General features: G+C 51.6%; 56 protein-coding genes and 1 tRNA gene (2 of these 57 cut by a window edge). 30 read left to right on the top strand and 27 right to left on the bottom strand.

Annotated elements, in window-relative coordinates:
- From ybeY to ACZ48S_RS08070, 12 genes are all read right to left on the bottom strand, one after another.
- On the bottom strand, nucleotides 1-301 hold the 5' portion of the coding sequence (gene ybeY, locus ACZ48S_RS08015; RefSeq protein WP_464212432.1) for an rRNA maturation RNase YbeY. Its footprint begins 185 nt before the window's first position; 301 of the gene's 486 nt are visible here — the first part of the coding sequence; the start codon lies at nucleotides 299-301; the stop codon falls past the left edge of the window.
- A 32-nt stretch (nucleotides 302-333) separates the two neighbouring features.
- Nucleotides 334-1131 carry an energy-coupling factor ABC transporter ATP-binding protein gene (locus ACZ48S_RS08020; RefSeq protein WP_464214592.1) on the bottom strand — a complete coding sequence of 266 codons (798 nt, stop codon included), beginning with the start codon at nucleotides 1129-1131 and terminating at the stop codon, nucleotides 334-336.
- Between the two features lie 21 nt (nucleotides 1132-1152).
- Nucleotides 1153-1950, bottom strand: a complete 798-nt coding sequence (gene cbiQ / locus ACZ48S_RS08025) for a cobalt ECF transporter T component CbiQ (RefSeq protein WP_464212434.1) — start codon at nucleotides 1948-1950, stop codon at nucleotides 1153-1155.
- On the bottom strand, nucleotides 1947-2594 hold the full coding sequence (cbiM, locus tag ACZ48S_RS08030) for a cobalt transporter CbiM (RefSeq protein ID WP_464212436.1): 648 nt from the start codon (nucleotides 2592-2594) through the stop codon (nucleotides 1947-1949). The genes cbiQ and cbiM overlap by 4 nt, the downstream gene beginning before the upstream one ends.
- On the bottom strand, nucleotides 2594-3139 hold the full coding sequence (locus ACZ48S_RS08035) for a carboxypeptidase regulatory-like domain-containing protein (protein WP_464212437.1): 546 nt from the start codon (nucleotides 3137-3139) through the stop codon (nucleotides 2594-2596). The genes cbiM and ACZ48S_RS08035 overlap by 1 nt, the downstream gene beginning before the upstream one ends.
- Nucleotides 3075-3857 (bottom strand): DUF4382 domain-containing protein, encoded by a 783-nt coding sequence (locus ACZ48S_RS08040; protein ID WP_464212439.1) that lies wholly within the window; start codon nucleotides 3855-3857, stop codon nucleotides 3075-3077. The genes ACZ48S_RS08035 and ACZ48S_RS08040 overlap by 65 nt, the downstream gene beginning before the upstream one ends.
- Nucleotides 3858-4053: 196 nt before the next feature.
- Entirely contained in the window at nucleotides 4054-5448 is a 1395-nt protein-coding gene (gene gltA / locus ACZ48S_RS08045) for an NADPH-dependent glutamate synthase (RefSeq protein WP_464212441.1), read from the bottom strand.
- 15 nt (nucleotides 5449-5463) lie between these two features.
- Complete coding sequence (locus ACZ48S_RS08050) at nucleotides 5464-6300, bottom strand: sulfide/dihydroorotate dehydrogenase-like FAD/NAD-binding protein (protein WP_464212443.1); 837 nt, start codon at nucleotides 6298-6300, stop codon at nucleotides 5464-5466.
- A 166-nt stretch (nucleotides 6301-6466) separates the two neighbouring features.
- A complete protein-coding gene (locus ACZ48S_RS08055; protein ID WP_464212444.1) occupies nucleotides 6467-7033 on the bottom strand; it encodes a nuclear transport factor 2 family protein in 567 nt (188 codons plus the stop codon).
- Between the two features lie 102 nt (nucleotides 7034-7135).
- Nucleotides 7136-8302: a cysteine desulfurase NifS gene (gene nifS / locus ACZ48S_RS08060; RefSeq protein WP_464212446.1), complete on the bottom strand. Its 1167-nt coding sequence runs from the start codon at nucleotides 8300-8302 to the stop codon at nucleotides 7136-7138.
- Nucleotides 8303-8341: 39 nt separating this feature from the next.
- Nucleotides 8342-8569 carry a hypothetical protein gene (locus ACZ48S_RS08065; RefSeq protein WP_464212448.1) on the bottom strand — a complete coding sequence of 76 codons (228 nt, stop codon included), beginning with the start codon at nucleotides 8567-8569 and terminating at the stop codon, nucleotides 8342-8344.
- A complete protein-coding gene (locus tag ACZ48S_RS08070; protein ID WP_464212450.1) occupies nucleotides 8566-9012 on the bottom strand; it encodes an RrF2 family transcriptional regulator in 447 nt (148 codons plus the stop codon). Before ACZ48S_RS08070 ends, ACZ48S_RS08065 begins: the two co-directional genes overlap by 4 nt.
- Nucleotides 9013-9169: 157 nt before the next feature.
- On the opposite strand from ACZ48S_RS08070, the gene ACZ48S_RS08075 reads away from it, so the two are divergent.
- Nucleotides 9170-10420, top strand: a complete 1251-nt coding sequence (locus ACZ48S_RS08075; protein ID WP_464212452.1) for a CCA tRNA nucleotidyltransferase — start codon at nucleotides 9170-9172, stop codon at nucleotides 10418-10420.
- 53 nt (nucleotides 10421-10473) lie between these two features.
- On the opposite strand, the gene ACZ48S_RS08080 is transcribed toward ACZ48S_RS08075, so the two are convergent.
- On the bottom strand, nucleotides 10474-10974 hold the full coding sequence (locus tag ACZ48S_RS08080) for a rubrerythrin family protein (RefSeq protein ID WP_464212454.1): 501 nt from the start codon (nucleotides 10972-10974) through the stop codon (nucleotides 10474-10476).
- A gap of 126 nt (nucleotides 10975-11100) precedes the next feature.
- On the opposite strand from ACZ48S_RS08080, the gene ACZ48S_RS08085 reads away from it, so the two are divergent.
- The 10 genes from ACZ48S_RS08085 to ACZ48S_RS08130 all read left to right on the top strand — a co-directional run bounded on the left by ACZ48S_RS08085 (nucleotide 11101) and on the right by ACZ48S_RS08130 (nucleotide 25922).
- Nucleotides 11101-13971 carry a hypothetical protein gene (locus ACZ48S_RS08085; RefSeq protein ID WP_464212456.1) on the top strand — a complete coding sequence of 957 codons (2871 nt, stop codon included), beginning with the start codon at nucleotides 11101-11103 and terminating at the stop codon, nucleotides 13969-13971.
- 107 nt (nucleotides 13972-14078) lie between these two features.
- Nucleotides 14079-14933, top strand: coding sequence for a metal ABC transporter permease (locus tag ACZ48S_RS08090; protein WP_464212458.1), 855 nt, complete (start codon nucleotides 14079-14081; stop codon nucleotides 14931-14933).
- Nucleotides 14926-15708, top strand: coding sequence for a metal ABC transporter ATP-binding protein (locus tag ACZ48S_RS08095; protein WP_464212460.1), 783 nt, complete (start codon nucleotides 14926-14928; stop codon nucleotides 15706-15708). The genes ACZ48S_RS08090 and ACZ48S_RS08095 overlap by 8 nt, the downstream gene beginning before the upstream one ends.
- A gap of 571 nt (nucleotides 15709-16279) precedes the next feature.
- On the top strand, nucleotides 16280-17665 hold the full coding sequence (locus ACZ48S_RS08100) for a reductive dehalogenase (protein ID WP_464212462.1): 1386 nt from the start codon (nucleotides 16280-16282) through the stop codon (nucleotides 17663-17665).
- A gap of 95 nt (nucleotides 17666-17760) precedes the next feature.
- Complete coding sequence (locus tag ACZ48S_RS08105; RefSeq protein WP_464212464.1) at nucleotides 17761-18672, top strand: dihydroorotate dehydrogenase; 912 nt, start codon at nucleotides 17761-17763, stop codon at nucleotides 18670-18672.
- 3 nt (nucleotides 18673-18675) lie between these two features.
- The gene (locus tag ACZ48S_RS08110; protein ID WP_464212466.1) at nucleotides 18676-20094 is read left to right on the top strand and encodes an MFS transporter; all 1419 of its coding nucleotides are present in this window, start codon (nucleotides 18676-18678) and stop codon (nucleotides 20092-20094) included.
- A gap of 83 nt (nucleotides 20095-20177) precedes the next feature.
- Nucleotides 20178-20609: a Fur family transcriptional regulator gene (locus tag ACZ48S_RS08115; RefSeq protein ID WP_464212468.1), complete on the top strand. Its 432-nt coding sequence runs from the start codon at nucleotides 20178-20180 to the stop codon at nucleotides 20607-20609.
- Complete coding sequence (locus tag ACZ48S_RS08120) at nucleotides 20602-21525, top strand: metal ABC transporter substrate-binding protein (protein WP_464212470.1); 924 nt, start codon at nucleotides 20602-20604, stop codon at nucleotides 21523-21525. The genes ACZ48S_RS08115 and ACZ48S_RS08120 overlap by 8 nt, the downstream gene beginning before the upstream one ends.
- Before the next feature lie 72 nt (nucleotides 21526-21597).
- Nucleotides 21598-22383: a prolipoprotein diacylglyceryl transferase gene (gene lgt / locus ACZ48S_RS08125; RefSeq protein ID WP_464212472.1), complete on the top strand. Its 786-nt coding sequence runs from the start codon at nucleotides 21598-21600 to the stop codon at nucleotides 22381-22383.
- 443 nt (nucleotides 22384-22826) lie between these two features.
- On the top strand, nucleotides 22827-25922 hold the full coding sequence (locus tag ACZ48S_RS08130) for a hypothetical protein (RefSeq protein ID WP_464212474.1): 3096 nt from the start codon (nucleotides 22827-22829) through the stop codon (nucleotides 25920-25922).
- Between the two features lie 85 nt (nucleotides 25923-26007).
- Here the strand turns inward: ACZ48S_RS08130 and ACZ48S_RS08135 are convergent, their stop codons facing one another.
- On the bottom strand, nucleotides 26008-26640 hold the full coding sequence (locus ACZ48S_RS08135; RefSeq protein ID WP_464212476.1) for an MBL fold metallo-hydrolase: 633 nt from the start codon (nucleotides 26638-26640) through the stop codon (nucleotides 26008-26010).
- A gap of 64 nt (nucleotides 26641-26704) precedes the next feature.
- Nucleotides 26705-27184, bottom strand: coding sequence for a hypothetical protein (locus ACZ48S_RS08140; RefSeq protein ID WP_464212478.1), 480 nt, complete (start codon nucleotides 27182-27184; stop codon nucleotides 26705-26707).
- Between the two features lie 126 nt (nucleotides 27185-27310).
- On the opposite strand from ACZ48S_RS08140, the gene hrcA reads away from it, so the two are divergent.
- The 8 genes from hrcA (at nucleotide 27311) to ACZ48S_RS08180 (ending at nucleotide 37223) form a co-directional block, all read left to right on the top strand.
- Entirely contained in the window at nucleotides 27311-28360 is a 1050-nt protein-coding gene (gene hrcA, locus ACZ48S_RS08145; RefSeq protein WP_464212480.1) for a heat-inducible transcriptional repressor HrcA, read from the top strand.
- A gap of 32 nt (nucleotides 28361-28392) precedes the next feature.
- Nucleotides 28393-28920: a nucleotide exchange factor GrpE gene (locus ACZ48S_RS08150; protein WP_464212482.1), complete on the top strand. Its 528-nt coding sequence runs from the start codon at nucleotides 28393-28395 to the stop codon at nucleotides 28918-28920.
- A 72-nt stretch (nucleotides 28921-28992) separates the two neighbouring features.
- Nucleotides 28993-30939, top strand: coding sequence for a molecular chaperone DnaK (gene dnaK, locus ACZ48S_RS08155; protein WP_464212484.1), 1947 nt, complete (start codon nucleotides 28993-28995; stop codon nucleotides 30937-30939).
- Nucleotides 30940-31105: 166 nt separating this feature from the next.
- Entirely contained in the window at nucleotides 31106-32053 is a 948-nt protein-coding gene (locus tag ACZ48S_RS08160) for a hypothetical protein (protein WP_464212486.1), read from the top strand.
- An 843-nt stretch (nucleotides 32054-32896) separates the two neighbouring features.
- The gene (locus tag ACZ48S_RS08165) at nucleotides 32897-33124 is read left to right on the top strand and encodes a hypothetical protein (protein WP_464212488.1); all 228 of its coding nucleotides are present in this window, start codon (nucleotides 32897-32899) and stop codon (nucleotides 33122-33124) included.
- 84 nt (nucleotides 33125-33208) lie between these two features.
- On the top strand, nucleotides 33209-34297 hold the full coding sequence (gene ychF, locus ACZ48S_RS08170) for a redox-regulated ATPase YchF (protein WP_464212490.1): 1089 nt from the start codon (nucleotides 33209-33211) through the stop codon (nucleotides 34295-34297).
- 82 nt (nucleotides 34298-34379) lie between these two features.
- Nucleotides 34380-34853 carry a ComEA family DNA-binding protein gene (locus tag ACZ48S_RS08175; RefSeq protein ID WP_464212492.1) on the top strand — a complete coding sequence of 158 codons (474 nt, stop codon included), beginning with the start codon at nucleotides 34380-34382 and terminating at the stop codon, nucleotides 34851-34853.
- Entirely contained in the window at nucleotides 34854-37223 is a 2370-nt protein-coding gene (locus ACZ48S_RS08180) for a DNA internalization-related competence protein ComEC/Rec2 (protein ID WP_464212494.1), read from the top strand.
- Between the two features lie 2 nt (nucleotides 37224-37225).
- On the opposite strand, the gene ACZ48S_RS08185 is transcribed toward ACZ48S_RS08180, so the two are convergent.
- Genes ACZ48S_RS08185 through ACZ48S_RS08195 form a run of 3 tightly spaced genes read right to left on the bottom strand, consistent with a single transcriptional unit; the run spans nucleotide 37226 to nucleotide 38569 of the window.
- Nucleotides 37226-37426, bottom strand: coding sequence for a 4Fe-4S dicluster domain-containing protein (locus ACZ48S_RS08185; RefSeq protein WP_464212496.1), 201 nt, complete (start codon nucleotides 37424-37426; stop codon nucleotides 37226-37228).
- Nucleotides 37427-37439: 13 nt separating this feature from the next.
- On the bottom strand, nucleotides 37440-38030 hold the full coding sequence (locus tag ACZ48S_RS08190) for a class I SAM-dependent methyltransferase (protein ID WP_464212498.1): 591 nt from the start codon (nucleotides 38028-38030) through the stop codon (nucleotides 37440-37442).
- Nucleotides 38027-38569, bottom strand: coding sequence for a GNAT family N-acetyltransferase (locus tag ACZ48S_RS08195; protein WP_464212500.1), 543 nt, complete (start codon nucleotides 38567-38569; stop codon nucleotides 38027-38029). The genes ACZ48S_RS08190 and ACZ48S_RS08195 overlap by 4 nt, the downstream gene beginning before the upstream one ends.
- A gap of 166 nt (nucleotides 38570-38735) precedes the next feature.
- Between ACZ48S_RS08195 and ACZ48S_RS08200 the strand changes: the two genes are divergently transcribed.
- Entirely contained in the window at nucleotides 38736-38960 is a 225-nt protein-coding gene (locus tag ACZ48S_RS08200; protein WP_464212502.1) for a NifU family protein, read from the top strand.
- A gap of 80 nt (nucleotides 38961-39040) precedes the next feature.
- Here the strand turns inward: ACZ48S_RS08200 and ACZ48S_RS08205 are convergent, their stop codons facing one another.
- From ACZ48S_RS08205 to ACZ48S_RS08215, 3 genes are all read right to left on the bottom strand, one after another.
- A complete protein-coding gene (locus tag ACZ48S_RS08205) occupies nucleotides 39041-40258 on the bottom strand; it encodes an aspartate kinase (RefSeq protein ID WP_464212504.1) in 1218 nt (405 codons plus the stop codon).
- 107 nt (nucleotides 40259-40365) lie between these two features.
- Nucleotides 40366-41145, bottom strand: a complete 780-nt coding sequence (locus ACZ48S_RS08210) for a hypothetical protein (RefSeq protein WP_464212506.1) — start codon at nucleotides 41143-41145, stop codon at nucleotides 40366-40368.
- Nucleotides 41146-41483: 338 nt separating this feature from the next.
- Nucleotides 41484-42671, bottom strand: coding sequence for a cofactor-independent phosphoglycerate mutase (locus ACZ48S_RS08215; RefSeq protein ID WP_464212508.1), 1188 nt, complete (start codon nucleotides 42669-42671; stop codon nucleotides 41484-41486).
- A gap of 53 nt (nucleotides 42672-42724) precedes the next feature.
- On the opposite strand from ACZ48S_RS08215, the gene ACZ48S_RS08220 reads away from it, so the two are divergent.
- A tRNA-Pro gene (locus tag ACZ48S_RS08220) sits at nucleotides 42725-42802 on the top strand.
- Between the two features lie 52 nt (nucleotides 42803-42854).
- Here ACZ48S_RS08220 and mazG read toward each other — a convergent pair.
- Entirely contained in the window at nucleotides 42855-43628 is a 774-nt protein-coding gene (gene mazG, locus ACZ48S_RS08225) for a nucleoside triphosphate pyrophosphohydrolase (RefSeq protein WP_464212510.1), read from the bottom strand.
- 119 nt (nucleotides 43629-43747) lie between these two features.
- Here mazG and ACZ48S_RS08230 point away from each other — a divergent pair, with 119 nt between their 5' ends.
- The 6 genes from ACZ48S_RS08230 (at nucleotide 43748) to ACZ48S_RS08255 (ending at nucleotide 52176) form a co-directional block, all read left to right on the top strand.
- A complete protein-coding gene (locus ACZ48S_RS08230; protein ID WP_464212512.1) occupies nucleotides 43748-44419 on the top strand; it encodes a hypothetical protein in 672 nt (223 codons plus the stop codon).
- A gap of 284 nt (nucleotides 44420-44703) precedes the next feature.
- A complete protein-coding gene (gene fdnG / locus ACZ48S_RS08235; RefSeq protein WP_464212514.1) occupies nucleotides 44704-47787 on the top strand; it encodes a formate dehydrogenase-N subunit alpha in 3084 nt (1027 codons plus the stop codon).
- Between the two features lie 3 nt (nucleotides 47788-47790).
- On the top strand, nucleotides 47791-48618 hold the full coding sequence (locus tag ACZ48S_RS08240) for a 4Fe-4S dicluster domain-containing protein (RefSeq protein ID WP_464212516.1): 828 nt from the start codon (nucleotides 47791-47793) through the stop codon (nucleotides 48616-48618).
- Nucleotides 48619-48620: 2 nt separating this feature from the next.
- Complete coding sequence (nrfD, locus tag ACZ48S_RS08245) at nucleotides 48621-49784, top strand: NrfD/PsrC family molybdoenzyme membrane anchor subunit (protein WP_464212518.1); 1164 nt, start codon at nucleotides 48621-48623, stop codon at nucleotides 49782-49784.
- Entirely contained in the window at nucleotides 49784-50635 is an 852-nt protein-coding gene (locus ACZ48S_RS08250; protein WP_464212520.1) for a formate dehydrogenase accessory protein FdhE, read from the top strand. The genes nrfD and ACZ48S_RS08250 overlap by 1 nt, the downstream gene beginning before the upstream one ends.
- A 116-nt stretch (nucleotides 50636-50751) precedes the next feature.
- The gene (locus ACZ48S_RS08255) at nucleotides 50752-52176 is read left to right on the top strand and encodes an acetyl-CoA carboxylase biotin carboxylase subunit (RefSeq protein ID WP_464212522.1); all 1425 of its coding nucleotides are present in this window, start codon (nucleotides 50752-50754) and stop codon (nucleotides 52174-52176) included.
- A 70-nt stretch (nucleotides 52177-52246) separates the two neighbouring features.
- On the opposite strand, the gene ACZ48S_RS08260 is transcribed toward ACZ48S_RS08255, so the two are convergent.
- Nucleotides 52247-53002, bottom strand: a complete 756-nt coding sequence (locus ACZ48S_RS08260) for a hypothetical protein (RefSeq protein WP_464212524.1) — start codon at nucleotides 53000-53002, stop codon at nucleotides 52247-52249.
- Between the two features lie 142 nt (nucleotides 53003-53144).
- On the opposite strand from ACZ48S_RS08260, the gene ACZ48S_RS08265 reads away from it, so the two are divergent.
- Nucleotides 53145-54011 carry a PIG-L deacetylase family protein gene (locus tag ACZ48S_RS08265; RefSeq protein ID WP_464212526.1) on the top strand — a complete coding sequence of 289 codons (867 nt, stop codon included), beginning with the start codon at nucleotides 53145-53147 and terminating at the stop codon, nucleotides 54009-54011.
- Here ACZ48S_RS08265 and ACZ48S_RS08270 read toward each other — a convergent pair.
- Nucleotides 54008-54784, bottom strand: a complete 777-nt coding sequence (locus tag ACZ48S_RS08270) for a DUF1295 domain-containing protein (RefSeq protein ID WP_464212528.1) — start codon at nucleotides 54782-54784, stop codon at nucleotides 54008-54010. The two genes, ACZ48S_RS08265 and ACZ48S_RS08270, sit on opposite strands and share 4 nt — an antisense overlap.
- A gap of 98 nt (nucleotides 54785-54882) precedes the next feature.
- On the opposite strand from ACZ48S_RS08270, the gene ACZ48S_RS08275 reads away from it, so the two are divergent.
- Nucleotides 54883-55290 carry a DUF2177 family protein gene (locus ACZ48S_RS08275; RefSeq protein ID WP_464212530.1) on the top strand — a complete coding sequence of 136 codons (408 nt, stop codon included), beginning with the start codon at nucleotides 54883-54885 and terminating at the stop codon, nucleotides 55288-55290.
- A 62-nt stretch (nucleotides 55291-55352) separates the two neighbouring features.
- Entirely contained in the window at nucleotides 55353-56432 is a 1080-nt protein-coding gene (gene mnmA, locus ACZ48S_RS08280; protein WP_464212533.1) for a tRNA 2-thiouridine(34) synthase MnmA, read from the top strand.
- A gap of 364 nt (nucleotides 56433-56796) precedes the next feature.
- Here mnmA and ACZ48S_RS08285 read toward each other — a convergent pair whose 3' ends face one another.
- From ACZ48S_RS08285 to ACZ48S_RS08295, 3 genes are all read right to left on the bottom strand, one after another.
- Complete coding sequence (locus ACZ48S_RS08285) at nucleotides 56797-57336, bottom strand: GNAT family N-acetyltransferase (protein WP_464212534.1); 540 nt, start codon at nucleotides 57334-57336, stop codon at nucleotides 56797-56799.
- A 17-nt stretch (nucleotides 57337-57353) separates the two neighbouring features.
- Nucleotides 57354-57518 (bottom strand): hypothetical protein, encoded by a 165-nt coding sequence (locus tag ACZ48S_RS08290; protein WP_464212536.1) that lies wholly within the window; start codon nucleotides 57516-57518, stop codon nucleotides 57354-57356.
- Nucleotides 57519-57615: 97 nt separating this feature from the next.
- Nucleotides 57616-57671: the 3' end of a protease inhibitor I42 family protein gene (locus ACZ48S_RS08295; RefSeq protein ID WP_464212538.1), read on the bottom strand. 115 nt of this gene lie beyond the right edge of the window; the window shows 56 of its 171 coding nt (coding positions 116-171); its start codon lies beyond the right edge, outside the window — the gene reads right to left on this strand; its stop codon occupies nucleotides 57616-57618.

Genomic DNA, 57671 nt, shown 5'->3' on the forward strand with positions numbered 1-57671 from the left:
ATATAACCAGTTCACCCAGGTGAAGAGGGCCTTCGGGGTCCGAAGGGAACTCTATATCGGTGGTGGCATTGTCGGCCGCCTCTTTGACGTAAAAAGAAAAGGACAGCACATCAGTAGGTTTATTCTGCTGCCGGTAGAGGCGGTTTAATTCACGCATCTTTTCCTGGCCGGTGATATAGATGCCCATTTCCGAGGATGCCTCGGCGCATTGAGCTACCAGTATCTGCCGGGCAACACCGCGCAGCCAGGGAACCGATATTTGTTTCTTATACTCTCTATCAACGGTAATATCAATTTTCATGGTGAATATTCATCATAACACAACCGCCGGTATCAGTCAGCCGAATATTTCTGGTCTTCGGCAGCGGCAACCCGGTGGTGCCGGACCTGGTGCGGTATCAGGGAGTGGGGCTTTTCCTGTCCGTGAGCCTGCATCAGGGTTTCGTCACCCATTATCTGCTCCGGACGGCCGTCAGCGACTATGCTCTGGTTATCAATAATGATCACCCGGTCGCACACTTCCAGGATAAACTCCAGGTCATGAGAAGAAACAAGCATGGTTTCCTGGGAAGCCTGAAGCAGTTCAATCAGCTGGCGCCGGGCGCGGATATCCAGGCTGGCGCTGGGCTCATCATAAAGAACCAGCCGGGGACGCATCGCCAGCACCGCGGCAATGGCCGCCATCCGCTTTTCACCACCGGACAGGTGGTGCGCCGGCCGGTCAGCCATATCAGTTATCCCGGCCGCCTTCATGGCTTCATTTACCCTGGCTTCCGCTTCATCGCGGGAAATCTTCATGTTGCGGGGACCAAAAGCTACGTCATCCCGCACCGATGGGCAGAACAGCTGGTCATCCGGATTCTGGAACACCAGACCGATATCAGGACAGAACTGCCCCTCGGCCACCTGCCGACCCATCACTTCAATTTGTCCGGCGGATGGCTTCAGAACCCCGCAAACCATCATAAATAAGGTGGTCTTGCCTGACCCGTTGGGACCTATTATGCCCACTCTCTCTCCGGGCATTACGGTAAGATTGATATCCCGAAGCACATCGGGTTTGTCCGGGTACGAAAACCCTAAACCGGCCACGCAAAGCGCCGGTACGCCAGTTTCTTCTGATAGCATCATCAAATCCTGTTCAGTCGCCCCCTATTGTACCCATCCGATGGCGCCGTTTCCAAGCCATGTGTCGCCGGCCACCAGCACTGCGGCCAGGAGTCCGAAAACCGTAATTCTAAACATATCTTCGCCGGTTATTATGAAATCACTTCGCCGGTCTGCTCCGCTGCTGCCGTAGCCTCGCAGCAGCATGGCCTTGTACACCCACTCCGACCGTTCATAACTGCGCACTATCAAACTGCCGCTCAGCCAGGCAGGCACACTCAATTCCTTTAAGTTGAAGGGGTAGAACCTGAAGCCCCGCAGTCCGGCCGCCGTCTGCATTTTTTCCAGGTCACTGCCTATCTCATGCAGGTAACGGAAAGTCAGCAGCACCATGTCAGCCATGATCGGCGGCAAACCCAGGGCACGCATTGACCGGATTGTGTCCAAAAACGGCGCTGTGCCGAATAAAACAATTCCCAGTACCAGTATTGATAAAAAACGCGCTGCTATCACCGCTACCGCGGCGATGCCTTCCTGTCTGAGGTCCAGCGGCCCCAGGCTCATGACTATCGTCTGCCCGGTCACGAACGGTATTATCAGCAATAGCGCCAGCAGGAAAAATGAAGGATAGCGAAGCCGGCGCAACAGGAATGACCACGGCAGCCCGGAAACAATAAAAACAGACAGACTTATAACAGCCGCGGCTGCCAGCATAAGCGGCTGGCTGACAAAAGAAACGGCGAATATCAGCACCAGGAATCCGATCAGCTTGCTGCGCAGCTCCCAGTGATGAAACGGAGAATCCAGGTGGGCATATTCATCAATAACCGTACTTAGCTTCATACGCCTTCCAGCAGCCTGGGACGCACCCGCTGGATGAAGACGGCCAGTGCCGCCGTAACCGTCCCTTCAACCGCCACCAGCGGCAAATGCGCAGCCGCCAAGGTAAGAATGGCAGCTCTCTCGGTCGCCGCGTCTATCTCAGCCGGAATATTAGTAATCAGGACCCCGGCAAAAATAGCAACCGACAGCGCCACGGCTATCCCGCCGGCGGCAAAACCGGCCGCCGCGGTTTTAGTCCGGTTCCTCCCCCCGGTGCCCCCCAAATTCCGAAGACGGAAAACGCTGTGGGCTATTAAAGCCGGCAGACCCATTATCAGGGCGTTTATGCCCAGGGTGGTCAGTCCGCCGTGCTGAAACATCACCGCCTGGAAAAACAGGCCGATAAGAATAGCGGGAAAGGCAAACCAGCCCAGCATAGCCCCCATCATGCCGCTGAGCACCAGGTGAACGGAGGCCGGAGGTACCGGGATGTGTATCCATGAGGCCACAAAAAAAGCTGCCGTCAGCAGCGAAGCCTTGGGCACTTCAGCCTGGGGGTTGTCCTTCCGGTTTATCCGGCGCACCGAGTACCAGGTCACCGCAGCGGTAGCCGCGTAACCGGCCGCCGTAACCGGAACCGGCAGTATACCGTCAGGTATATGCATCAGCTCTTCCTTCTCAGGAAAAATAGTGCCGTGCCGATAAAACCCCAGATAACACAAGCCGACATTATCACGATCTGCAGCGTAGTGAAACCGCCGCTGTCGCCGGCTTCTCCGGCACTTTCCCCGATGGGAATATGGATAATATCCCCGTGGCCTGCCTGGCGGACCTGAACCGCCCAGCTGCCGGAAATAGCGGCATCGGGCGTAAAACTGAACCGCCCGTCATCATCACAGGTCCCTGTCAGCCAGGGAACAGCCGGGGCATTGGGCGCGTAAACAGTTACCTGCGCGCCGGCCATCGGTTCACCGCTGTCATAAGCGGCGGTTATTACTACCTCCTGCCCGATGACGTCATATTCTATCTTCGCCCCGTGCGCCTCGACTGGCAACGGCGCCAGCGCCAGGCATAACCCGACAGCCAGCGCCGCGCCGAGGGCGACTATTCGTTTTCCGTAAATATTCTCCAACATCAATCCTTTATTAGTCGCAGCGGCAATCGCAATGCCCTTCACCGACATGGCCCAGGTGCATTTCAGCCATGTCAATTACCACCGGAGCGCCGTCAGTATAATCCATAAAATACTCAAAACCGGGCGCTGCCAGATTCAACCCATCATCCGCCGGCAGTCCAGCGTCACCGAACAGGTGGTCAAAGTGGAAAGTCATCTCCATCTCAGCGGTACCCCCGGCGGATAAGATGCCCTTGCGGACTTCTCCGACGAATTCACCACAATTATAGTCGCACTCGGCATCAATATTAAGGGTAAATTCCACCGTTTGTCCATCTTTTTCCGCGGTACCGATCATGACCACTGAATAGCCTTCAGCTTCCCCTTCCCCGGCCTTGGCCAGCTTCCAGGAAATAGCATTGTATGTCCCTTTCGGAGCGTCGGTTGATCGGTCAACAAGTATCGGTTCGGCATCGGCGCCGCCCTCTGCCAGGTCCACCGTATATGTCTGCTCCAGCGCGCGGGTTACGTCGCCACTGATGGAGCCCCCGTCGTGAGCGTCGTAAGGCGGGTCAGTCTGGTAGGCGGTTATGTCCGCCAGGGTAACGTACACGTGATCAAAACTTATATCCCAGCCGTCTTTGGAAACAAAACCCTGGCGAACAAAATCTTCGCCATTGGCATAAAACTCCAGCACCCCTGTTGACGGCGTCTCGGTCGGGTCCGGGTCGGTCCCGTTGTCAGTACAGCCGGCAACGGTCAGGCCGACTACCGCCAGCAGGCTGATTACCGTAAACCACAATTTTTGTTTCAAGTCACACCTCCATCTCAATCCGGTTAATTTAATGCGAATAATTGTTATTGCAAATTTTCGCTATTATAAATTAACCGACCGGCACTGTCAAAAAAGCATACTGAATTAAAAAAAATGCTTCCGACCCAAAAACCGCGGTGAAGCCTGAATTATGCAAAAAATAAGGTATAACGTGGATAATCCAACCAATGGCCGGTTAAATAGTGGACAGGTACCGGTCAATGTCCATGGCCGCCGTTTTGCCGGCACCCATGGCGGAAATCACGGTAGCCGCTCCGGTAACAATATCCCCACCCGCCCACACAGCACGCTTACGGGTCAGCCCGGTCGCTTCATCAGCAACAACATTCCCCCTGCTGGCGAACTCAAGGTCAGGTGTGGCCCGGGCGATAAGCGGGTTGGGACGGGTACCCAGGGCCACAATCGCCATGTCAATCGGCAGAGAAAACTCAGACCCGGCAACCGGTACCGGCCGCCTTCGGCCGCTGGAATCAGCCTCCCCCAGGTCCATCCGCTGGCAGGTCATGCCGCAAACCCATTTCTGGTCGTCAACTTGAAAACTCAGGGGATTGGTCAAATACAAAAATTCCACCCCTTCTTCGGCCGCGTTTTCCACTTCCTCAGCCCGGGCCGGCATCTCCTCGCGGCTGCGGCGGTACACTACCGTCACCTGCGCACCCAGCCGCACCGCGCTGCGGGCGGCGTCCATGGCTACATTGCCGCCGCCTATCACCGCTACTTTCCTGCCGACCTTGACCGGTGTATCATATTCCGGAAAACGCCAGGCCTTCATCAGGTTCACCCGTGACAGGAATTCATTGGCGGAGTAAACACCGGAGGCATTCTCGCCTTCAATATTGAGAAACAACGGCAATCCGGCGCCGGTGCCCAGGAAAACCGCCTGGTAACCCTCGGTGAACAATTCATCGATTGTTAATGTTTTACCGATGACCGTATTCAGTTCAATCTTGACCCCCAGGCTTTTCACATAATCAATCTCTGCCTGGACAATACTCTTGGGCAGCCGAAATTCAGGAATGCCGTACATCAGCACACCGCCGGCAATGTGGAGGGATTCAAAAACCGTAACTTCATGTCCCAGCCGGGCCAGCTCGGCCGCGGCGGTCAATCCTGACGGGCCGGCACCGATAACCGCCGCTTTTTTACCGGTCGATGGCCGCTCCGGCATGATTTCAGTTTCATCATGACGGCCCAGTTCCCAGTCGGCTATATACCTTTCCAGGCGCCCGATGGCTACCGGCGCTCCCTTTTTGGCCAGGGTGCATACAGCCTCGCACTGGTTTTCCTGCGGACATACCCGGCCGCAGACGCCGGGCAGGGCATTGGTGCGTTTAAGCACCCGGGCCGCTTCCGGCAAGTCGGCTTTCTTTAAAGAGCGGATGAAATCAGGAATATCTATTGACACCGGGCAGCCTGCCACGCAGTTGCGGGCTTTACAGTCAATGCAGCGCGAGGCCTCGCGGACAGCCTCTTCGGCGGTATAACCCAGCGCTACTTCATCGAAATTGCCCCGGCGTCGCTGAGCCGGCTGCTTGGACATGCCTACCCGGTTCAAATCCAGTTCAGCCATTGAACCCCCGAAATATCAAGACGCGCTCCCGGCACAGCGGCATTTTTCCAGTGACCTTTTTTCTTCCTCTACATAAGTCCGCTGGCGCGACATTAAAGAATCCCAGTCAATAGCATGGGCATCAAATTCCGGTCCGTCGACGCAGGCAAAACGGGTCTGGCCGGCCACCGAAACCCGGCAGCAGCCGCACATACCGGTACCGTCAATCATTATGGGATTCATACTGACAATTGTTTTAACATTGTAAGGCTGGGTAGTAAGGGCGGAGAATTTCATCATGATAGTCGGCCCAACGGCGATGACCCGGTCAATACGTTCTCCGCTTTCCAGCTTCTCCTTAACCGGCTCAGTTACCACTCCCTTTCTTCCTGCTGAACCGTCATCGGTAGTCACAATAAGCTGGTCGCTGACTGCGGCCAGTTTGTCCTGCCAGAAAAGCAGGTCTTTATGGCGGGCACCGACAATCGTAGTAACCCGGTTGCCGGCCGCCTTCATCGCCCGGGCAATGGGCATAATGGTAGCTGTGGCAAAACCACCGGCTAGTAAACATACATTGCCGAAGTTTTCAATCTCGGTCGGATTCCCCAGCGGCCCGACAAAATCGGCGATAGAATCTCCTGCTCCCAGTCGAGCCAGCTTGGTGGTGGTAGTGCCGACTTCCATGAAAACAATGGATACGCTGCCTGCTGAAGTGTCCCAATCAGCTATGGTCAAGGGAATACGTTCGCCGTTTTCATCAACCCGGAGAATGACAAATTGTCCCGCCGCGGCTTTCCGGGCAACCCGCGGCGCATGAATCTTATATACCCGTACTTTCGGTACCAGTTCTTCGGTGCTTAAGATGGAATACAAGGAAACTCCTTAATAGCTGCGGTACTGGGATTAATACCACCAGGCTTTATAATCTATCATTATAAGCTGGTCTGTTCAAGCCGCCGCCATGATTACCAAGCTGTAACAAAAACAGGGCCCCGGCAATCCGGTGCCCTGTTTTATAGCATGACGTTAATAGTTTATATTAGTAGTAATCGAAGAATGACTGGTCAGCCGGAGGTTCATCGGCTTTGAGTTCCGCTTCCCGTTTAGCTTCTTCCTCTTTGCGCCTGGCTTCTTCAGCGGCCTTGCGCTCCGCTTCGGCGGCTTCTTCAGCTTCTTTTTCTTCCGGACTCGGTTCCGGCATCTTGACCTCGGCCGGGATGGAAAGATGCATCTCGCTGAATTTCCATTCCTCTTCTATCTTCTCCGCCACCGCGGTCAGCCGCATATCCAGCACCAGTTCACGGCTGGCTTTGGTCAGCGTTTCATAGACATGGCTGGAAACCCAGGCGACATCACCGTTGGCCTTGATAGTGGTGTAACCGAATTTAACGGCTATATTGTCGGCCATAGCAAAGTGCTTCGCATATCGTTCCTTGAGCTGGCCCGGCCCGATACTCATTTCATCCTGTGCCGGGCCGATGTTGAGCATATTGGGATCTTTCGTTGTAATATCCAGCAGCGCGTCTACTTTTCTGGCCTCCAGGGCATACTTGAAGTCATCCAGCAAAGCATTGATGGCGCTGCGGGTTTCAGAATCGGCTCTCATTCAGAGTCCCCCTTTTTTCGGAATATGGTTGAACTATCTTTATAGCTAAAACAGCCTTCAGTGTCAAGCGCTACAACGCCGACGGTAAAAACCGGATACGGTTCACCTGCTGCTGCGGCTCAGCGGCGACATGGCCCGAAGTCGGCTGACTACTTCCGGCAGTACTTCCAGTACCCTGTCTATATCGTCCTCTGTTGTCCAGCGCCCCATTGACAGGCGCAGGGAACCAAAAGCCTGGTGCGGGGGCAGTCCCAGCGCGCTCAAAACATGTGAGGGTGAGGTCGAGGTCGAGGAACAGGCCGAACCGGGAGAAGCGGCAATGCCGGCCAGGTCAAGGTTCAGGCAGACTGACTCGCCTTCAACATCATCAAAGCTGAAATTGGCGTTATTCGGCAAACGTTGCGCGGCGTGGCCGTTCAAACGTGAGCCGGGGACTTTATCCAGCACGCCGCTTATAAGCCGGTTCCGCAGTTTGGTCAGCCGCGGAATTTCTTCTTCCATGGAAACCGCCGCCAGCTCGGCGGCTTTACCCAAACCCACGATACCCGGGACATTTTCCGTACCGGAGCGCTTGCCGCGCTCCTGGCCGCCACCGTAAAGCAAAGGCCCCAGGCGCGTGCCTTTACGGGCATACAGAGCGCCGACGCCCTTTGGCCCGTACAGCTTATGGGCTGAGATGCTCAGCATGTCCACTCCCATTGACTGAACATCAACCGGCACCCTTCCGAAGGCCTGCACCGCGTCGGTATGAAGGTAAACCCCGGCCTGCCGGGTAACAACCGCTATAGAGGCTATATCCTGAATGGTACCGATCTCATTATTGGCCATGATAACTGAAACCAGCACTGTTTCAGGACGAATAGCGGCCTGCACCGCCCGGGGGTCGACGAAGCCTTCCCCGTCAACCGGCAATACAGTAATGCTGATCCCCTGCTGCTCCAGTTTATGGCAAGTTTCCAGCACCGCATGGTGCTCCACCGCCGTGGTAATAACATGGGCCGGTTTTTTGCCGGCTGAAGACACAGCCCCAAAAATAGCCATGTTGTCTGACTCGGTACCGCCGCTGAGAAAAATTATTTCATCCGTACGGGCTTTAATAATCCGGGCTACCGCCGTCCGTGATTCCTCAACCGCCTGGCGTGCCTGCTGTCCTTCGCTGTAAATGGCGGATGGATTGCCGGGAACGGCATGAAAATACGGCAGCATCGCTTCAAGTACTTCCGGGGCAACGGGGGTGGTGGCCGCATAATCAAGATAGACACGTTTCATGGCATCATTCACACAGAAGGGGTAAAGGCTGGGTACCTATTAAAAATCTTCCAGGCTGGTTAAAAATATCTCCGGCACCGAAGTGGCGTTTTCATTGACCCATCGCTGCAGGCAGGTCAGGGAACAGAATCCGTAGCGCTTTATATCCTCCGGTCCGTTCAGGTGAGACAGTATATACCAGCCCTGCAGTGACAGGCAGGGCAGCTCCGAGGACTCTACGCATTGATTACGGCCGCAGCCGTAACAATGGCAGGTACGTTCGCTCAAGCGTTAACCTCCTCCGGTACTTCAGGCTCACCGCTTTGGCGCCATCTCTCCACCATATCGGCCAGGGTAATACCCCCCAAAATCCGGTCAGTGGCTTCTTTTATCTCAACCCAGACATCCCGCGTCACGCAGTTAGTTCCCTTCCAGCAGACGCGGGGCTCGTCAACACATTCTGAAGGCGCCGTGGAACCTTCAGTCGCTTTGACAATTTCTGAAAGTTTTATTTCAGCCGGGTCTTTAGCCAGTGTAAACCCTCCATTGGCACCGCGAATGCTGCGCACCAGGCCGCCGATACGCAACGGTATAAAAAGCTGCGCCAGGTATTGCTCGGAAATACGCCGTCGCATGGCAATATCCCGTATGAGAATCGGACCTTCCCCGTAATGTATGGCCAGGTCAAACATAGCTTCCATTGAGTGTCGTCCGCGTGCAGAAAGTTTCATTACAAATTCTCCGGTTAAAAAATATTACATAGGGTAAGATTATAATACACCCTATTAATTAATCATATTATCCCTTTGATACAACCGCATGTCAAACCTTATTTATTGCTCGGCAGGCGCGATAAATAGGCGTTCGTGTTATAATTTTGAAGATTTCATGAATAATTATACCAATCTTGCTCCATTGCTGGAAAAAGCTCTTCCGGCGGCAAAACTGGACTTATTGAACCGGATAGCAGGCGCGGCCGGCCGGCTCGGCAGCCGCGTTTTCCTGGTCGGCGGAGCGGTGCGCGATTTACTGTTGGGTATCTCGGGCTTTGACCTTGACCTGTCGGTAGAAGGCGACGCCATTGATCTAGCCCATTCCCTGGCCGCCGACGGGAACATAACCGTGCATCACCGCTTCAATACCGCCACGCTGTTCCTAGATAGACACCAACTGGACCTGGCCCGCAGCCGGGAAGAGACCTATCCCCGCCCCGGCGCGCTGCCGTCAATCAGGCCCAGTAGTATAGAGGCTGACCTGCGGCGCCGTGATTTCAGCGTTAACGCCATGGCCCTTTCCCTTAACCTCCAGGACAGGGGACGACTGATTGACACCCAGGGCGGATATGCGGACCTGGAGCGGAAATTGATCAGGGTTCTGCATGCCGAGAGTTTCAAAGACGACCCAACCCGTATTTGGCGCGCTGTCAGGTATGAACAGCGGCTGGATTTTACCATTGAACCGCTGACCATGACTCAGTTGAAAAAATACACCGGCTGCCTTAGTACCATTACCGCTGACCGACAGCGTTATGAACTGGAATGCGTCCTCAGGGAAGACCACCCGGAAAAAGTATTCCGCCGCGCCGCTGAACTGGGCCTCCTGCCGATGTGGCATCCGGCGCTGGCCGGAGATGACTGGCTTATCGAGGCCTTCCATCAGGCGCAAAGGCTGTTTTGCCGTCCGTCTCCGGAGCTTTACCTGGCGCTGCTCGGCTGGCGTCTGAGCGCGGCTGAAAAGAAGCAGCTGACTGCCGCGCTCCGCCTGACCAAAATCCAGGGCCGCGCGCTTAAAGACAGTCAAAAAGTCCGGGAAGCACTGCCGGAGCTGTCATCCCGGGATACTCCTCCGAGCCGGGTATACCGGTTGCTGCACGGACTGGATGGCACCGCTCTGGAAGCGGGGCTGATAGCCTCCGAATCAATTGCCGCCCGACAGAACCTCGCCCGATATAAAGAAGAATGGCACCGGGTAACCCCTTACCTTTCCGGTCAAGACCTGAAACGCCTGGGAGTACCCCAGGGACCTGAAATCAAAGCCCTGCTTGATGAACTCAGGTACCGGCGTCTTGATTCGATGACCAGTTGCCGGGAAGATGAGGAGGCCTTAATCCGGCAACGGCTGCAGAAAACGGCAGATTAAACACTGTGATTTAACCTTATCAAATTCCCCTTTGCTCGCCCGGCCGAATACGGCTAATCAACCTGTTTGAAGGATTCCCGGGGAGCGTTGCAGATGGGACAGTTATCCGGGACTTCCAGTACCGTGTTGCCGCATACCTGGCAGACAAAATAGGGTCTCTCCTCGGATTTCATCCCCAGCCCGGCGTCATTAAGCGCCTTCTGGAACAGGGAGTGATGGATCTTTTCCACTTCATTGGCCTTCTTAAAAGAATGCTCTGCCTGGGCATTATCTTCTTTCTTGGCCTGTTCAATAAAATCGGGGTACATATTGGTGAATTCATCGTGCTCACCACTGATTGCGGATTTCAGATTGGATGAAGTATCCTCAATGCCCTTTATCACCCGGAGATGGTTCCTGGCGTGCACTGTCTCCGCTTCAGCAGCCGCCCGGAACAGCCGGGCTATCTGCGGCATACCCTCGGCGTCAGCTTTTTCGGCAAAGAAAAGATATTTCCGGTTAGCCTGGGACTCGCCGGCGAAAGCGGCGGCCAGATTCTGTTCTGTTGTTCCCATGATTACCTCCAGTCAGTAAAAGGTTACTCCCCATAATAACTTATTACCGTCCCGTTTCCAACAGGAAAGTTGGGGAAGACCGCTATTGATTTGACGCACGAAACATACAGCCATTAAAATTCCCGGATGAAAATTTCATGCCTTTCCCGCACTGCTGCCGCTATCTTATTTTTCTTTTCATTTATCCTGTTTTCACCCCCGCTACCAACTGCTGCCGGTGACGCCCGCTGGTCAGAAATACCGCTGCCGCGAACCGGAACGACCGGCGGCTGGATGCTGGCCCCAGGAACAGACGTCATCCACCTGGCCACTGACCAGGATGACCGGATTTACGCCTGGATAACCGGCGCTGAAAACAGTGGTTTGTACCGGGGCGGTCAAAATAATGAACAATTCACCAGGGTCCATGCCTCGACTGACATCCCTACAGCCCTGGAGGTGTCAGATGGAGGCAGTATCTACTATGCTACGACAACGGAGATTTTCCGCTCCGTTGATGGCGGTTCAAGTTTTCAACCTTTCGTCTCGCGGCCGGGTGGTACTGACAGCAGGATAACCGGAATCGATATCCACAGCGGAACCGACGCGGATTTGATAGCGGTATCAGTTGCCGCCGACACCCCCGGCCAGTGGGGCGGTGTTTATGTATATGATGAAGCTGACTTTTTCGGCGGCTGGATGGACGCCGGCATCGGCAGTCTGAACGCGCTTGATATTCGGATTCCTTCAGGTTTTGATTCTGACCGTACCCTGCTGGCCCTGGCTACCGATGGCGCCGATACCTTTATAATGAGCTTCGGCGCCGGCAGCTGGCGCACGACCCCGCTGCGGGATGAAGCCGGCACCAGTGTTGCCGCCGAATCAGGTTCTATTCATTTGCCGGATGATTTTAACCGTGAAACCAACCCGCAGTATTTTGTAACCGTTATCGGAGATGATACTTCTTCGGGAGGCATCTGGGCCGGCTTCCACCAGGCTCCGCCCGATGACCCGGCAGTCTTCCCCCTGGCCAATGACGCGGACGGTAATTTCAACTGCCTGACCATTACCGGAACGGAAGGCGCTTACGAACTCACCGCCGGAACCACTTCCGGTACCATACTCAACAGCGGTGACGGGGGCTTCAACTGGCAGCAAGCATCCAAAAACCCTGCAGGAGAGACCATAACGGACCTTGCTTCAGTTGACGGCTCTGTCTGGGCGGCCACTTCCGGTGAAGGTTCCGGTCTGTTTAAATCCACCGACAACGGAGACACCTGGGATCCTTTCTTTTTCCTGGACCGGTACGAAGTTGAAACACTGGTTAAGGTGCTGCCTTCCCCTGATTATGCCGTGGATAAAACCCTGTATCTGTTGAGCTTCAACGGCAGTCATCACCTGTGGCGAACCAGCAACGAAGGGCAGACCTGGCAAAAAATACTCAGCGCTGATGAGCACGGCATCAACATTATCAATCATTTCCAAATAGCAAACGACGGAACACTGTTTATTGTCGCGGATGATGCCGAGGGCAGCCTGTGTCTCATATCAAATGACCACGGTGCTACGTTCGAATCCCAGAGATTACCTGCTTCAGTTATTTCCACAGCCAGCTTTGCCGCTGCCAGTGAAGGTGTTTTCTTTTTTACCTCCTTTGACGGAACAATCGCTCGCCTCTGGCGCAGTGAACCTGTCGGCCTGTTTGAAAACATCACCGCGGGCGACATCATAATAAATGACCTGGAAATATCACCCGACTTTGCAAACGACCAGACCATCATCGCCGCCGCGGCCAATGGAGATGCATTCATTTCAAGTGACGCCGGCTTTACCCTGGACGCTCTGCCTGACCTGCCGGTGACCGGCAGCATCAGGCTGCTCTTTGACCCTGATTTCGGCACCAGCGCCAAGCTGTACGCCACAACGGACACTGCTGATGCCGGTATTCACCGGCTGACCGTAGGTGACGACGCCTGGGAGCGGGTGGATTCCGGTCTTCTCGACGGCACGATGCTTAACAGCATCGCCAAAAACGCTGACGGAGTTTTTTACGCCGCTGACCACACCCAGGTTAGCGATGACAGCGGTGGCTTGGTCCGGGCCTTATCCGACAGCTCCGCCTGGCACCTGACACGGAAGGGTTTGCCCGATGACGCTACTTTATGGGGGCTTTCAATCGTGGGCAACAGCTTGTGGGCGCTGGATACTACCAACAACCGCGTCATGGCTTACACCGACACGCTGGCCTTTGCGGTGGAACCGACCAGTCCGGCAGCCGCGTCGGGAGGACTGGGTGAATTCACCGGCGGCGTCATAAACGGTATCGAACTTAGCTGGAAAGACATCGACGGCGCCGTCAGCTACGAGTGGCAGTTGAATGACAGGTCGAGTATGTCATCTCCCGCTTTGGAAGAAACCACCTCTTCCGCCGGTGTCCGGGTGGACGGCCTGAATCCCAATACCACATACTATTGGCGGGTTCGCGTCGCGGCACCTGTGCCCGGTCCCTGGTCAGTTAAAAGTTCTTTCACTACCGCCCTCGGCGGCAGCGCTACCGTACCTCTGCTGGTAACTCCTTCACCCGGTGATGCTGACCAGGCAATCCGGCCGATATTCCAGTGGCACCCCGTTGCCGGAGCCGACGGTTATGAACTCATCTTGGCTGATGACCCGGGATTCAATAACACCATATATTCGCCGGAAGATATTGTAACTAATGCCTGGCAGTCGCAAACTGGACTGGCGCCGGGAAAAACCTACTACTGGAAAGTAAGGGCGGTAAACACCAGCAGCTCTTCCGCCTGGAGCGCTGTTTCCGCTTTTTCCGTCGGCTCTCCGGATGAAACTTCAGGCGCCGCCGATCCATCGACCAACCCAACAGTATCCCCAGGTGAGCCCAATCAGATAACCATAGACCTTCCGGAGTGGCTGGGGCTCGGATTGGCCGGGATGGGAGGCGCCCTGGTTCTTCTGCTACTGGTACTGGTCATTGCCATCAGGAACCGTCGGGTATTGTAAGAGACGGCCAACCAACCTATAATTATAATCCATGACAAACACACGGACTGCTGTCTCCAAATCCCGCGGTCAATCAGCTGGGGTCAATACAGCCGGGGCACACAGTTATGTTTGAGTCGCTGGTTGCGCCCTTCACCGATAATCTCTTCATGACCCAGGCGCTGCTGGCCGGAATACTGGTATCCATCGCCTGTGCTATTGCCGGCACCTTCATTGTTTTGAGAGGACTGGCTTTTATCGGTGACGCCCTGGCTCACGGGGTACTGCCGGGCATTGCCCTGGCGGTTATCATGGGTTTTTCCGGCATCCTGGGAGCCGCCATTGGCGCGGCGGTGATGATTGGAGGAGTAGGCCTTATTACCCGCCGCTCCCGCCTGTCATCAGATACGGCTATCGGGCTGCTGTTCGTCGGCATGCTGGCGCTGGGTGTAGTCATCGTTTCCCGCTCCAGTTCCTTTTCCGGTGACCTGACCAGCATCCTCTTCGGTGAAATACTGGGCACTGGCTGGGGTGACATAATGCTGCAACTGGCGGCGGTCGTTATTATCGGCGTCATTGCCTTTATCTGCGCCCGTCCCTTCCTGCTGCTGGCCTTTGACCCGGAACAGGCGCAGGTAGCCGGTTTCCCCTCAGGTGTCTATCACAACATCATGCTCTTCATGATCGCCGCCACCATTATCGTCAGTTTCCAGACGGTCGGTACACTGCTGGTTTTCGGCCTGTTGATCGCGCCAGCCGCCACCAGCGCCCTGCTCGCCCGGCGCATAGGCATCATGATGCTCGGCGCCGCCTTATTCGGCGCCCTTTCCATGTACGCCGGTCTGCTGTTGAGCTACCATCTCAATCTGGCCGCCGGCGCTTCGGTCATCCTGGTAACCACGCTGATTTTCTTTACTGTTTTCACCCTGCGCAATCTGAAACCGCGCCCGTCACTGCCGGAAACTGGAGACCATCATGGATAAGCGGCCGGTCATTGAATCGCGTGGCCTCAACATCGGGTACGAAGGCAATATTGTTGTTCCTGATGTTAATTTTCAGCTGAATCCCGGTCGGGCCATTGCCCTTATCGGCACTAATGGCTCCGGTAAATCCACCCTGCTCAAGACTATTACCGGCCTGCTGCCTCCAATCTCCGGCAGTATCCGTATCTTTGACAGTAAACCGGGCAGTACCCCCAGCCGCATCGCCTACCTGGGACAGTTTCACGCCTCCGGTTTTGTCCTGCCGCTGCGGGCAATTGATGTTGTCCGAATGGGACGTTTTCCCAGCCACGGACTGCTGGGCCGCCTGAAACAGGAAGACCATGAAATAGTGCTTAATGCCATGGAAACCATGGGTGTCACCGGGCTGGCTGAAACCCCGCTGCGGGCCCTGTCCGGGGGGCAGCAGCAGCGGGTGTACCTGGCCCAGGTGCTGGCTCACCATGCTGACCTGCTGGTGCTGGATGAACCGACCTCAGGACTGGATGCCGGAGGCCGGGAGCTTTATCTCCAGGCAGTCAGGGATGAACTTTGCCGCGGCGCCGCCGTGGTAGTGGCCACTCATGATGTGCATGATGAAGCTTCGTTGTGCCACCAGGTAATGCTGCTAGCCCACCGGGTGGTTGCCCTGGGACCGCCGGATGAAGTCATCACCCCTGAGTCACTCATGGAAACCTTCGGCATCGCCATCAGCGGCAGCCGCCAAAACCTGACCGTACTTGAATGCGGCCACGGTCATGAACACGAACGGAAATAGCTGTTAAGCCATCAAATCTATCCATAACCAACTGTTTATAACTAAGTCAATCAATACCATTTTCCACTGGTCTTTATACTATTGGCCTTGTACTACTAATCCTTTTGGGCGATGCCAGACCTAATTCTTGTTGATATACTGGATAAACATTATCCATCGGAGTTGACAACAACATCGGCATGGATTAGCTCCCTGAACTAGATAGTTCCTTTGAAAACAAATAAAAAGCCGGAGTGTTGAACACTCCAGCTTTTCCTTGCCTACCATATCGAACACTATCTGAGTTAATCATGATTACCTTGAATCAGGTTATCACCCAAAAACAGCTTCAAATCGGTCTGTATACGGAAGTATCTATACTTTAGTAGTGTTTCCTCTGTACTTACGGCCATACCCAAAATGCTTAGAGCCACTAGTCCTTTTGGACGATGGCAGTATTATAAAACCAAACTATAATGATTGCATTGCAGTTGCTATTTTAGAGATAAAAAAGGAGTTTCTATGAAAGTGGCTTCCGGGAGAGACCGGATGACGGTGGGAAAGTCCGCGAGTAAAAAATAAGGAGAATTAAATGTCCAAGTATCACACGACAGTATCCCGCCGGGATTTCATGAAAGGTCTCGGCCTGGCCGGTGCCGGTATCGGCGGCGCCGCTTTGGTAGCCCCCAGCTTCAATGACCTGGACGAGGCTATCTCACAGGGTATGACTTACACAAGACCCTGGTGGGCTAAATCGGTCGACAAGAGCACCACGGAAATTGACTGGGACCAGATGAAGAAATTCAGCGAAGGCAACGCCCGTGGCCGCGGCAGCGAATATCTGTTGACCTATCTCACCAAGGAAGAGCAGGACGCCCGCAAAGCCCAGTTGGCAGCTTCCGAAGCCGCCTACCGTGCCGAGGCCAAACCCGGCTACGCCCTGCGTGACTATGCCTTTTCCAGCAATGCCAACTACGGCCGCGTACCCAATGATTTCATGGGTCCCAATACCAAGGACTATGAAAGACTGGGTTTCAGCAGCAAGTGGACCGGTACTCCGGAAGAGAACGCGGCCATGATCCGTTCTTTCGCCCGCTTCGGCGGCGCCATGTCGGTCGGTTTCACCGAACTCCATGAGGACACCACCATGAAGTTCATGTATGAATACGGCCCCAACATGCGCCAGAAATACACCTTTGCCGATGTTGACGAACCGTCAGAAACAGACAACGAGCAGATTTACCCCCGCAAGTGCAAGTGGGTCATCACCGTGGTCAACCAGGAATCTCAGGCGCTGTGGAAGTACAACCCCACCGCCCTGATGACCCAGATTCGCTACGGCCGCGGCGCCAACCTGCAGGAGCGCATCCAGGGTTTCGTTAAATCACTGGGCTACCACTGCCTGTCAGAGGGCGGCAACGGCACCGGCATTGCCCCGGCATTTGCTGACGCTGCCGGCCTGGGCGAGCTTGGCCGCCACAACCGCTTCATCACCACCGAATACGGCTGCACTGTCGGTATTTTCCGCTATGTAACCGATATGCCGCTGCCGGATGAGAAACCCATTGACGCCGGCTTCCAGCGTTTCTGCAAGACCTGCATGAAATGCGCTGAGGTCTGCGGCGAAGGCGCCATCTCCTACGAGAAAGAACCATACTGGGAGACCATCGGTGAATGGAACAACCCGGGCAAAAAAGCCTGGTTTGAAGACACCCGCAAGTGCCGTGCCTTCAAGATGCTGCCCGATTCCTGCAACGACGGCAGCTGCCTGGCCATCTGCACTTTCACCAAGTTTGACAAAGCCAGTGTCCATGACACCGTAAAAGCTGTGTCTGCCACCACCCCGCTGTTCAACAGCTTCTTCAAGACCATGGATGATTTCATGGGCTACGGCATGATGGACCCGGCGGACTTCTGGACTACTCCGCTGCCGGTATTCGGTGTCCCCGGTGATGCCGGAATCAATATGTACAAATAATATCTGTTGATATTAATTTGCAAAGAGCAGGGGCGATAGCGCCCCTGCTCTTTTTTTGTTTGCCCATCCCCGTCACCACGGTCTATAATCATGTTATGCTTGACCTTTCTGTTGATTTGCTGCCCGGACTGACGCTTAAAAATCCGGTTATCGCCGCCTCAGGTACCGCCGGCTACGGCGATGAACCCGGCCGGTTTTATGATATAGCTGACCTTGGTGCCTTTGTCTGCAAAGGCACTACCCTGAAACCGCGTCCCGGCAATCCCCAGCCGCGGATCATGGAAACGCCGTGCGGAATGCTCAACGCCATCGGACTGCAGAACCCCGGCGTTGAAGCCGTCATTAAAAAATACACACCTTTGTGGCAGCGATGGCCGACACCGGTAATAGTCAACATCGCCGCTGACAGCCTCGAGGAATACGCTAAACTGGCAGGAAGGCTGGACGGAGTGCCCGGAATAGCCGCGCTGGAAATAAACATCTCCTGCCCCAATGTCAAAGCCGGCTGCCTGGAATTCGGCGCCGCCCCTGAATCGGCAGCCGCGGTTACTGCCGCCGTCAAGCGGTCAACATCCCTGCCGGCTATCGTAAAACTCACCCCCAACACCGCCGATATATCCGCCCTGGCGCTGGCGGTGGAACAAGCGGGAGCTGATGCCGTTTCCCTTATTAATACCCTGCGCGGTATGGCCATAGACATCAGAAAACGCAAACCGGTGCTGGGCAACATCACCGGCGGTCTTTCCGGCCCGGCAGTCAAGCCGGTAGCCCTGGCAATGGTCTGGCAGGTGGCCGGAGCTGTTAAAATACCGATAATCGGCGGGGGAGGCATCGTAAGTGCCGATGATGCCATTGAGTTCATGCTGGCCGGAGCCAGCGCGGTTGAAGTCGGCACCGCGGCGCTGGTTAATCCGTTGGCGATGCCGGAAATGGTTGAAGGCCTGGATGCCTATCTATTACGGTGTAACCTGGCCAGAATATCAGACCTGACCGGTGCGGCGAGGTAGACCTTGCCACCCGGCCCCGCTCCAGGTACCGCCGCCGGGCGCTCCATGCGCCGGGCTACGCTGACCGCCGCGGTCCTTGCTTCCTTCCTTACGCCTTTCATGGGTTCATCGGTCAACATCGCTCTGCCGTCAATAGACCGTGAATTCAGCCTGGACGCCGTCAGCCTGGGCTGGGTAGCCACCGCCTATATCCTGGCCGCCGCCGTTTTCCTGCTGCCTTTCGGCAGGCTGGCTGACATCAAGGGGCGGCGCCGACTGTTTATGACCGGCTTGGCGCTCTACACCATTATTTCTATCGCCATCGGTTTCAGCCAGAGCGGTGCTCAGCTTATAATGCTGCGGGCGGCCCAGGGCGTCAGCGCCGCCATGATCTTCGGCACCGGCGTTGCTATCCTTACCTCGGTATTCCCGCCTGAGGAACGCGGCCGGGTACTCGGCCTGAACGCTGCGGCTGTTTACATCGGACTTTCCCTGGGTCCCACTGCCGGAGGTCTGCTGACTTCAGCCTTCGGCTGGCGAAGTATCTTTTTTCTAACCGCCGTAATCGCTTTGGTAGCGCTTTATTTCATTCTGACCCGCCTTAAAACAGAATGGCAGGAAGCCAGTGGTGAAAAGTTTGATCTCCGGGGCGCCATTGTTTACGGGCTGGCCCTTACCTCGCTGATGCTGGGTTTTTCAGAACTTCCCGCTATCGGCGGCTTCATATTCCTCGGTACCGGCATTATCGGCCTGTTCGGTTTTTTAATACTGGAAGCCCGCACTCCCCACCCTATCCTATCGCTGGAACTTTTCCGCTATAACACCGTCTTCGCCTTCTCCAACACCGCCACCCTGATAAACTACTCCGCCACTTTTGCCGTCGGCTTCCTGCTTTCACTCTATCTGCAGTTCGTCAAGGGTTTTTCTCCCGCTGAGGCCGGGCTAATACTGGTCGCCCAGCCGGTGCTCATGGCCGTAATTTCTCCCTACGCCGGCCGTCTGGCCGACCGAAAAGATCCCCGCCTGCTGGCCAGCGTCGGCATGGGTCTGTCAGCCTTCGGACTTGGCCTGCTTATTTTCATCGGCGACAACACCCCAATGGCCTACATCATTTCCGCCCTGGTTGTCCTGGGCATCGGTTTCGGTTTTTTTTCCTCGCCCAATTCCAGCGCCGTCATGGGTTCGGTACCCCGTCGGCAGTACGGTGTCGCCTCGGCTACCCTTTCCACCATGCGCCTGGTGGGGCAGATGCTGTCGCTGGGCATTGCCATGCTGTTGTTCGCCCTGCTTATCGGCCGCGTCCAGATTTCTCCGGATGTGCACACCGAACTGGTCACCAGCCTGAAGGCCGCCTTCACCATTTTTACCGTACTTTGCGTCGCTGGTGTCTACGCCTCGCTGCAGGGCAGGAGAAAACCGTCGCCGGATAAAGCAGCAGACTAAAATTAACCCCATCTATCTATTGACCGGCTGGAAAATCCTTGCTATATTCTAATTGATAAATATTTTCAATTAGAGGTAGCAATATGGCTTCCAGCCATCAAATTTTCTCGGCGACAAGAAAAGCCGGCTACAAATTGACGCCTCAGCGGCGGGCAATTATTGACGTGGTCTGCGGAGCCGGGGCTCCGGTCACTCCCGCGGACATCTATGCTGCTCTGTTGCCAGAACATCCGGATATGGGGCTCGTTACTGTTTACCGGACGCTGGAGCTGCTGCAAAAACTGGGTCTGATTTGCCGCTTCAGTGAAGGCACTTCGGCCAGCTTCAAGGCCGGCACGGCGAAACACCATCACCACCTGGTCTGCCGCGGCTGCGGTGAAGTAACTGATTTCTCCGGCCATTGCCCGCTGGAACTGGAGACACTGCTGGAACAGAAAACCGGCTTCCGCATTACCGACCACAAGCTGGAATTTTCCGGTATCTGCCGAAGCTGCCGGGAGGCCGGAGGTGAATAGGTCTCTGTCAATCGTAGCGGTCGTTCTGCTGCTGACCGGCGCTGCTTTAATCGGCTGTGACACTACCGAAGATGACCAGGAGCGCTCAATCGTTGTCACTTACTCCATCCTTGGTTCTATCGTCACCGAACTGGTCGGAGAAGAAGCCTCAGTCACTGTCCTGATGCCAGACGGTGCCGACCCTCATGACTGGGAACCCTCCGCCCGTGACATTGAGAAGATAAATAACGCTGACCTGGTTGTCTGGAACGGGCTGGGGTTGGAAAGCGGTATTGAAAACGCGGTCAATTCCGCCGTTGACAATGTAGCCAGGCTTTTTACCGCCGCTGACCATATTGAAGTGCGCCATGTCGGGGAAACCGAGTTCCATGACCACCAGGAAGACGATGCCCATCAACACGAAGAAGGCGCTCCCGATCCCCATTTCTGGCTGGACCCCCTGGCCATGAAAGACGTGGTCACCGCCCTGGCCGCGGAACTGGAAAACAGCCTGGATCTTGAGATCGGCAGCCGGGCAGGCAGCCTGGAAACCCGGCTGGAAGAACTGCACCTGGAAATTGAGGCTATGTTGGCTGCCGTTGCTCCGGATGACCGCAAACTGGTCACCGGCCATGACTCCATGGGTTACTTCGCCCGACGGTATGGTTTTGATATCATAGGCTCCGTAGTGCCAAATCTTTCCACCCAGGCGGGCGTATCCGCTGCCGATATCGCCGCTCTGATAGACCAGGTTAAAGAACAGGGCGTTAAAGCCATATTTGTCGAAACCGGTACTTCGGCCAGCGTTGTACAGCAGCTGTCCGCCGCCACCGGCGCCGTCGTCATCGAGCTTTCCCCCGCTGAACTGCTGCCGGATGGTTCATATTTTACTTTTATGTCAAATCTGGCGGAAAAGATAGTCAACGGGTTAAAATAGAACTTCATTAACCGCGGCCGCTGTCGGGATACTGCCGGCGGTTCGTGATTTTCGCGCCAAACGGAGTTGTCTATGTCTTTTGAACTGGGTCCGCTGACCATTCATCTTTACGGTATCATGCTTTCACTGGCCGCGCTGGCCGGCGTCATCGTCGCTTATATGGAAACCAAGCGCCGAGGTTTGGACCCGGACCATCTTTTCAATATGGCCCTTATCGTACTGCCGCTGGGCATTATCGGCGCCCGTGCCTACCATGTCATTGACCTGTGGGATTACTATTCGCAGAATCCAGCCCAGATTATCGGCGGCTCCGGGCTGGGCATATTCGGCGCCATCATGGGCGGAGCGGTCGGCCTTCTTCTTTACACCTCCTGGCGGCGTCTCAACCCCTTGCCCTGGATGGATTCACTGGCGCCCGGTCTCATCCTGGCCCAGTCCATCGGCCGCTGGGGCAACTATTTCAACCAGGAACTATACGGCTATCCCACCGACCTGCCCTGGGGCATCTTTATCGATCCGGTCAACCGGCTGCCGGGCTTTGAGGAATTCACCCATTTCCACCCCATGTTCCTCTATGAGTCATTGTGGAACCTTTCCGGCTTCGCCTTCCTCATGGTTGTCGGGCGCAGATGGGCGGATAAGCTGAAAGCCGGGGATATCTTTATACTCTATCTCATCTATTACGGCATCGGCCGCTTTATCCTGGAAGGCTTCAAGATTGAAGTCTGGACCGTCGGCGGCATCCCCACCGCCCGCTGGATTACCGGCGCCGCCGTCATTATCGGCATCGGACTGTTGTGGTACCGCCACCGCCGATCGCCTTCAGATGAAACATCCATTGGCCCTGCTGATTCCTGAACCGGCGATTCTCCTGAATTGCCAGCCACAGGCATAACTTTTTATTTTTGGCTTTGTCTTCAATGACTGGAACATAAAATATGTAAGTTCTTGCGAAATTTCTCCACCGCTTATGACAATCTCCAGGAAATATTTCCAGTGGTGTCCATCTTTCAAGGCCGCTTGTTGGCAACTGATAACTGGAACCTATCATCTACCACATCCCTCAGTCATTGCGCGCCTACGGCGAAGCAATCTCGGTAACCCCCTAGTATGTCATTCTCGGCGAAAGCCGGGAATCCATAAACTGACAACTATAAACTGTGAACTTATCAAACTGAAAACTAAAAACCACCAATCTTGAAAAATGTCCCTGATAGTACTATAGTATTAGCTTAAAATAAACAGGCGCCCCGGCAGTATCCCGCGGCGCTCAATTAATAACCTGGAAAGGCTTCTGAAACATGACAAACAAACTCCGCCAAGTCTTCAGCCTGTTGCTGACCACCGCCCTGCTGACCAGCCTGCTGTTCACCTCCGTCTTGCCGGCGAGTGCTGCCACTAACGACTGGAACCAGTTCGATACCCCTTCTGAGGAAGGCATGGTCATGCCCAACAATATTTATAATTCCGGCCTGCTGACCATGGGCGCCGACGGGGACCTGTACGCTTACGTTAATGATACAGGAGATGAACCTATACCAGTTATCGATATTGACCATCATAAACTGGTCAAATCCACCAACGGCGGCCGCACCTGGACAGCTACCGAAGTGGCCGGACCGATTACCGCCATCGCCGCTTCGCCTACTGAGGCTAATGTGATTTATATTGCTGTTGGCGAATTCGGAGGTGACCCTGCATTTGCGCCATCCAAACCAATGGCAACCACCAGCAGTTTTTCCTCCACAATCATGAAATCCACCGACGGTGGCCAGACCTTCACTACCATGTCTAGTCTCAACAGCTATGAAAGAATCACCGCCATGGCTGTAGCTAAAGTCGGTGGTTCTTACAAGGTGATTGTGGGTACGTTCGGCAACATTTCTTCATCGCAAAAGATGGCCGCTGTTCCTTATGAACTTTCCGCCGGTAACGTCTATATGATGGACGAAGCCGAATTCTTCAATACCCTGGTACCGGTAGGCACCCCGGACTTCGCCACCGCCAATCCAGGCGCTCAGATTATAGACATTGAACTTTCACCCAGCTTCGCCACCGACCGAGGCATCATAGTGTTGTCTACCGGCGATGATATTTACAATTCCTATAGATATACAAGTTCTAATACGACGGTTAAAATCTCCTACAATATCAGCGGTGGTTCCTGGAACGCCACTCCTTCTGTTGATATTGAATTGGATGATTTCAGGAAATCTTATACCACTCCCGGTATTTTCGGCCAGCTGGCCTTGCCGTCCGGTTTCTCCATGTCCAACCCGAGTTATTACGTCGGTGCGGGCACATATAGCGACGGTGGCGTCTACCGCGTCATGAATGGTGCGTCCACCCTCATCAGTGAGGTTATACCGGTAGGCAGTCTGGATATTGTCGGCACCTTCACCAATGCCAGGCTGATTGCCGGAACCGCTGAAGGCGAGGTCTACACCAGCCTCAATTCCGGTGCCGAATGGACACAGGGTGAAAAACTTACTGCCCCCAGTTACAGCCCAACCTGGGTTCTTTTCCGTGGTGACTTCACATCTTCCGGAACTGCTTACGCCCTGACCACCCCGGGTATGTCCGGTTCTCCTTATGATGAAGCCGGTTTCCACATTTCGGTTGACCAGGGTGATACCTGGAACGGCCTGAGCCTGCTCAATTCAACGATATATGGTATTGAAGATGTAGCCTTTGCTTCTAACGGCGACATCTTCATGATTACTTCTTCAGTAGCGCCGGATGCGTCGCATCGCTTGGGCACTGTCCAGAATTACGATAACCGCTCCCTGTGGCGCTATAATTCCAACGGCTGGGAAAGGGTGCTCGGCAACCAGGACCCCAACTACCTGACCAAGCTGGAACTTTCACCCGACTACGCCTCTGATGGCGGTGTTTTCTTTGTTGACGGCAATACCGGCAAGCTGATGGTCTCCACCGACCGCGGCCAGACCTTTGAACCGCAACTGGTCGCCCCCTTCGACGGCGACCCTATCTGCTCCTACGAGGTTATTGACCTGGATACCTTCGTCACCGGCAGCACCGGCGGCCGCTTCGCCCGCACCACCAACAGCGGATTTATCTGGGACATCACTGATGTAACCGAAATGACCGGCTATATCGCCTCCATTATCCTCTCTTCCGACGGTTCCGCCCTGGCGGCTGTTGACTCCAACGGCCGGTTGACCCGCTCCGATGACCTGGGTATCACTTGGGAAGAATCACCCGGTGCCGCTCTGCCGGGTGCCACAGCTCCCATCTCCATTACATTTGAACATGGTTCTAATTCAAGACTTTGGGCTACCAGTTTCAACAGTGGTGTCTACCTGCTGGACTTTGATGAAGAAGAAGCCGACTGGGGTGACCGTTACGATGACGGCGGAGACGCGCCACTGTTCGATTCACCCAATTCTGTGCCTAACACTCTTGACCAGGGCGTCGGCATTGCTTCCGGTGTCGCCGTCGGCGGTGATTACGTTATCTATGCCATGGACGGTGACGCTGAACTGAGCCGCGTCATGGCGGACGCGTCCCGCGCCGGCAAGATCGCCCCTTCGGATGACTTTGACAGCGCCAATAAGCTCTATATTCAGCCGCAAGCCGGTTCAAACAAGCTGTGGACTATCGGTAACGGCAATGAGCTTTACACTTACACCGATACCATGGCCGTGGCCGTGCCCAATGTTAATATTAGTTCCTTCAGCGATGACTCGGCTACCGTTATCTGGACTGCCCTGCCTCACGCGGAGACTTATGCCGTAGCCATAACCGAAGGCGCCGAAGCTGATAGAGACGTCTATACCGCGGATTTAAAGGCTGATGACCTGGAGAATACTACTTACACCTTTGATAACCTGGATGCCAATACCGTTTATTCCGTCAGCGTCTGGGCGGTCAGCCCGGTGACTTCCTTCGTCGGCACCGCCGCCGGATTTGCCACCCAGCCCACTACCCCAGGTTCTCCCGGACCTGGTCTGGCTCCGCCGCCCGGCGCCAGTGACATTCCCACCAATCCTTCCTTCCAATGGTCGCCGGTACCCAATGCCACCAGCTACACTATTGAAGTAAGCACCGACCCCGGCTTCTCCAACCCCCGGCGCTTCTCTTCCCCGCTGGCCGCTTTCGCCTGGACCGGGCAGCCCCTTGATGACGGCACCGTGTACTACTGGCGCGTCAGCGCCACCACCCCCAACGGCACGTCGGACTGGGTCAACGGCGTATTCACTACCGCCGCCGCCGCCCAACCCCAGGTTACGGTAACCGAAACCGGTCAGCCGGCAGTAACCCTGACAATCCCCGAAAGCCAGACACCGGGTTATATCTGGGTTATCGTAGGCATCGGCGGTGTACTTACCATCCTGGTAATAGTACTAATCGTCCGCACCAGAGCAGTCGTCTAACCGTCCGTGTATCTCGGCCGGTAAACGAAAGCCTCCTGCGTTTTAGCAGGGGGCTTCTTTTTGTTTCCCGCGGGAAATGACTATCCTAAGTGTCCAGCAGCGTCACCTGGGTTGAGAGAGGCAGATTGCTGCGGGTAATGGTCAGCTTCGGCTGAGGCGCGACTCCGGTTGCTCCCATTTCTGAAATAAATCGCTCCGCCGGCTCCAGTTCGCGGTTGCTTTCGGGCAGCTGGTAATGCATCGGAATGACTATGGCCGGCTCTATCTGGCGTACCAGTCGGGCCGCCGCCGCCGCGTTCAGAGTGCTCATGTCGCCGACCGGCACCATCAGTATGTCCACCTTGCCCAGTTCTTCTATTTCGCTTTCTTTCAGCGGCTCGCCAAGGTCGCCCAGGTGGCAGATGGTAAGGTCGTCAACAGCAACTACGAAAACAACGTTCTTACCGCGGACCTGGCCTTTCTCGGCGTCATGAAAGGTCGGCAGACCGATGATAATCACATCGCTGATCTCATATTCCCCCGGCCGGTATACAACACGGGGATCACCGCCGATGCCGTCGACATAGTTATGGCCGGGATGCTGATGGCTGACAGTTATAATGTCAGCGGCCTGCTTACCCAGCGTCAGTCCCAGTTCCGGTGAATACGGGTCGGTTATCAGCGTGGTTTTCTTCCCTTTGATGCGGAAGCAAGAGTGTCCCAAGTATTTTATTTCCATGAATGCGATTATAACAAGGCGGGATTAAACGGTCAAAGATGACACCCTGCTTCGGAAAGGGAGTTTAGCCGCAGCCGCCGCAGGCCGGATTGATGCTGTCGGGCTTGGCCTCCGCCATGGACAATGAATCGGAGACTATGCGATGAAGGACATCGCCGGTCGCCGCGTCCACTTCAAAAACCAGCAGCCGGAAATTACCCTCGGCCAGCAGACCGTAATTCTTTAGTTCCACGTTGCTGTCTTCCGGCCAGCCCAACTCTTCAAAACTGTAAACGTTGCGATAAAAGGCGCTGCTGACCAACCATAAGCCGCCTGACCGCTCAGCGCTAAGCGATGCCTGCCCGGCAATGCTGTCCGGTACAAAAGCTGCCGCGGATGCCAACGCCTCAGCTTCCGTAATCAGTTCCGGTGTTGGTTCATTGCTCTGGGTTACGGTCACTGAAGGTGTTGTGGGTGCGCCCGCTGACTCCAGGTCGGACTCACAGCCGCATACCGCCAGCAGCCCGAAAATCAGGAGCGCCATGACTATATATTGTTTCCTCATGATTCCATTATACCAGCCGCGTCCAGCCGGCCTTAAACCCTCACAACCTTGACAAATTCACCTTAAAGGTGTTAAATTACGTTTATTAGCAATCAAGCAGTGAGATTGCTAACAGGTGAAATGATTATGCTCAGCCAGAGATCTGAGACCATACTTTCAAGTATTATACGACAGTACGTGGAACAGGCCGCTCCGGTGTCTTCATCGGCAATTATATCGGAATGCGGTCTTGATGTATGCTCGGCCACAGTCCGTAATGAAATGGTGCGGCTGGAGGAAGAAGGCTATATCGTCAAGCCTCACCATTCCGCCGGCAGCGTTCCCTCAGATAAGGGTTACCGATATTATGTTGAGCAAATTAAAAACGCCCGGCTGCCGGTAACTGAACAACTGCTGATAAATCATCTTTTTCACCAGGTGGAAAAGGAGATGGAAAACTGGCTGTCGCTGGCCGCCGGACTGGTATCGCAGCGGGTGCATAACGTAGCCGTGGTTACCCAGCCCAGGCAGACCAACTCCCGTTTCCACCACCTGGAACTGGTGACCCTGCAGGAAACGCTGGTGCTGGCGGTGCTTATTATGCGCGGCGCCCGGGTAAGACAGCAGCTGATAAGTTTTGCAGAGCCGATAAGCCAGTTTGAACTCAACACAATATCCGGCAAGCTTAATGAAATCTGTGAAGGTAAATCAAAAAACAGGATAACCGAAGATACCCTGTTTCTGACGGAACGGGAAAAAATTGTCCGTGACGCCATCGTGAAAATGCTCCAGGCGGAAGATGAGCAGCTTAATGAAGAACCCTACCTGGAAGGGTTGAATTACCTGCTGGAACAGCCTGAATTTGCCCGGAGCCAGCGGGCTCACTCCCTGATGGAACTGGTGGAAAAAAGACGGCTGGGGAGAATGCTGGCTGAAGAAGATTTTAAAGATGACATCAAGGTTTATATCGGCGGCGAAAACCGAGAGGAGAGCATCCGGGATTACTCCGTGGTGCTGGGCAGTTACGGGCTGCCGGATGAAGCCCGCGGCACGCTGGGGGTTATCGGCCCGACCCGTATGAACTATGAAAAAACCATTGCCGCTGTCCGTTACCTGTCGCTGGTAATGAGCGCTCTGGTCGCCGAACTTTATGGCCGGGACCCGGATTCGGTAACAGAAACCAGCACCGATAGCTGATAAATAAACTTGTGGAATTATAGAGGTTAATCATGACGCAGCAAAGGCGTAGAAAAAGCGAAAAGGAAAAGGACGATAATTTGTCAGAACAACTGGAAAAGCTTCGCGGCGAATATGACCAGGAAAAAGCCAGGGCGGAGGAAAATTTGGCCAGTTTCAAGCGCGCCCAGGCCGACTTCATCAATTACAAGCGCCGAACCGACACTGAAAAGGCGGAGTCAGTCGGCTTTGGCAAGAGCCTGGCTTTCCTTTCAATACTGCCGGTGCTGGATGACTTCTCCCGGGCGCTGGCCGCGGTCCCGGAACACCTGGCCGACGAACCATGGGTGGAAGGAATGGCTCTCATCGAGAAGAAATTCCGTAAACTGCTGGAAAATGAAGGGGTAACCCCGATGAAAACCGTCGGCGAGCCTTTTGACCCCAGTTTCCATGAAGCGGTACTGCGCTGCCCCGGGGAGGAAGGCATAATCGTGGAAGAACTGTTAACCGGGTATATGTACAAGGACAAGGTACTGCGCCAGGCGCAGGTTAAGGTCGCCTGCGAGGACATAAGCGAGTGACCATGTGCTTTCATGACCCCGGTTTTTCAGGGAATATAATAAAACTAATAACAGACAGGAGGAAACATAATAATGGGTAAAGTAGTAGGCATTGACCTGGGAACCACTAATTCTGAAGTAGCCGTGATACAGGCCGGGGAACCGGTAGTAATACCTTCATCCGAAGGGGGCACTCTGATACCCTCAGTAGTGGCCGTAAATAAGAACGGAGAGCGGCTGGTCGGCCGTCAGGCCAAGAACCAGTCAGTTCTGAATCCGGAAAACACCATTTACAGTATCAAGCGTTTCATGGGCCGTAAATTCGGTGAACCGGCCGGCCGGGAACTGCCGGTAGAGGATGACGCCCAGCGAAAATCCTATAAAGTAACCAAGGGCTCAAATAATGAAGTCAAGGTAGCCCTCGGCGGCAAGGATTACACTCCGCCGGAAATCTCAGCCATGATCCTGCAGAAACTCAAGTCGGACGCTGAAGCCTACCTGGGCGACACCGTTACCGAGGCCGTTATTACCGTTCCGGCTTACTTCAATGACGCCCAGCGCCAGGCCACCAAGGATGCCGGACAGATTGCCGGACTCAAGGTGCTGCGCATCGTCAACGAACCCACGGCCGCGGCCCTGGCTTACGGTCTGGATAAAAAGAAGGAGGAAACCGTGGCGGTCTATGACCTCGGCGGCGGTACTTTCGACATCTCCATACTGGAGCTGGGCGACGGTACTTTCCAGGTGAAATCCACCAACGGTGACACTCACCTTGGCGGTGATGACTTTGACCAGAAAATAATTGACTGGCTGGTAGCCGAATACAAAAAAGACCAGGGAATTGACCTGTCCAAGGATAAAACCGCCATGCAGCGGCTGAAGGAGGCCGCGGAAAAGGCCAAGATAGAGCTTTCCACGGTGCAGCAGACCGAGGTCAACCTGCCCTTTATCACCGCGGACTCTTCCGGTCCCAAGCACCTCAACATTACACTGACCCGCTCCAAGCTGGAGCAGCTGGTCGGCGACCTGGTGGAAAAAAGCATAGCTCCCTGCCGCCAGGCGCTGGAAGACGCCGGCAAGACCAAGGACCAGATCGACGAGGTTATCCTGGTAGGCGGTCAGACCCGTATGCCGCTGGTCCGCGCCAAGGTCAAGGAGTTCTTCGGCAAGGAACCCAATATGAGCGTTAATCCGGACGAAGTTGTGGCCATCGGCGCCGCCATCCAGGCCGGAGTTATCAAGGGCGATGTTTCCGACGTGCTGCTGCTTGACGTTACTCCGCTGACCCTGGGCATAGAAACACTGGGAGGTGTGGCCACTCCGCTCATTCCGCGCAACACCACCATCCCCACATCCAAGAGCCAGGTTTTCTCCACCGCCGCGGATAATCAGCCCAGCGTGGAGATTCATGTGCTTCAGGGTGAACGCCCCATGGCCAATGATAACCGTACCCTGGGACGCTTCATGCTGGACGGTATCCTGCCGGCCCCCCGCGGCCTGCCGCAGATTGAAGTGTCTTTCGACATTGACGCCAACGGCATCCTGTCGGTCAGGGCCCAGGACAAGGGTACCGGCAAGGAACAGAAGATAACTATCACCGACTCTTCCGGCCTTTCCAAGGAAGAGATCGAGAAAATGCAGAAAGACGCCGAGGCCCATGCCGCTGAGGATAAGGCCCGCAAGGAAATGGTCGAGGCTAAAAACCAGGGTGATACCGTAGCCTACCAGGCGGAAAAACTGCTCAATGACAATAAGGATAAACTGCCTGAAGACCTGGCCGCCGAAGCCACCACCAAGATTGAAGCGGTCAAACAGGCGCTCCAGGGCTCTGACCTGGACGCCCTGAAAAGCGCCACCGAGGACCTCAACCAGACCATGCAGAAACTGGGCAACGCGGTCTACAGCCAGCAACAGCAACAGGGCGAACAGCCGGCTGGAGCCGAGGGTGCTGAAGGTGCTGAATCCGAGGGAGGCACCGAAGGCGGTACCCAGGGCAAGGAAGACGACGGCACCGTCGAGGGTGAGTTCCGCGAGGTTTAATCTATATCAACTCAAAAAAAGAGGGGTGGTGACACCCCTCTTTTTTTAATTTCCAACCATCAGTATTCAGGCCTTTTGGGTTAACTAAATCGGCTGCATCAAGCAAAATAGTTCTCTAAAGATGTATAATAAGACCGGTTTTCTATTGCCGTTAACGGAGGTGGTTATGCAACAGGAGAATATGAACAACGAAGAAAACAAAGCCCTGTCGAACATTGAGGGACTGAATCTGAATGAATCACAAATGGCCGAGCAGCTTTACAACAATGCCGGCCTTGACCCGGTCATTGAAGCCGGCCTGAAGGATTACGATGACAGTCTCCAGAAAGAGGATAAGTTCATCACCAAGGTATTCGGCCCTCGCTCAAACGACATCAAAGGCTACGGCCAGGCCGTGGCCAAGCGGGTGGCGGTGGCCGTTTTTGAACTTCTTAACCGTCAGTACGGCGGCCGCATGGGTGACCTCAGGTCTTATATCGCCAAACTGGAAGATGACCGTGACCGGGCCAATGACAAATATGACGAACTCATGGGCCGGGTAGTCGGCATCCTGGGCAATGAATATAAGGAGCTGCGCACCGACTCCAATAAGTTCATGGACCGCCTGACCCAGATTATGGGCGATGACATCAAGGCCACCAAGATTGACCAGGCAGCCCTGGCGGAAAGACTGGGTGATATTGACGGACTCCGCGCTGAGGTCAGTAAACTCCAGGCGGAAAACAAACGCCTGACAGAAGATTACGAAAAACGGCTGACTGATCTGGAGCAGCAGCGCCAGCGGGAAAAACAGGACTCCGAGAATAAAATTGCCTCGCTTGAAAAAGAACTTGCCACTACTCAGGAAAACCTGAAACAAAGCCAGGCGGATTATAAAGAGATCAAACAGGCGGTTAACGGCCTGGAAAAGAAGATTTCGACTGAAGACATCGGCAAGAAACTCAGTGACCCGCTGTATGATTATTTGCTGGAAGATTCACAGGTACCTCAGATGGTGATGAGCGGAGTCGGTAAATTCATTGACTTCAAAAAATACCTGGGCGACGCCGCCGCTAAAGGCGCCGCGGCCTCCAAAGAACAGGCACAGGATTCCCTGAAAGAAATCCTCAAGTAGAAAAAGCTCCAGATTTTCATGTTGAATCAATGGTTGTTATTAGACAGGCAGGATATCCTGCCTGTCTAACTTTCCTTCCTGCATGATAGGCGGTTTTTTTGGTTAAAGTGTAACCTTTGCCCATTGCGTGACAGGGCTTGTTATGCTATCATGCGTTCTATAATTAATACAGTATTAAACAAGTTCGTATGAATCTTTGTTCCTTTACGCCGCGGTAAATAACCCATGCTGAATTGCTGAATATCAGAGTCGTTTCTTTCGTTTCAAAGGTGAAGAACTAATACTTGTCCCAATCCCAATCCTCTAAACTGACAACATTCACCTTCCCCGACAATGATTGCATCGCTTCAGCCGAAGCAATCCCGGTAATCCAGCCATCGTCATTGCGAGCGTCAGCGAAGCAATCTCGGTGCCCCTCAGTATGTTATTCTCGGCGAAAGTCGGGAATCCACTTCCTTACAAAACTGAAAACTGACTACTAACCTTTGATTACTTAACCGTTTTTGGTCATTTGTATTTGAGCATTAGATATTGTTTAGGATTTCGATATTAGACATTAGTATTTATCTGTTATTAGAGAGTAGGATTTCCTCTCTACTGATAACAAAGGAACAAATTGAATTGGTTTATTTTGGTTTGAATTGGCAAAACGACTCACGATTGAGCCAAAATATCTCAAAGCTGGAAAAGGGCTGTCGTTTCTCTGAGTTGGCACCGGGCCTGCAGAAACAAAAACAATTCCCACTTCCCAACTGGTAACTGTAAACTCAAAAACTTACCGCCATATTGAACTCCCCGCCGGGTTGTGCAACAATAACCTCATAGAAACTCAGGAGGCCGGTTATGGCGGAAACATACAGTCCGGAACTCAAAAAATTGATGAACATTGCCCAGGACGCCGGTTTGTCCGCCGTTATGCGCTCACAGGCCATCGCCGATATCGCCCGGCTGAACAGCCGCCAGGCTTTCCTGGTCCTGCTGGACATCGCCGCTGACAGAAGCGCCGATTATGAAATACGCGACCAGGCACTGGTCAGCGCCCGGGAAATTATTAAAACCTGCGAAAAATAACGAAACCGAAGCAGCTTCATTATCCGGCGGACAGGTATGTTCCAGCCCCGGTTCATCATCAATTGAAAAAGCAAAGGATTAACTATGTCACTTGATATCGGCATCATCGGCCTGCCCCAGAGCGGCCGAACCACTGTGTTCCAATCCGCTACCGGCGGCGTTGCTCCTAAATCGGGTGAAGCGGCGCACGTCGGCACCGCCCGTGTTCCGGACAGCCGTATAGATAAACTATCGGCCATGTTCAATCCCAAGAAGACCACCTACGCCGAGGTGAAATATCTTGACCTCGGCGCCTCGGTCAAAAGCCTGGCCCAGGCCAACGTCGGTGGTGAGGCTCTTAAGGAACTTTCCAACATGGACGAACTGATCAATGTGGTGCGCGCTTTCAAGGATGATACGGTGCCTCACCCGCAGGTAACCGTTGACGCCGCCCGTGATATTGAAGCCATGAACCTGGAACTGACCTTTTCTGACCTGGCCATTCTGGAACGCCGCATCGGTCGCATCGAGCAGTCACTCAAAAGCGCCAAACCGGCGGAGCGCGTCAAATATACCGCCGAACAGGAACTGCTGGCCCGGCTGAAAACGGAACTGGAAAATGACGTGCCGCTGCGCCGGGTAGAAGTTTCCGATGAAGAGGCAAGATTGCTGTCAGGCTACCGATTCCTGTCAGCCAAACCCCTGCTGATCGTGGTCAATATAGGCGAAGCTGACCTTTCCCGTGCCTCAGAAATCGAACAGCAATTCGCTGACCGGTTTGCCGCTGAAGGCTGCCGGGTGATTGCCATGTGCGGCAAACTCGAGGCTGAACTTACCGACATGGATGATGAAACCGCCGCCGAGTTCCGCTCCGACTACGGACTGGCGGAAACCGGCTTGTCACGCACCATCAGGGCATCATACGAGCTGCTCAATCTAATATCCTTCTTCACCGTCGGTCCCGATGAAGTCCGTGCCTGGAGCATCACCGCCGGTACCCCGGCGCAGCAGGCAGCCGGCAAGATTCACTCGGATATTGAGCGCGGCTTCATCCGGGCGGAAGTCGTCACCTACGATGACCTTATCCGGACCGGGTCAATGCCGGAAGCCAAAAAGCAGGGAGTGCTGCGGCTGGAAGGCAAGACCTATATCGTCAAGGACGGCGATATCGCCCACTTCCTGTTCAATGTCTAATCAATACCATGGGGACTGATGGCCTCTTGACGCCTATCTGCTGATGTTATAGCCTAAGGAAATTTTAACCGCGGGAGATAACATGGGCAAGCAACTGAAGCTGATTGCGGCTGTTCTTCTAATCCCTTTAATATTACTGCTTTCGGCCTGCTCCGATCCTGATTATATCGAAATATATACCCCGACCACCGAACCACCTCTTTTCGAAAGCGTCGCCATTGAAGGCAGCGTAACCCTGCCGGGCATCTATCCCCTGAAGACCGGGGATACCATTGAAAACCTGCTCCAGGCAGCTGGCGGCATAACCCAGGAATCCAGCTTGAAGCTGATAGTCAGCCAGGACATGGATTCACCCCAGAAAGTTAACCTCAACACCGCTGAAAACTGGTTACTTACCGCGCTGCCCGGCGTCGGCGAAGCCAGGGCTGCCGACATCATCAACTACAGGGAAACCCATGGTTCTTTCGTTAACATCATGGAACTGATGAAAGTACCAGGTTTCGGGCAGGCTACTTTTGAGTCACTCAAAAACCTGGTTACGGTATCGGGGCAATAATTGGCGCTTATTACGCTGTCACTGGCCTGGATAATCGGAATTTGGCTGGGAGCGCAGTTATCCCCGTCAATCTGGTGGGCGGCGGTGGCCATATTGCCCCTGCTGCTGGCTTGGCGCCGCCGCTGGCGGTCTATCGGCATAACCCTCGGCCTGGCCGGGTTGCTGTTGACCGGAGGGGCTTTCTATTACGGGTCAGGGCTGAACGCTATTGATGAAAACCACGTCGCTAAATATATCGAAACTGAGATTTCCAGCATAGAAGGCACTATCAGTCGTATGCCGGAGGCAAAGGAAAAATCACAGGCCCTGCGCCTTTCGGAACTGGTAATAGAAACTGATAACACCCAGAAAGAAGTAACCGGAGCGGTGCTGGCCTATCTGCCGCCATTCCCGGAATTTGCCTATGGCGATCGTATCACCGTGAGCGGGAAACTGCTTGAGCCGCCCGTTTTCGAAACCTTTGACTGGCGCGCCCACCTGGCGCGGGACGAAATCTATGCCACAGTGCTTTATCCGGAGGTATTACAAGTAGAACACACCGGCGACAACGCGCTGCTCAGCGGTATATATTCCGTCAGGTCAGCTATGGCCGAAGGTCTGGCTACCGCGCTGCCCGAACCCCACGCTTCACTGGCCCAGGGACTGACTCTTGGTCTGCGATCCGGTATACCCGATGAAGTGCGTGACCAGTTTGCCGTCTCCGGCACCGCCCATCTGCTTGCTATTTCCGGACTTCACCTGGGCATTGTGGCCGGAGCTATATTACTCCTTGCCAGGGGGCTGCTGGGACGTCGCGGTTACTGGTATGTCTGGCTGGCCATGGCCGCCATCTGGATATTTGTCATCCTGTCCGGGCTGGCCCCGCCGGTAATCAGGGGCGCTGTCATGGCTTCAGTCTTTCTACTGGCCGAGCTTTTCGGCCGCCAGAAGTCAGCCCTGCCGGCGCTGTGTCTGGCCGCCGCGGTGATGACGGCCGCCAACCCACAACTGCTCTGGTCGGCCTCCTTCCAGATGAGTTTCGGGGCTATGGCCGGCATCATTTTCCTGCTGCCGCCGCTGGAAACACTCGTTCGCCGCTTAACAGCGGGATTTCCCGGAAGCAACAACCGTTTTTATAATTTTGCCTATTACCTCGGTGCCGGGCTAGCGGTCACCGCTTCGGCATTGGCCGGCGTGGCGCCACTGATAGTCTACTACTTCGGCACCATATCAGTCGTCGGCGGCGCGGCAACCGTTGCGGCGATGCCGGTAGTTCCACTGGTAATCTTTGCCGGGCTGTTTACCGGAGTCGCGGCTGCTATCAACCCCATTATCGCTGTACCATTTGCCGCGCTCACCTGGATTGGCTTGACCTACCTGCTGCACATTATCGGTTTCTTCAGCCAGTTCCCTCCGTTTGAAATGGAAAATATTAACCCCGCCATTATCTGGGGCTTTTATACCCTGCTGGGCGCAATCGCTTGGTGGCTGCGGCGATGGCACCGAAACATTGAGCCCGCGGTTCCGCGCCCGGCAGCTTCAATCGGTCGACCGCGCGGAGCAGTGTTAACCATTACGTTAGCGGCGATTGCCCTTATAGCCGTTCCCGCCGGGCTGATAGCGGACAGCGGCAGCCGGCTGCAGGTAAGCTATTTGGATGTCGGCCAGGGAGATGCTGTTTATATACGCACACCGGCCGGACAGGACATCCTCATTGACGGCGGCCCGTCGCCACAGCGGCTGGCTCAAGCCCTGGGCGAAAAAATGCCGTTCTGGAACCGCACCATAGAGCTGATGGTGGTAACCCACGCCGATTCTGACCATCTGACCGGTCTTATGGAAGCCCTCAAGCGTTATAATGTTAATCACATCATTCATTCAGACACAGGAAGCTCCTCTTCTCTGTACCGTGAATGGACCCAGCTGGTCGAAGAAAAAAATACTCCTTATTCCGCGGTGAGCGCCGGACAGAGGCTGCGGCTGGAAGGGGGAATGGAACTTGAAATACTCAACCCGATAGATGCCTCAAACGGTGACACCAACGCTTCATCGGTAGTAATCAACCTGGAATACGGCAATATATCATTCTTGTTTACCGGCGATTTGCCGGTAAAGGCGGAACACGAACTAATCTACCAGCGCCTGATACCGGATACCACAGTACTCAAGGTTGCGCATCACGGTTCCGGTGGCTCCACCGGCGAAGCATTTCTTGCGGTCAACCGCCCTGAATTCGCCGCTATCCAGTCCGGACAGAATAATTATGGTCATCCCCTGCCGGAGGTCATCGCCGCGCTGGAAAGCTGGTGCGTGGAAGGCGGGATTTTAAGAAATGACCTTTCCGGTACCATTACCCTGCTTACCGACGGCCGAACACTTTGGCTGAAATAGGTTTAGGTAACTGTCGGGTCAACGGTAATTGCTCCGGTGGGACACTGGTATTCACAACCGCCCAACTGATCACACTTATCAGCGTCGGTTACCCGACAAATTTCGGTCTCTGGGTCAATCTCCAGTATCTGTCTGGGACACATAGCTACGCATACGCCGCAGCCGTTGCACAAACCTTTATCAATTGTAACTTTTTCTGCCATTATCATCCCTTTTCTAATTTTGTATAAGAAGCATTTCTACAGAAATCCCGCTGACAGCCGTTCGTTTAACAACTTTCAATTTTAGAGACTCAGTCAGTGCCTTAAGCCCCCCGGCCGCCTGATACGCTTTGAAGCAGGTATAATGCTCGCCACCGACCATTCCTTCCACCAGTCTTATTACCCGTCCAGCCGGCACACTGAAGTCAGCCAGCACAATAGAGCCACCTCTTTTAGTCACCCGCCGCATTTCCTCGACAACCTGTTGCTGTACCTCCCATGGTTTTTCATGCAGAGCCAGGGAAATGGTGGCGTAATCAAAATAGCGGTTCCTAAAAAGCAGAGCCGTGGCGTCTGCCTTTTGAAACTGGATATTGCCCCGTCCGGAGTCGGTTTTCCGTCCTTCAGCCGCGGCTATCATCCTCTCATCGAGGTCTATACCGTATGATTCCAACCCCAATTCGGCATAATGAACCGCCTGGTCTCCAGTGCCGCAGCAGACATCCAGCACTTTTTGGCCGGGCTTCATGCCGGCAAACTCCGGCATCGTCCGCCGCAGCTTCTGGAGTACCCGGTCAATAACTAATGAATAGAAAAAAGCCGTCAACTAATATATTCTTCCCTGATAATACTGTACATTTCCGCGTCGTAAAACTCACCGCGATGAAAATAGTAATTGCGTCGGCAGCCCTCATATTTCATGCCTACTTTCCGCATCACCCGGCCCGAAACTGTATTGGGGCTTAAGTGGTTGGCGGAAACGGATTCCAATCCAAGTTTGGTAAAAGCATAGTCCAATATTGTCTGCGCTGCCTCAGTAGCATAATTATTTCCCCAGAATTCCCGGCCGATCCAGTATCCTAACTCGGCTCGCCGGTGTTCTGGTGTTATTATAAGACCGATGGCTCCTATCAGCCGGTTATCTGTTTTCCTGCTGACAGCGAATACTACCTCTTCACCTTCATCATATTTTCGCTGGTGCGTCGACAGCCACTCTATCGCCGCGTCTTTGGGGTAAGGATAAGGTATCGCTGGAACGTAACGCGATAGTTCTTCGTCATTCGCCAGCCTGGTCACTTCATCGGCATCACCAATACGGAAAGGATGCAGAATAAGTCTTGGAGTATCAAGTGTTGGGCGAATCATAATTCTAGTTTTTATTATAGCACCAGCTAAGCTTATGACAAATTCCCCTGAACTGTGAATCACCGCCTTCACTTCATAAAATTATACCAAATTGACACCCTAATAATGGTGTGGTACTTTGAAAGTAAGTGTTTTCTAAATTTGTATTGATTTATAAGGAGTCTAAATGCAGGAGAAGGTAAAGGAAGTCCTGGAAAAAGTCCGTCCCAGTTTGCAGGCTGACGGCGGTGACGTTGAACTGGTAGGAGTTAGTGAAGACGGCATCGTTACGGTTAAGCTGACCGGTGCCTGCGCCGGTTGCCCCATGTCTCAGATGACCCTGAAGAATGGTATTGAGCGCATTCTGAAACGTGAAATACCTGAAGTCAAGGAAGTGGTATCCGCCTCATAACTCAACCAAATCACTATTAAACCAAAAGCCCGCGTTTGAAGCGGGCTTTTGGTTTTTTTGTTAATTTTTACTCAATGACCTTAATCTTCAGTTTCCAGTTTGAAGGCATCATGCAGTGCCTGAACGGCCTCAGTAACCCGCCCTTTCTCAATCAGTACGGTTATCCGTATCTCTGAAGTGGCAATAAGGTCAATGTTGATACCCGCGTCATAAAGCGCCCGAAACATTTTTGCCGCATAACCTGGTGAACTTTGAATACCAGTGCCGACAATGCTGACTTTACCTATATTAGGGTCAGCGACAATATCAGATGCTTCCAGTTCTCTGGCAATAGGCCTGATGACTCCCATAGCTTTATCCAGCGACGATTCAGCCACCGTAAAGGTCAGGTCAGTAATCCGTGCTACGCTGGCATTCTGCACAATAGTATCAACACTGACTCCAGCTTTGGCCAGGGGCGCAAAAAGAGAAGCGGCAATGCCCGGTTTGTCCGGTATCCCAATAATGGTGATCTTTGCTACATCGTAATCATGGGCGATACCACTGACTTTATTCCTGATTTCCATTTTTCCTCCATGAATGATTGTGCCGGGATTATCGTTAAAACTTGAAGCCACAAGAATAGGCAGATTGTAGATTTGCCCCAACTCCACAGCGCGCGGATGCATTATCTTTGCCCCATAACTGGCCAGTTCCAACATTTCTTCATAACAGATTTCTTTGAGCCTGCGTGCATTGGGTACCACCCGCGGGTCAGCGGTATATACGCCGTCAACATCTGTAAAGCGTTCACAAAGTTCAGCGCCGAGAGTAGCAGCCAGAGCTACCGCTGAGGTGTCTGAGCCGCCGCGTCCCAATGTGGTTACCTCCATGCTCTCGGTAATACCCTGGAAACCAGCGACAATCACCACTCTGCCCTGGTGCAATTCACGATGCAATCGGCCAGGATCAATATCGGTAATGCGGGCTTGAGAATGGGAACCGTCAGTACGGATACCTGCCTGGGCACCCGTAAGACTAATGGCGTCATGCCCCATTTGCTTCAATGTCATCGCCAGCAGCGTGGAGGATACAATTTCACCGGTTGACATCAGCACGTCCAATTCTCTTGGGTCCGGTTTATCAGTCAACGACCTGGCAAGCTCAATCAAGTCGTCGGTGGAATCACCCATCGCAGACACTACAGCTACCACCTGATTGCCTTTTTCCTTGGTAGCTATAATTCTTTTGGCGACAGCCTTGATGCGTTTAGCATCTCCTACGGAGGTGCCGCCGTATTTTTGAACGATTATTGCCATTTTACCTCGCTTAAACCTGTTTTCCTGCAAATACCTGTTATCTCATAGCATAGAGCAGCAAAAAAGGTTTATTACTCTTTTAGAAACCGATTATCGACTTCAATACTTCACCAAAAAATAGTTACCGCACTTACCATCCCAAGGCTCTCCCAGTAATAACCACCCAGTTCCGCGGCTAAATCATCCAGTTGCTGCTTCATATCTTCCAGCCGGTGATACCAGCTGTTAAGGTAACCGTAGCTGTAACTTCCCGAATTTACCGCCTGATTATACTCATTAACCTGCCGCTCATAGTCTTGACCAAGCGTTTCAAAGTCTTCGAGATTGTTTAAATAAAGCTGGTATTCATTATAGAAGGGTGAATTGGCAACCTCAAGGGAAATTACTCCGTAATCTGCCCCTATTTTAATATAGACCACTTTATCATAACCATTCAATGTTGCGCTGCTCAATTTATAACCTTCGGTGTTATATGAAGATGTGGCGTCAATTACCACTAATCCCCGGTCAGTGGTCTGGAAAGCAGTAGCCGCGTGTCCGATATCCCGGTCGAAAAAATCAATTGCCACCCAACCTGCGCGGATTCCATTGGATTCAGCATTATCATGCAGCGTTTGGGCAAAACCGCCGCACATATAGCTGTCACTGTACTCACTTCTATCGGTATAATCTGACTTGATAAAACTGACCAGTTGGTCCCATGAAGGATTGCTTGCTGCCGGATTATTGTTCAGAGAAACTTTGGGGCCTCCGTCATACAATACATAAGGGGGCTGTTTGTCTTCATAGATGACAGCCCCGGCAATAGAATTGAAACCCTTATTAATATCGGGCTGACCCAGAGTTTCGGGTGGGATAATACCATCACCTGAAGAAGCTGGGTTCAATGAACAAGCCGAAATTAGAAAAGCCGTGATGAGAAACCACGCAAAAAATGAAAGTCGCCGGAGTTTTTCAAAAGGGGCTAATGGTTGATTATTTTCCATCACGCTATTTGAGATCACTTACCGTAGTATCAGGGTCAACACAAGGGAAACCACCACAATGATGATAACCGCCCAAAACCATAAAGGGGTAGCACGACCGCTGCCAATATCATAGTCGTCATCAAAATTGCGCTTTTTGCCTGCCCTGCGTTCCTCACAACAGGATACGCAAGTACAAGCAGGTGGATGACCTCCATACCTTGTTGACCGGTAAGTTTCATCCTCCCTCGGAGTCATTATTAACCTCTTACCACCAGACTCATCAAATAGTGGGCTTCAGCGACTGTCGTCCCGGTACCCATCGCTTCTTTTTCGGTGAAACGGCGGGCGCCGGTTGTACGAACACCGGAACCCCATATCATAAAGGGTACAGGCTCTGCGGCATGAGTGCGTGTTTCCAGCGGTGTTGGATGATCCGGCATAACTAGGACACGCAATTTGTCCTTCTTGTAATCACGCAATTGCCCGACCATACAGCTGTCAATTTGTTCAATAGCTTTAATCTTGGCATCGATGTCACCCGAATGTCCCGCTTCATCAGGCGCCTCCACATGCACTACAACCATATCGTACTTATCCAATGCCTTCAACGCTTCTTTCATCTGTCGCTCATAATCATTATCGACGTTATCAGTGACACCCTCTATTTGAAGAACGTCCATGCCCTGCATCTGCCCCAAGCCGCGTAAAAGGTCCACTCCAGAGGTGATCGCCGAAGTGATACCATAGCGGTCCTCAAATGAAGGCATCGAAGGCAGGGGGCCGCAGCCCCAGAACAACCAGACACCGGTTGCTGGGTATTCACCACGCTCAATGCGCCTGACATTTACTGGATGGTTCTTCAAAACATCTTCGGAAGATTGCATAACAGACTTTAGCACATCACTTCCGTCGCCCTGTGGTAAATAATCATCAATTTTTTTATCTGGTATATCGTGAGGTGGGGTGCAAACCGCCCGTAAAGTTTCCGGCTGATTTTTTAGTTTCAATATATGCCGATAGCCCACTCCCGGGAAAAACCTGCAACCAGGGGATCCAATTTTTTCATTAAGTGTGTCAATTAAGTGCGCTGAATCTTCTGAAGAAATATGTCCGGCTGCGTAACTGGTCATTGTGCCGTTTTCAACAGTAACCAGGTTGGCCCGGAAGACAGTCTCGTCTTCAGCAACATTGATATTCAAACTCCTGGCTTCAATAGCGGCGCGTCCCTTATAAAAAACCCGGGGATTATAACCCAACACCGACATACAGGCACAGGCGCTGGAAGGCTCCATTCCTTCGGGTACCGTACCGGTCATGCCGACCGTGGCACGTCGTGCCATTTGGTCAAGGTTTGGGGTCTGAGCCGAGTCCAAACTAGTCTTTCCGCCGATTGATTCCAGAGGCCATCCTGAAGCCCCGTCCATGATAAGTACAACGTATTTCATATGACCATCCTATTTGCTTTAGCCCGTGCGCAAAGCATATAATATCCGTCTGGCGGGGCGTAGCGCAGCCTGGTTAGCGCGCAGCGTTCGGGACGCTGAGGTCGGAAGTTCGAATCTTCTCGCCCCGACCATTTGTAAAAACACTTGGTGTTTTTCTTTATTATCCTTAATATGCTATCACAACTAGTTTGTTTTTTCCGCCTTGACCCGCTCCCAAAGCTCATTTTGTTGCGTCAAGGTAAGATTGCTGAATACCAAACCATGATCACTACAGTAGGCTTCCATTGCCTGAAACCGCTCTTGGAATTTACGCCCTGCACTTCGGAGTGAGCTTTCAGCATCAATCCCCTGACGACGAGCATAATTGACTACAGTAAAAAATATGTCACCCAGTTCTTCTTCTTTTTCTTCATCGTTTTTAGCCCGTCTCAATTCTCCAATTTCTTCCGCAAGTTTATCCATAATCCCGTCATCCCCATCCCAATCAAAGCCTACTCTGGCAGCTCGACTCTGAAGCTCCTGGCTGTAGGCAAGGGCCGGCATAGTTGTCGGCACCCCATCCAGCATTGAGACCCCTTCAGGTCTCTCTTCTTTTTTTATTTCCTCCCATTGCCTTAGAATCTCTTCAGAATCAGCAACACTGGATATACTAAAAACATGCGGATGACGCCTAACCAATTTTGTCACAACACTTTCAATAACTTCCTTGATGGTAAAATCACCATTTTCTTCGGCGATCCGGGCATGAAAAACCACCTGCATTAAAAGGTCTCCCAGCTCTTCCTGAAGGTCATTCATGTTAAGAGTATCAATTGCTTCAAGGACTTCATAACACTCTTCCAATAAGCTATCACGAATGGAAAGGTGGGACTGCTCTCGGTCCCATGAACAACCTTGTGGTGAGCGCAGAACATCAATGATTTCTACCAACCTTTGAAATTCACCGGCTTTATCCAAGGCAACTCCAAAATAAACAAATATTGAACATTATGATGTATATTATACGCCCGCAAATTGTTAGTGTCATGCGATGTGCTTTTGACTGGAGGAAGCCATCTGACTAAAATGATTTCCAAATGAAAGTATCTAACGATACATATTTATTGCTGTGGGGAGGTCCTGTATCACCGAGGGTCAATGACCGAATTCTATACTGGGCTTTTAACCATGAAGGTAAGCTCTGCGGCGTTATTTTACCCACCAAAGTATGGCATAAGCTGGAAACTGTTCTAACCGAAACCCAAATAAGCTCGCCTTATCTTAGTATTGCTGTCACCGGATTGTTTTCCGAACATCCCGAATTATTAATTATCAATATTCATCCTGATTACTTATATGAATTCTGTTACCTTAAAAACACGGTATACCAAACGCGCAAGCTGCCCGCAAAACTTGAACTTGAAACGGCTAAGCTTATCGGTCATATAGGTCGATCAGATATTAATATTCCATTATCGGCGCTTCATCGCACGGAAAAACAGCAAAAGGGGGATTTTTTTACATTCCTGCCGGATAAAACGAGAACAGAAATCTTTTACCTCGTTGAGAACGGAAACCCACCAGCTAATCTAGATGTAGTAATAATGTGGGGTCTAAAGGGTTTTTCTTTACCTCACCCCAATCGAAATTCAGCCCATCAATTCACAGAATCCGAAAAATTGGTAATTGAACGTACCAAAATCAAACCTCAGCCTTTATGGCTGCGGCGATTCAGGAGTATTGGCAAACGGCACCGCCCTAATTTTTAACAAAAATTAGAGCTCATCTTCTACATTATATTTAATAACTCTGAGTTATTATACTATAATTATAATATTAATCCCCATTATACCTTATTGTTGGACATTTTTATCCTAGCTTGTATATTGTTCAGTTTTACACGGCTTATACCCGGTGGTATTATTACCCCCAGTAGGATTAGTACCACCTAATACTTGTCCTATTGTAATTTTGATAAGAGGTTTAAAACTGTAAAAGCCGCAATCGGCTTAATAATAGACAGTGCTTGGACAATTAAATAAGGAGGGTATACATGAAGTCTCAAGTCACCAGACGGGACTTCCTGAAGGCCAGTGGCGGAGTTGCCGGACTCTTTGCCACAGCGGGTCTTTTCAGGGGTCCCATGGCTGAATCGGCTGCTCCGATAGCCGACCGCCCCAGATGGGTCAAGGAAACTTACACCATCTGCCCTTATGATGCCTCGGGATGCGGCTTTCTGTGTTACACAGATGAACAAGGCCGCCTTACTAATCTTGAAGGGGATCCCAATCATCCGGTAAACCAAGGAGGGGCGTGTTCCAAGGGGGCATCCATCGCCCAACTCCATAATAATCCGCGTCGACTCCAGAAAGTAAAATACCGTGCGCCCGGCGCCTCCGAATGGGAGGAAAAAGAATGGGACTGGGCTATTACTGAAATGGCTAAGCGGATAAAAAAAGTTCGTGATGAGAACTGGATTGAAACTAATGCCAAAGGTAATTTAGTACGCCGCACTGAAGCAATCGCTATGGTGGGCGGTTCTTGTCTGGACAATGAAGAGTGTCAGCTTCTGGTTAAGATGCTCCGAAGCCTGGGCATCGTGTACATGGAAACACAAGCCCGCCTCTGACATTCCTCAACTGTCGCCAGTTTGGCGGAATCGTTCGGACGCGGTGCTATGACCAACCACTGGACTGATGTTCAGAATGCCAATCTCATTTTGATTATCGGCGCCAACCCTGCCGAAAATCATCCGGCCTCATATACCCATATAATGAGAGCTCAATCAGCGGGCGGCAAGGTCATATCCATTGACCCTCGTTTCACCCGTTCTTCAGCTAAAGCTGATGTCTATGCCCCGATGAGATCAGGTACTGATATTTCAGTTATCGGCGCTCTTATCAACTATGTGATCACTGATATTGAAGCCAGGCCTGACCATTACAATCTCACATATATTACCGAGTATACCAATGCTCCATTCCTGGTTAATCCTGACTTCAAGGGACCGGTGGATCTTGACGGACTCTACAGCGGCTACAATACCGCTACCCGCAGCTACAACAAATCCACCTGGGCTTTCCAATTGGACGAAAATGGGGTTCCAAAAAGGGATAAAACCCTGCAGGATCCGAATTGCGTATTCCAGCACTTGAAACGGCATTTTTCCCGCTATACCTTCGCCAAGGCTAATGAGATTGCGGGGATTCCTGAAGCCAAGCTTCAGGAAATAGCAGACCTGGTTACCGCAACCGGTGTTCCCGACAAAACCATGACCATCATGTATGCCATGGGCGCTACTCAGCATACCTATGGCACCCAGATTATCCGTGGATATTGTATTCTACAATTGCTGTTGGGTAATATCGGTCTAGCCGGCGGGGGCATCAATGCCCTGCGCGGTGAATCCAATGTACAGGGCGCCACCGATTACTGTCTTCTCTTCCACATCCTGCCAGGGTACCTGCCCATGTTCATGGACACCGATTACACTTTGGCGGACTATAACGCCCGAACGACACCTCATTCTAATGATCCCAAAAGTTTAAACTGGTGGAAAAACCGGCCAAAATATACTGTCAGTATGTTGAAATCTTGGTACGGCGCCAACGGCACACCGGACAATGATTTCGGTTACGACTGGCTTCCCAAGATTGATGCCGGTACCAATTATTCATGGATTCCTTTATTCAAAAATATGTACGAGGGCAACATTAAAGGGCTGATGATTTGGGGTATGAATCCCATCATCAGCGGTCCCAACAACACCCAGACCATCCAGGCCATGGAAAAATTAGATTGGGTAATTTGTTCCGACCTATGGGAAATCGAAAGCGCTAATTTCTGGAAACGTCCGGGGGCTGACCCATCCAGCATCAACACAGAAGTGTTTTTGCTGCCGGCAGCCTGCTCCTACGAAAAGGAGGGATCTGTTACCAACTCCAGCCGCTGGATGCAGTGGCGCTACAAGGCGGTCGACCCGCCTGGTGACGCCATGCCTGACCTGGATATGGTCAATCTCCTGACTCTCAAGCTACAGGAACTCTATAACTCTGAAGGGGGACCGAACGCGGAAGCCATAACCAAACTGGACTGGAATTACGGCTCCCATGTCGACCCGCATCAGGTAGCTAAAGAAAACAACGGTTACGACCTGACCACCGGCCAGTTGATGAACAACTTCGTTGGATTGAAAGACGATGGTACCACATCCAGTGGCAATTGGCTTTATAGCGGGAGTTATACAGAAGCTGGTAATATGGCGGCCCGGCGCGACCTGGATGACAGCCCTTTCAACATAGGGCTGAACTCCAAATATGCCTGGGCATGGCCCATCAACCGCCGCATTATCTACAATCGCTGCTCTGTCGACCTCGACGGCAACCCCTGGAACCCGACTAAACCGGTTATCAAATGGAATGCCGCTGAAGCTAAATGGGATGGAGATGTACCTGATGGTGGAGCTCCTCCAATGAACCAGGGGGGTTATCTGCCTCTTATCATGAAAACAGATGGTGTATCCAGTATCTTTGGCCCCGGTTTAGCTGACGGCCCGTTCCCGGAACATTACGAGCCATGGGAAAGTCCTGTTGATAACGCAATGAGCAGCCAACAGGATAATCCCACTTTCCGTATCTGGGAAGGCGGGCTGGATGTCAAGGGTCTCCGCAGTGAATTCCCTATTGTCTGTACCACCTTCAGGTTGGTAGAACACTGGCAATCCGGCGGCATGACCCGCAACCTGCCATGGCTGGTAGAAATGGTTCCCAAACCTTTTGTCGAAATCAGCGAAGAACTCGCCGATGAGAAGGATATAAGCCAGGGTGACATTGTAAAAGTTAGCTCAGCCCGCGGCAGCGTAGAATTGCCGGCAATGGTCACTAAACGGTTCAAGCCTTTCAGCCTGGCTGGAAAAACGATTCACCAGGTTGGTATGCCTTGGCACTGGGGTTGGGCTGGACTGGGAGTTGGCGAAAGTGCTAACACTCTTTCGCCTAACGCCGGTGACGCTAACACCATGATTCCCGAGTCTAAGGCTTTCCTGGTCAAAATTGAACGTGTCGGTAGTGGTGAACTGCCACAAATCACCGGTCGGGCTAAACCTATTGAACCGCCGGTTATCAGGAGGGGGAGTTAAAAGATGGCTAAAGGACTTTTAATTGATACCGTCAGATGTACCGGTTGCCGCGGTTGCCAGAGTGCGTGCAAACAATGGAACCTGCATCCTGGTGTTGAGACCGGCTACAGCCCAACCATGACTAATCCAGTAGAACTCAACGCGTATAATTACGTTCATGTAGAATTCTTTGAGATTCCCAAACCCAACGGTGAAATCTCGTGGCACTTTGTTTCCAAACGATGCATGCATTGCATCAACCCGGCTTGCGTTTCTGTATGCCCGGTTGGGGCTCTACAGAAACTAGAAAATGGTCGCGTGGTTTGGGAAGAAGGGCGCTGTATCGGCTGCCGCTATTGCCAAAACGCCTGCCCCTTTGATATTCCCAAATTCACCTGGTTTGATGAAAATGGTGATACCGACCCCTGGAATAAGATCGCCAAATGCACTATGTGCTGGGACCGGGCCGCCAATCCGGACCCTACTGAAGAGCCGGCTTGTTCAAAAACTTGCCCGCCCAGCGCTATAATGTATGGTGAAAGAGACCAGTTGCTGGCCACGGCCAAAAATAGAATCCAGCAGAGACCTGACAAATACTATAATTACGTATACGGCGAAAATGAAGCCGGCGGCACTCAGGTGATGTTCCTAGCCGGCGTTTCACCCCAGGAAATAGGCTTCCCTGAAGTAGAAACGGAACATTATCCGGATTACACTTGGGAATTTCTTTCCAAGATACCATACGAGATAGCGGGAATTGCCGTATTCCTTCTAGGTACCTACTACTTCCGAACCATGCGCCTGAAATCCAAAGGCGCCGGAGTAACTTCTGGTAAAGGAGGGACTCACTAAAGATGAATAACAGAAATATTCCTCTGTTCAGCTTCTGGGGCATTGTCCAGATACTGCTCGGTCTCGGCGCCATCGGCGTAATAGTGGCTAAACTGGTCGGCGGACTCGGAGCAGTAACTAATCTATCAGATAACTGGCCATGGGGCCTTTGGGTTGCCTTCGACGTGGGTGTGTATATCGCCTCGGCCGCTGGTGGTTTTGTCTTGGCAGCCCTGGTCTACATCTTCCGCATTGAAACCTTCCGCCCCCTGGTCAAACCGGCTATCCTGATCGCCGCCCTGTGCTACACCATCGGCGCTATCGGCATCGCCATTGACCTCGGCCGCACCCCGCTCATCGTTCATCCGTTGTGGATGTGGCAGCCGGCCTCTATCATGTTTGAGGTGGCTTGGTGCGTCATGATGTACCTCACCGTCCTCTACCTGGAGTTCAGCCCCAACATCTTTGAACGATTCGGTCTTAACAACGCCGCTAAAATCCAGCATGCCCTAGCCATACCACTGGTCAGTTTCGGCATCATCCTTTCCTTCCTTCACCAATCTTCTCTGGGTGCGCTGTTCCTGATCACCCCTGACCAGCACCCGCTGTGGCATCAGCCGCTTATGGGCTACCTCTTTGTTATTTCGGCCATGGCTCTCGGCCTGGCAGTGCTGACCTTCTTCAGTCTTATCATGGCTAAGTCCTGGAAACTCACCGCCCGCATTGACGTGCTGTCCAAGGTCATGCCTATTGCGGCCTGGATACTAATCGTCTACCTGGGTGTTCGCTTTTTCGATTTTTTCCAGGGAGGCAATTTATCAGCCTTTGCTGTAGATGAGTTCGGACTGCTTTTCCTCGCTGAAGTAGGCTTAGGTATGATAATCCCGGTTATTCTTATCTTCATCAAAAAGGTAAGGGAATCACGTTCAGGCCTTTTATGGAGCTCGGGACTGATTATCGTTGGCGTCATGCTGAACCGCATCAGCACCCTTGTGATTTCCCATGCACCGGCTCGGGTGGGTGAATACTTTCCTACCGTTTGGGAATTCATCTTCACTTTTGGATTAATCGCCGGTGCCATGTACATTTTCCGTCTGGCCGCCAAATACCTGCCTCTTTTTTCCGAACAACAAGCAGGTTTATCGGAATCTGTATCTAAAATGGACCCTGAGGTTGTACCGGCTTAGTGGGTAAAAATAATTACGACCATAGAATTGAAGAGTTAAGGCTCTATGAAGCGGAATTTCCGCATCTGAGTCCGATCATTGACCTCAACCGGAAAATATTGGCAATACAGGAGTCGGTCCGGGCAAGTCTCGGGCCGGCTCCGGCCGTATCTAACTGGGGGCTGGACAACCTCAACGCCGGAACCCACGTTTTATCCGGTAATCCGCCAGTTATTCCGGATGATCTTTTCCGTCAGGCGGCCAAAGAATTGGCACAAGTATTCAGTGAGATTGCCGGAGCCGATTTTCCCGTTAACCTTATCTTGGAATTACCACAGCTTGATGGTGATAATGTTTCAGCCATATCCACCGACTTGATCGAGGATAGGTTGGATTTAAAAACACTATCCGAGGGTACTAGCTTCAATACTGAAACCATTGCCTTCTTTTTACACAGCCTTTTGGTACCTTTTTATGAAAGGGAAGCTGAAGCTTACTCCTCGATAATAACGAACAGGGAAATCCCTTGGACTGCCGGGTTCTGCCCAATCTGCGGTGTTCCACCGAGGTACGGCGTTATTTATGATGAGAAAGGTTTTCGTAAGCTATACTGCGGCTTATGCCGAACTGAATGGCCTTATCCCCGCCACAAGTGTCCAATCTGCGAGAATCCGGAACGTGTTGAATTGCGCCAAATGACATTGGGGGAGGACAGGGCTCACTTGGCTGAAGCCTGTAATAATTGCAGGTCTTATCTAAAAACAACCGATGAAAGAAAACTTCAGCGCGAATGCGTTCCGCTCATCGAAGATATCGTAACAGCACCTTTAGACTTGGCGGCTGTGAAAGAAGGGTACAATCGGGCAGCCTAAATAACCATCGCTTCGCTATTCCAAAAAGAAGAACCTTGAATCCAAGGTTCTTCTTTTTATACCGCACCTTCGTTTATGCTAATATAGGCTGAATACTCATTCAGGGAGATTTTTGTATGATAAGCAAAATACTGGTAGCCAACCGCGGCGAAATCGCCGTCCGTATCATGCGGGCTTGTCGTGAACTTGGAATCAATACGGTTGCCGTCTATTCTGAAGCCGATAAGGATGCCTTTTTTACCTGTTATGCCGATGAAGCTTTCTTACTCGGCCCACCCCCGGCAACCGAATCATATCTCAATATGGAAAAAATCATTGAAATAGCTAAAAGTTGTAAAGCTGAAGCCATTCATCCCGGCTACGGCTTTTTGTCGGAAAACCCGTCTTTTGCCAGAGCCTGTGAAAAAGCCGGGATTATATTTATCGGACCTCCTGCCAGCGTTCTGGAACTTACCGGAAATAAAATTACTGCTCGTGAAGAAGCTGTAAAAGCCGGAGTGCCGGTAATTCCCGGCACCGGTGAATGTCCGGCCGATTTCTCCGTTTTACAGGACGAATTAGGTGATATCGGTTATCCCCTCATTGTAAAACCAGCGGGAGGTGGTGGCGGTATCGGTATGGTTATTGCCCATAATGACGATGATTTGCAACGAGCGCTTAATTCCTCCCCTGAGATGGCTCAAAAATATTTCGGTGTCGCCAGTGTCTATATTGAAAAATACATTGAACGCCCCAGGCATATAGAGTTCCAAATATTGGCTGACGGTAAAGGCAATGTCGTCCACCTGGGTGAGCGTGAATGCTCCATTCAACGCTTCCATTCCAAGGTAATAGAGGAAGCCCCATCGACAGCAATTACCCCAAAACAAAGGACTGAAATGGGAGCAGCCGCAGTTAATCTGGCTCGGTCTATTAAATATGTCGGTGCTGGAACCATTGAATTTATTTTTTCGGAGGGACGTTTTTATTTTCTGGAAGTCAATGCCAGGATTCAGGTCGAACACGCGGTGACTGAGATGACCACCGGAATAGACCTGGTCAAAGAGCAAATCAATATTGCTACTGGATTAGACCTATCTGTAAAACAAGAAGATATCACCCATTACGGATGGGCTATTGAGTGCCGGGTGAATGCTGAAGATCCTCTGCGCAATTTTATGCCCTCACCAGGCGAGCTTAAAGGTTACCGTTCCCCGGGCGGAATGGGTATTAGGGTAGATTCTGGGGTCCATCAAGGTTACACAATTCCCGATTGTTATCATCCCATGATTAGTAAGCTCATCTCCTGGGGCCGCGATCGAAATGAAGCTATTAAGCGCATGCGTCGTGCCTTAAGTGAATATATTATTGTGGGTGTTGACACCAATCTGGCCTTGCATAAAGCTATAATGGAAAATCCAAGATTCGTCTCCGGTGACCTCGATACCGATTTCATTAGTCGCGAAGTAAGTTTACTGGCAGATATGCAGAAGGTTAAAGAACGTGACAAAGACACCCAGTTACGGATGAGCCAGATATTCAAGGAGTTATCATCTGAATAGTAATATGGGCCGTAGCCCAGCTAATGGGGAGCTAATATAGCTCCCCATTAGCTGGCATATTTAAATTTACTTAGTTACTAACCGGCTCAAGAGTAACACCAATACTCTGATAATACAGACTGGTCAGACCTTCAAATCCTGAATCGGTTCCTACAATCAGCCAGATTTCACCGTTGTCATTTGCCGTTACTGTATGACTGTGTTGATGCTCTCGTTCCAGAGAGATATATTGAGGGTCACTAAGATCAACATCTTCACAAGCCAGCCCATTGGCAATTACGTCTACTATAGATGCCGCCGAACCGCCACCGCTATTGCCGCCATCTTTGTCCGCATTGAGTAACCAGAAACCATTCTCATCCTGATATGCTTCAGGTTCATTATCCGTAGCTCCTGCCTTGAGATATACCGCTTCTCCCGGTGCCCCGCCAATGCCCATGCAACCTGAAGGTGCGTTAGATGCAAATGTGATGGTAAAATTCACCTGGTATTCCTGTCCGGCAACAACCCCTTCAGTGGTAGTAAGCCCGCGATACAAATACATAAAAACATCATCTGAACCGTTCATTGATTGAATATAGAACCCGGTCCCATCAATTTCCAGTTCATCAGGCAAAGTTCTGATGCCAGAATCAGCCTGGATATCCTGATCTGTGCCATATTCCACCCATCCTGACTGCCATCCGACTGCTCCTTCGCTAAAATCCCAGTCCAAATTAATTTGCTGTGCTTCTGAGCCCTCGTCTTCACCGGGACTGCAACCGACCGCCGATACCAGTAAAACCCCAGTAAGAACAAAACCCAGGAAAACTCGCTTAAGTGTCATGTACTATCGTCTCCTTGTATCATAGTTAGATTGATACAAGATACAACGCCCTATTAAGATAAGAGTTAGTATTTGCCAAAGGTTTAATTTGGCTTGTCAATGAAATATAAACTAAAATAACAAGTTCTGTAAGAGGTCTTCGATGAGTTCGGAAAATAAATTACTTTTTGTGGGAGCCCACCCTGATGATGAGACCTTCGGTCCCGGAGCAACGCTGGCTCATTACGCCAGACTTGGGGTTAAAGTCTATTATATTTGTGCCACCGGCGGAGAATCTGGCACGGTTAACAAGTCTCACCTGAAAAACTCTATTTCAATTCATGAATTGCGAAACGCAGAATTGAAATGCGCAGTAAAGGAATTGAGGCTTTCCGGGCTGTTTTTACTGGGATACCGTGATTCCGGTATGCCCGGGAGTCCGGACAACACTCATCCCAAATCTCTAAGCATGGCTCCAATAAATGAAGTGGTCAGCAGACTAGTTAAGGTTATTCGGGATATCAAACCCCAAGTCATCCTCACTCATGAACCCGGAGGTGATTACGGTCATTTGGATCACATAATTGTTAATAAAGCTACCACGGCCGCCTTCAAAGCTTCCGGTGATAGTGCTCAGTTTCCGGAAACCGGACAGCCTTTCCAACCACAGAAATTATATTACAATGTATTCTCGCACCGCCTGCTGAAATTAATGGTCAAAATATTGCCCTTGCTCGGTCGAAATCCCAAACGTTTCGGCCGCAATCACGACATCGACTTAACAGTTATTGTCAATCACACCCTGCCGGTCACGACAAAAATAAAACTAGACAAACAAGCTGTCAAGATGCAACGCGTTGCCGCTTCTTGCCACCGAAGCCAAATGGAAGGCACTTCGCTGCGTCGACTGTTATCAGCCCTTTTGGATAGATTTGGCCTTAACCAGGGGCTTTTTCATCTGGCTCTAACGACCAAACAACAATCAATTGAAACTGATTTGTTTGAAAGTGTCAGACACCATACATCTTAGTTCTTCGGAAACCAAGGAATAAATACACTTGTCCTGGATTGATATGCCTTGAAATCTGGATTCTTAGCCATACTTTTTTCCAGTAAAGGTATGCCGGATATTTTCAATATTAAAACCGTTATTGTCAACGGGCCTATTATGCTTATCCAGCCGTTTGGAACTGATAAAGCTATTACAAAAATCCCCCACCATTGTAATACTTCACCAAAATAATTGGGATGACGCGAATAACGCCATAAACCGGAATCCAAAATCCGTCCCCTGTTATTTGGGTTTCTCAAGAACCTATCCAGCTGGGCATCACCTACCGCTTCAAAAATGAACCCTGTCAGCCACACACATATACCAAGGTAATCCACCCAGCCGAGTGAGTGGATACTATTACTATTGATAATTATTAAAGGGAATGAGATAAGCCACATAAATAATCCCTGCAACATGAAAACCTGAAAATAGCTGCGTATTATCCAGTGCTTGCCCCATTCTTCGCGCCACTTTTGATAGCGAAAATCCTCACCTTTACCATGGTTACGCCTGTATATCCTGACAGCCAGACGCAGCCCCCATACTGCCACCAAAGCCAACACTATCCATTGCCTCAATGTCTCATTTCCTGAAAAAAATAACCCCACCGCTGCCACCAGTAGAAAACCCGGACCCCAGGCAATATCAGCCAAACTGTTATCTTTGCGCCATAAAGCCAATATAAAGTTACCCGACATATAAACAAAAATGGTAAAAACTGCCACCAATAATAATTCAGGTAACTCCATTTTGTCTCTCCTGATTTTTAGGTTATTTAATAAAAGTATATCACTCTATGTAAAATCCCCTATAATGAGTAAGATCCGAATAATAATAAAGGTGAGAGATGGATATAACACAGTTAGGGTTGCTTTTCATACTTACGTGGTTCATATTCCTGGCAATTGACTTCTTATGGCTGGGTGTCATCGCGAAAAGTTTTTATCGCAAGCAACTTGCCGGACTACTCAGGGACAGGTTCAACATCAAGCCGGCACTGGTTTTTTATTTTATCTATATCACTGGCTTGATGTTCTTCGTTATCTACCCAGCAATCGACAAAGAATCAACTCTTCAGACTATGTCATACGGCGCGTTATTTGGACTGGTGGCTTACGCCACCTATGACCTGAGTAATCTGGCTACTTTGAAAAATTGGCCTATAAAAGTCGTATTAGCTGATATTATATGGGGTATGTTCATCAGCGGTAGTGTATCCGCAATATCCGTTTTAATAGGCAATTCTCTACTATAAAACCATCGTGAAATAACAATTACGCGCATACTAAAAACAGTGGGGGTTAAGAAAAATACCGCATGCAGGCTAGTAGAGTTTTAGCAGCTCTCTCAGGTGGCGTAGATTCGGCTGTTGCGGCTGCGCTAATGCTAACACAGGGGTATTATGTCACCGGTATTATGATGACCACTTACAGCGGCAATAATACAACATCGGAAATCACCCAAAAACAAGGTTGTTACGGGCCCGGTGAATTAGATAACGTGATAGACGCCCAAAAAATAGCTGAAACTTTAGGTATCACTCTGGAAATTTTCAATTTAGAAAAAGAATATCTCACCTCAGTGCTGGATTACACTAAACGAGAATATAATAAAGGCCGAACTCCCAATCCTTGTGTTCACTGCAACCAATCCGTCAAACTGGGGGCACTTATTGAAAAGGCCAGGTTATCCGGTCTGGAATTTGATTTCGTAATTACGGGACATTATGCTCGCACAGACTATGACCCGGCTACCAACCGCTATCGACTGCTACGCGGTCAAGCCCACGATAAAGACCAGTCATATTTTTTATCCCGTTTATCACAGAAACAATTACAAATGTCACGATTTCCGCTGGGTGAAATGACCAAAAATAAAGTCCGCCAGGTGGCTGACCAGCTTAATCTGTCGGTAGCAGCTAAAAAGGAAAGCCAGAATTTCATAGCCGGTGGTTATCGGCAACTGATCTGCAATGAAGCAAAACCTGGTCGTATCCTAGACCAGTCAGGCAAAATATTGGGACATCATCAGGGAATCTCTTATTTTACCGTTGGTCAGCGTCACGGACTTGGAATAGCCTCACCCAATCCACTTTATGTATACAAGATTGACCCCGATAATAACGTTATTATCGTAGGCGAAAAAGAGGCTCTTTATAAACAAGACTTAAAAGCAACTGATTTGAACTGGATTTCAATCTCCAATTTAGACTCTAGCCTGAAGGTCACGGTTAAGATAAGGTCTAACGCCTCACCGGTCCCTGCACTTATTGAACCTGTAAACAGCAACCTTGTCGCAGTGTATTTTGATAAACCTCAAATGGCGCCGACACCAGGGCAGGTAGTTGTATTTTATGATGAAGATACGGTTTTAGGTTCTGGTATTATCAGTAATTAATATTTCTTCATCAGTCGTCAGAATCCAGTAATACGCAGGTTTTTGTTCTTTTTTAGGAAAAAATGAAGCAAAACCTGATCCAGAATACCTTAAAGCCAAATATATTTTTTAATATTTTGGTGGGCCCTGGGAGACAGTGACCGAACTTTTATTTGAGAAGAAGGGGCTGATTCCTATGCTTCAAAAACTACTGATATCATATCAAACTTGACGATGATTTGGTGTTCTATCAATAACAGGTAGCTGAGGGACACGAAAGGTGCAACTTCCCAGTATCGCTGACTGTTTGCAATCGTACATCCAAGAAATTAGCTCTCCAGAGGATTGTCCAATAAAAAGTAAGGTTTCATTCAATCAAAGATCTCTATGCATTGTGTTTATACCAATCATACCTAAGTAATGACATAAACCAAGCATCATGCCATTGTTTGTTTTTCAATAAATGACTACGCAAGGTACCATCCAGACTAAAACCGTTCTTCTCAAGTACTCGTCGACTCCCGATGTTTCCCTTGAAAACTGGCGCATAAATTCTGGTAATTCCTAAATATTCAAAACTAAAACGGCATATTAACCGCACAGCATCTGTCATATAACCTTTAGCCCAAAATTGAGATCCCAGCCAATATCCAATATCTGCTTGCTCTTTATTTTCTGGAAACCTTAATACTATACTACCTATAATTCCTACTCGATCTATGGATTCGATAGCGAATCTATAATCATCAACTTTTCCATGATCATTCTCCCATTGCTTATAGGTAGACGTAAGTTCTTCTTCGCTCTTCGGGCCATCCCAAAGTAACCATTCCAACACTTTTTGTTCTAACAACATAGGATACGCCGCATGGGCGTCCGAAGCTTCTATTGGACGGAGTCCTACTAGGTTACCTTCAAGAAACATAGGTTCGAACTTCTATATTATTTCTTTTTCCCAAAAATTAATATTAACAGACCAATTACATTGAAGCAGGCAAAAGCAATCGTAACAGCCCTGCCCCAGCTATCAACTAACTCGTTCAGCAACAATCCTGATGTACCAACAAAAATGAGAATGAAGCCAATTGCTTTGAGATTGTTCCCCATTATTCCCCCTCTCATGTCATATAGGCCAAGTTAATACTTTTCACCTTTTGCCCTACACATTCTTCTTGTTTTTTCACCTCGTTATATGGAAAACACTTTATTTTACTACTACCGTCAAGAAGAACCCAAAGACATCTGTTTGCCCAACATCCC

It is taken from the genome of Dehalogenimonas sp. NIT-SK1 (genome assembly GCF_055384165.1).

Coding starts and splice junctions, on each gene's coding strand:
- ACZ48S_RS08020 (WP_464214592.1), bottom strand. CDS start 1,131: ATGATGCTATCAGAAGAAACTGGCGTACCGGCGCTTTGCGTGGCCGGT.
- cbiQ (WP_464212434.1), bottom strand. CDS start 1,950: ATGAAGCTAAGTACGGTTATTGATGAATATGCCCACCTGGATTCTCCG.
- cbiM (WP_464212436.1), bottom strand. CDS start 2,594: ATGCATATACCTGACGGTATACTGCCGGTTCCGGTTACGGCGGCCGGT.
- gltA (WP_464212441.1), bottom strand. CDS start 5,448: ATGGCTGAACTGGATTTGAACCGGGTAGGCATGTCCAAGCAGCCGGCT.
- ACZ48S_RS08055 (WP_464212444.1), bottom strand. CDS start 7,033: ATGAGAGCCGATTCTGAAACCCGCAGCGCCATCAATGCTTTGCTGGAT.
- nifS (WP_464212446.1), bottom strand. CDS start 8,302: ATGAAACGTGTCTATCTTGATTATGCGGCCACCACCCCCGTTGCCCCG.
- ACZ48S_RS08070 (WP_464212450.1), bottom strand. CDS start 9,012: ATGAAACTTTCTGCACGCGGACGACACTCAATGGAAGCTATGTTTGAC.
- ACZ48S_RS08075 (WP_464212452.1), top strand. CDS start 9,170: ATGAATAATTATACCAATCTTGCTCCATTGCTGGAAAAAGCTCTTCCG.
- ACZ48S_RS08080 (WP_464212454.1), bottom strand. CDS start 10,974: ATGGGAACAACAGAACAGAATCTGGCCGCCGCTTTCGCCGGCGAGTCC.
- ACZ48S_RS08085 (WP_464212456.1), top strand. CDS start 11,101: ATGAAAATTTCATGCCTTTCCCGCACTGCTGCCGCTATCTTATTTTTC.
- ACZ48S_RS08090 (WP_464212458.1), top strand. CDS start 14,079: ATGTTTGAGTCGCTGGTTGCGCCCTTCACCGATAATCTCTTCATGACC.
- ACZ48S_RS08095 (WP_464212460.1), top strand. CDS start 14,926: ATGGATAAGCGGCCGGTCATTGAATCGCGTGGCCTCAACATCGGGTAC.
- ACZ48S_RS08100 (WP_464212462.1), top strand. CDS start 16,280: ATGTCCAAGTATCACACGACAGTATCCCGCCGGGATTTCATGAAAGGT.
- ACZ48S_RS08105 (WP_464212464.1), top strand. CDS start 17,761: ATGCTTGACCTTTCTGTTGATTTGCTGCCCGGACTGACGCTTAAAAAT.
- ACZ48S_RS08115 (WP_464212468.1), top strand. CDS start 20,178: ATGGCTTCCAGCCATCAAATTTTCTCGGCGACAAGAAAAGCCGGCTAC.
- lgt (WP_464212472.1), top strand. CDS start 21,598: ATGTCTTTTGAACTGGGTCCGCTGACCATTCATCTTTACGGTATCATG.
- ACZ48S_RS08130 (WP_464212474.1), top strand. CDS start 22,827: ATGACAAACAAACTCCGCCAAGTCTTCAGCCTGTTGCTGACCACCGCC.
- ACZ48S_RS08135 (WP_464212476.1), bottom strand. CDS start 26,640: ATGGAAATAAAATACTTGGGACACTCTTGCTTCCGCATCAAAGGGAAG.
- ACZ48S_RS08140 (WP_464212478.1), bottom strand. CDS start 27,184: ATGAGGAAACAATATATAGTCATGGCGCTCCTGATTTTCGGGCTGCTG.
- hrcA (WP_464212480.1), top strand. CDS start 27,311: ATGCTCAGCCAGAGATCTGAGACCATACTTTCAAGTATTATACGACAG.
- ACZ48S_RS08150 (WP_464212482.1), top strand. CDS start 28,393: ATGACGCAGCAAAGGCGTAGAAAAAGCGAAAAGGAAAAGGACGATAAT.
- dnaK (WP_464212484.1), top strand. CDS start 28,993: ATGGGTAAAGTAGTAGGCATTGACCTGGGAACCACTAATTCTGAAGTA.
- ACZ48S_RS08160 (WP_464212486.1), top strand. CDS start 31,106: ATGCAACAGGAGAATATGAACAACGAAGAAAACAAAGCCCTGTCGAAC.
- ACZ48S_RS08165 (WP_464212488.1), top strand. CDS start 32,897: ATGGCGGAAACATACAGTCCGGAACTCAAAAAATTGATGAACATTGCC.
- ychF (WP_464212490.1), top strand. CDS start 33,209: ATGTCACTTGATATCGGCATCATCGGCCTGCCCCAGAGCGGCCGAACC.
- ACZ48S_RS08175 (WP_464212492.1), top strand. CDS start 34,380: ATGGGCAAGCAACTGAAGCTGATTGCGGCTGTTCTTCTAATCCCTTTA.
- ACZ48S_RS08185 (WP_464212496.1), bottom strand. CDS start 37,426: ATGGCAGAAAAAGTTACAATTGATAAAGGTTTGTGCAACGGCTGCGGC.
- ACZ48S_RS08195 (WP_464212500.1), bottom strand. CDS start 38,569: ATGATTCGCCCAACACTTGATACTCCAAGACTTATTCTGCATCCTTTC.
- ACZ48S_RS08200 (WP_464212502.1), top strand. CDS start 38,736: ATGCAGGAGAAGGTAAAGGAAGTCCTGGAAAAAGTCCGTCCCAGTTTG.
- ACZ48S_RS08205 (WP_464212504.1), bottom strand. CDS start 40,258: ATGGCAATAATCGTTCAAAAATACGGCGGCACCTCCGTAGGAGATGCT.
- ACZ48S_RS08215 (WP_464212508.1), bottom strand. CDS start 42,671: ATGAAATACGTTGTACTTATCATGGACGGGGCTTCAGGATGGCCTCTG.
- ACZ48S_RS08230 (WP_464212512.1), top strand. CDS start 43,748: ATGAAAGTATCTAACGATACATATTTATTGCTGTGGGGAGGTCCTGTA.
- ACZ48S_RS08240 (WP_464212516.1), top strand. CDS start 47,791: ATGGCTAAAGGACTTTTAATTGATACCGTCAGATGTACCGGTTGCCGC.
- nrfD (WP_464212518.1), top strand. CDS start 48,621: ATGAATAACAGAAATATTCCTCTGTTCAGCTTCTGGGGCATTGTCCAG.
- ACZ48S_RS08255 (WP_464212522.1), top strand. CDS start 50,752: ATGATAAGCAAAATACTGGTAGCCAACCGCGGCGAAATCGCCGTCCGT.
- ACZ48S_RS08260 (WP_464212524.1), bottom strand. CDS start 53,002: ATGACACTTAAGCGAGTTTTCCTGGGTTTTGTTCTTACTGGGGTTTTA.
- ACZ48S_RS08265 (WP_464212526.1), top strand. CDS start 53,145: ATGAGTTCGGAAAATAAATTACTTTTTGTGGGAGCCCACCCTGATGAT.
- ACZ48S_RS08270 (WP_464212528.1), bottom strand. CDS start 54,784: ATGGAGTTACCTGAATTATTATTGGTGGCAGTTTTTACCATTTTTGTT.
- ACZ48S_RS08275 (WP_464212530.1), top strand. CDS start 54,883: ATGGATATAACACAGTTAGGGTTGCTTTTCATACTTACGTGGTTCATA.
- mnmA (WP_464212533.1), top strand. CDS start 55,353: ATGCAGGCTAGTAGAGTTTTAGCAGCTCTCTCAGGTGGCGTAGATTCG.
- ACZ48S_RS08285 (WP_464212534.1), bottom strand. CDS start 57,336: ATGTTTCTTGAAGGTAACCTAGTAGGACTCCGTCCAATAGAAGCTTCG.
- ACZ48S_RS08290 (WP_464212536.1), bottom strand. CDS start 57,518: ATGGGGAACAATCTCAAAGCAATTGGCTTCATTCTCATTTTTGTTGGT.